Annotated in this window: 49 protein-coding genes, 5 tRNA genes and 2 pseudogenes (1 of these 56 running past the window's edge); 29 read left to right on the forward strand and 27 right to left on the reverse strand. The window is 73.5% G+C overall.

Features of this window, described 5'->3' with window-relative positions:
• Nucleotides 1–167: 167 nt before the first annotated feature.
• Nucleotides 168–1,622, reverse strand: a complete 1,455-nt coding sequence (locus ACH4PU_RS08580; protein ID WP_398267999.1) for an aminopeptidase P family protein — start codon at nt 1,620–1,622, stop codon at nt 168–170.
• A 110-nt stretch (nt 1,623–1,732) separates the two neighbouring features.
• Nucleotides 1,733–3,520 (reverse strand): PP2C family protein-serine/threonine phosphatase, encoded by a 1,788-nt coding sequence (locus ACH4PU_RS08585; protein ID WP_398268002.1) that lies wholly within the window; start codon nt 3,518–3,520, stop codon nt 1,733–1,735.
• A 749-nt stretch (nt 3,521–4,269) separates the two neighbouring features.
• Between ACH4PU_RS08585 and ACH4PU_RS08590 the strand changes: the two genes are divergently transcribed.
• The 4 genes from ACH4PU_RS08590 (at nt 4,270) to ACH4PU_RS08605 (ending at nt 8,670) form a co-directional block, all read left to right on the forward strand.
• Nucleotides 4,270–5,025 carry a bifunctional DNA primase/polymerase gene (locus ACH4PU_RS08590; RefSeq protein WP_398268005.1) on the forward strand — a complete coding sequence of 252 codons (756 nt, stop codon included), beginning with the start codon at nt 4,270–4,272 and terminating at the stop codon, nt 5,023–5,025.
• A 408-nt stretch (nt 5,026–5,433) separates the two neighbouring features.
• Entirely contained in the window at nt 5,434–6,138 is a 705-nt protein-coding gene (locus ACH4PU_RS08595) for a hypothetical protein (RefSeq protein ID WP_398268008.1), read from the forward strand.
• 758 nt (nt 6,139–6,896) lie between these two features.
• Complete coding sequence (locus ACH4PU_RS08600; protein ID WP_398268011.1) at nt 6,897–7,235, forward strand: hypothetical protein; 339 nt, start codon at nt 6,897–6,899, stop codon at nt 7,233–7,235.
• A gap of 466 nt (nt 7,236–7,701) precedes the next feature.
• Nucleotides 7,702–8,670, forward strand: coding sequence for a DUF5926 family protein (locus tag ACH4PU_RS08605; protein ID WP_398268014.1), 969 nt, complete (start codon nt 7,702–7,704; stop codon nt 8,668–8,670).
• Nucleotides 8,671–8,908: 238 nt separating this feature from the next.
• On the opposite strand, the pseudogene ACH4PU_RS08610 reads toward ACH4PU_RS08605, so the two are convergent.
• Together ACH4PU_RS08610 and ACH4PU_RS08615 are read right to left on the reverse strand one after the other, a co-directional pair.
• Nucleotides 8,909–9,560 (reverse strand): annotated as a pseudogene (locus ACH4PU_RS08610) (ATP-binding protein).
• A 55-nt stretch (nt 9,561–9,615) separates the two neighbouring features.
• A complete protein-coding gene (locus ACH4PU_RS08615; protein WP_398268017.1) occupies nt 9,616–10,464 on the reverse strand; it encodes a glycerophosphodiester phosphodiesterase in 849 nt (282 codons plus the stop codon).
• 307 nt (nt 10,465–10,771) lie between these two features.
• On the opposite strand from ACH4PU_RS08615, the gene ACH4PU_RS08620 reads away from it, so the two are divergent.
• Together ACH4PU_RS08620 and ACH4PU_RS08625 are read left to right on the forward strand one after the other, a co-directional pair.
• Nucleotides 10,772–12,283 carry a S1C family serine protease gene (locus ACH4PU_RS08620; protein WP_398268020.1) on the forward strand — a complete coding sequence of 504 codons (1,512 nt, stop codon included), beginning with the start codon at nt 10,772–10,774 and terminating at the stop codon, nt 12,281–12,283.
• A 126-nt stretch (nt 12,284–12,409) separates the two neighbouring features.
• Nucleotides 12,410–12,496: transfer RNA gene (locus tag ACH4PU_RS08625), tRNA-Ser, on the forward strand.
• Nucleotides 12,497–12,563: 67 nt separating this feature from the next.
• On the opposite strand, the gene ACH4PU_RS08630 is transcribed toward ACH4PU_RS08625, so the two are convergent.
• Complete coding sequence (locus ACH4PU_RS08630; protein ID WP_398268024.1) at nt 12,564–14,270, reverse strand: fibronectin type III domain-containing protein; 1,707 nt, start codon at nt 14,268–14,270, stop codon at nt 12,564–12,566.
• A gap of 802 nt (nt 14,271–15,072) precedes the next feature.
• On the opposite strand from ACH4PU_RS08630, the gene ACH4PU_RS08635 reads away from it, so the two are divergent.
• Complete coding sequence (locus tag ACH4PU_RS08635; protein ID WP_398268027.1) at nt 15,073–15,576, forward strand: carboxymuconolactone decarboxylase family protein; 504 nt, start codon at nt 15,073–15,075, stop codon at nt 15,574–15,576.
• A gap of 99 nt (nt 15,577–15,675) precedes the next feature.
• Here the strand turns inward: ACH4PU_RS08635 and ACH4PU_RS08640 are convergent, their stop codons facing one another.
• Entirely contained in the window at nt 15,676–16,344 is a 669-nt protein-coding gene (locus ACH4PU_RS08640) for a GGDEF domain-containing protein (RefSeq protein ID WP_398268030.1), read from the reverse strand.
• 586 nt (nt 16,345–16,930) lie between these two features.
• On the opposite strand from ACH4PU_RS08640, the gene ACH4PU_RS08645 reads away from it, so the two are divergent.
• From ACH4PU_RS08645 to ACH4PU_RS08660, 4 genes are all read left to right on the forward strand, one after another.
• Complete coding sequence (locus ACH4PU_RS08645; RefSeq protein ID WP_398268033.1) at nt 16,931–17,254, forward strand: hypothetical protein; 324 nt, start codon at nt 16,931–16,933, stop codon at nt 17,252–17,254.
• A gap of 616 nt (nt 17,255–17,870) precedes the next feature.
• Nucleotides 17,871–18,707 carry a glycoside hydrolase domain-containing protein gene (locus ACH4PU_RS08650; RefSeq protein WP_398268036.1) on the forward strand — a complete coding sequence of 279 codons (837 nt, stop codon included), beginning with the start codon at nt 17,871–17,873 and terminating at the stop codon, nt 18,705–18,707.
• A gap of 193 nt (nt 18,708–18,900) precedes the next feature.
• A complete protein-coding gene (locus ACH4PU_RS08655; RefSeq protein ID WP_185942453.1) occupies nt 18,901–19,431 on the forward strand; it encodes a SigE family RNA polymerase sigma factor in 531 nt (176 codons plus the stop codon).
• A 207-nt stretch (nt 19,432–19,638) separates the two neighbouring features.
• The gene (locus tag ACH4PU_RS08660) at nt 19,639–21,309 is read left to right on the forward strand and encodes a long-chain fatty acid--CoA ligase (protein ID WP_398268040.1); all 1,671 of its coding nucleotides are present in this window, start codon (nt 19,639–19,641) and stop codon (nt 21,307–21,309) included.
• Nucleotides 21,310–21,605: 296 nt separating this feature from the next.
• On the opposite strand, the gene ACH4PU_RS08665 is transcribed toward ACH4PU_RS08660, so the two are convergent.
• On the reverse strand, nt 21,606–22,865 hold the full coding sequence (locus ACH4PU_RS08665) for an MFS transporter (protein WP_398268043.1): 1,260 nt from the start codon (nt 22,863–22,865) through the stop codon (nt 21,606–21,608).
• A gap of 126 nt (nt 22,866–22,991) precedes the next feature.
• On the opposite strand from ACH4PU_RS08665, the gene ACH4PU_RS08670 reads away from it, so the two are divergent.
• Entirely contained in the window at nt 22,992–23,570 is a 579-nt protein-coding gene (locus tag ACH4PU_RS08670) for a TetR family transcriptional regulator (protein ID WP_398268046.1), read from the forward strand.
• Between the two features lie 12 nt (nt 23,571–23,582).
• Here the strand turns inward: ACH4PU_RS08670 and ACH4PU_RS08675 are convergent, their stop codons facing one another.
• Together ACH4PU_RS08675 and ACH4PU_RS08680 are read right to left on the reverse strand one after the other, a co-directional pair.
• On the reverse strand, nt 23,583–28,175 hold the full coding sequence (locus tag ACH4PU_RS08675; RefSeq protein WP_398268048.1) for a PAS domain-containing protein: 4,593 nt from the start codon (nt 28,173–28,175) through the stop codon (nt 23,583–23,585).
• 388 nt (nt 28,176–28,563) lie between these two features.
• Nucleotides 28,564–29,205, reverse strand: a complete 642-nt coding sequence (locus tag ACH4PU_RS08680; RefSeq protein WP_398268051.1) for an SSI family serine proteinase inhibitor — start codon at nt 29,203–29,205, stop codon at nt 28,564–28,566.
• A 207-nt stretch (nt 29,206–29,412) separates the two neighbouring features.
• On the opposite strand from ACH4PU_RS08680, the gene ACH4PU_RS08685 reads away from it, so the two are divergent.
• The 7 genes and pseudogenes from ACH4PU_RS08685 to ACH4PU_RS08715 all read left to right on the forward strand — a co-directional run bounded on the left by ACH4PU_RS08685 (nt 29,413) and on the right by ACH4PU_RS08715 (nt 34,016).
• Nucleotides 29,413–29,503: transfer RNA gene (locus tag ACH4PU_RS08685), tRNA-Ser, on the forward strand.
• Between the two features lie 204 nt (nt 29,504–29,707).
• Nucleotides 29,708–29,780, forward strand: a tRNA-Arg gene (locus ACH4PU_RS08690).
• Nucleotides 29,781–29,827: 47 nt separating this feature from the next.
• Nucleotides 29,828–29,901 (forward strand) — tRNA-Met (locus ACH4PU_RS08695).
• Nucleotides 29,902–30,106: 205 nt separating this feature from the next.
• Entirely contained in the window at nt 30,107–31,009 is a 903-nt protein-coding gene (locus ACH4PU_RS08700; protein WP_398268503.1) for an amidohydrolase family protein, read from the forward strand.
• A gap of 192 nt (nt 31,010–31,201) precedes the next feature.
• Nucleotides 31,202–31,501 (forward strand): annotated as a pseudogene (locus ACH4PU_RS08705) (winged helix-turn-helix domain-containing protein); the annotation flags it as partial.
• Nucleotides 31,502–31,612: 111 nt separating this feature from the next.
• Nucleotides 31,613–33,151 carry an MFS transporter gene (locus tag ACH4PU_RS08710; RefSeq protein ID WP_398268054.1) on the forward strand — a complete coding sequence of 513 codons (1,539 nt, stop codon included), beginning with the start codon at nt 31,613–31,615 and terminating at the stop codon, nt 33,149–33,151.
• A 64-nt stretch (nt 33,152–33,215) separates the two neighbouring features.
• Entirely contained in the window at nt 33,216–34,016 is an 801-nt protein-coding gene (locus ACH4PU_RS08715) for a TetR/AcrR family transcriptional regulator (protein WP_398268057.1), read from the forward strand.
• 354 nt (nt 34,017–34,370) lie between these two features.
• Here the strand turns inward: ACH4PU_RS08715 and ACH4PU_RS08720 are convergent, their stop codons facing one another.
• Nucleotides 34,371–36,005 (reverse strand): MDR family MFS transporter, encoded by a 1,635-nt coding sequence (locus ACH4PU_RS08720; RefSeq protein WP_398268060.1) that lies wholly within the window; start codon nt 36,003–36,005, stop codon nt 34,371–34,373.
• Nucleotides 36,006–36,035: 30 nt separating this feature from the next.
• A complete protein-coding gene (locus ACH4PU_RS08725; RefSeq protein ID WP_398268063.1) occupies nt 36,036–36,539 on the reverse strand; it encodes a MarR family winged helix-turn-helix transcriptional regulator in 504 nt (167 codons plus the stop codon).
• Between the two features lie 261 nt (nt 36,540–36,800).
• Between ACH4PU_RS08725 and ACH4PU_RS08730 the strand changes: the two genes are divergently transcribed.
• Entirely contained in the window at nt 36,801–37,022 is a 222-nt protein-coding gene (locus ACH4PU_RS08730; protein ID WP_398268066.1) for a hypothetical protein, read from the forward strand.
• A 485-nt stretch (nt 37,023–37,507) separates the two neighbouring features.
• Here ACH4PU_RS08730 and ACH4PU_RS08735 read toward each other — a convergent pair whose 3' ends face one another.
• The 4 genes from ACH4PU_RS08735 to ACH4PU_RS08750 all read right to left on the reverse strand — a co-directional run bounded on the left by ACH4PU_RS08735 (nt 37,508) and on the right by ACH4PU_RS08750 (nt 40,227).
• Nucleotides 37,508–38,341 carry an RNA polymerase sigma factor SigF gene (locus ACH4PU_RS08735; RefSeq protein ID WP_004943124.1) on the reverse strand — a complete coding sequence of 278 codons (834 nt, stop codon included), beginning with the start codon at nt 38,339–38,341 and terminating at the stop codon, nt 37,508–37,510.
• A 198-nt stretch (nt 38,342–38,539) separates the two neighbouring features.
• Nucleotides 38,540–39,499, reverse strand: a complete 960-nt coding sequence (locus ACH4PU_RS08740) for an RNA polymerase sigma factor SigF (protein ID WP_398268069.1) — start codon at nt 39,497–39,499, stop codon at nt 38,540–38,542.
• A gap of 172 nt (nt 39,500–39,671) precedes the next feature.
• Nucleotides 39,672–39,965, reverse strand: coding sequence for a Dabb family protein (locus tag ACH4PU_RS08745; protein WP_398268072.1), 294 nt, complete (start codon nt 39,963–39,965; stop codon nt 39,672–39,674).
• Nucleotides 39,966–40,062: 97 nt separating this feature from the next.
• Entirely contained in the window at nt 40,063–40,227 is a 165-nt protein-coding gene (locus ACH4PU_RS08750) for a hypothetical protein (RefSeq protein WP_004943131.1), read from the reverse strand.
• 744 nt (nt 40,228–40,971) lie between these two features.
• Between ACH4PU_RS08750 and ACH4PU_RS08755 the strand changes: the two genes are divergently transcribed.
• The 4 genes from ACH4PU_RS08755 (at nt 40,972) to ACH4PU_RS08770 (ending at nt 43,153) form a co-directional block, all read left to right on the forward strand.
• Entirely contained in the window at nt 40,972–41,472 is a 501-nt protein-coding gene (locus tag ACH4PU_RS08755) for an STAS domain-containing protein (RefSeq protein WP_398268076.1), read from the forward strand.
• 134 nt (nt 41,473–41,606) lie between these two features.
• Nucleotides 41,607–42,128, forward strand: a complete 522-nt coding sequence (locus ACH4PU_RS08760) for a toxin-antitoxin system HicB family antitoxin (RefSeq protein ID WP_398268079.1) — start codon at nt 41,607–41,609, stop codon at nt 42,126–42,128.
• Between the two features lie 108 nt (nt 42,129–42,236).
• Nucleotides 42,237–42,980: a hypothetical protein gene (locus ACH4PU_RS08765; protein ID WP_398268081.1), complete on the forward strand. Its 744-nt coding sequence runs from the start codon at nt 42,237–42,239 to the stop codon at nt 42,978–42,980.
• A complete protein-coding gene (locus tag ACH4PU_RS08770) occupies nt 42,944–43,153 on the forward strand; it encodes a hypothetical protein (RefSeq protein ID WP_398268084.1) in 210 nt (69 codons plus the stop codon). The genes ACH4PU_RS08765 and ACH4PU_RS08770 overlap by 37 nt, the downstream gene beginning before the upstream one ends.
• Before the next feature lie 56 nt (nt 43,154–43,209).
• Here the strand turns inward: ACH4PU_RS08770 and ACH4PU_RS08775 are convergent.
• From ACH4PU_RS08775 to ACH4PU_RS08790, 4 genes are all read right to left on the reverse strand, one after another.
• Nucleotides 43,210–43,296, reverse strand: a tRNA-Ser gene (locus ACH4PU_RS08775).
• 69 nt (nt 43,297–43,365) lie between these two features.
• Nucleotides 43,366–43,860, reverse strand: a complete 495-nt coding sequence (tadA, locus tag ACH4PU_RS08780) for a tRNA adenosine(34) deaminase TadA (protein WP_398268087.1) — start codon at nt 43,858–43,860, stop codon at nt 43,366–43,368.
• Between the two features lie 56 nt (nt 43,861–43,916).
• Nucleotides 43,917–44,447 carry a hypothetical protein gene (locus ACH4PU_RS08785; RefSeq protein WP_398268506.1) on the reverse strand — a complete coding sequence of 177 codons (531 nt, stop codon included), beginning with the start codon at nt 44,445–44,447 and terminating at the stop codon, nt 43,917–43,919.
• A 292-nt stretch (nt 44,448–44,739) separates the two neighbouring features.
• Nucleotides 44,740–45,027: a hypothetical protein gene (locus tag ACH4PU_RS08790; protein WP_398268090.1), complete on the reverse strand. Its 288-nt coding sequence runs from the start codon at nt 45,025–45,027 to the stop codon at nt 44,740–44,742.
• Between the two features lie 138 nt (nt 45,028–45,165).
• Here ACH4PU_RS08790 and upp point away from each other — a divergent pair, with 138 nt between their 5' ends.
• Nucleotides 45,166–45,801, forward strand: a complete 636-nt coding sequence (gene upp, locus ACH4PU_RS08795; RefSeq protein WP_004943140.1) for a uracil phosphoribosyltransferase — start codon at nt 45,166–45,168, stop codon at nt 45,799–45,801.
• A gap of 70 nt (nt 45,802–45,871) precedes the next feature.
• Here upp and ACH4PU_RS08800 read toward each other — a convergent pair whose 3' ends face one another.
• The 5 genes from ACH4PU_RS08800 to ACH4PU_RS08820 all read right to left on the reverse strand — a co-directional run bounded on the left by ACH4PU_RS08800 (nt 45,872) and on the right by ACH4PU_RS08820 (nt 49,048).
• Nucleotides 45,872–46,540, reverse strand: coding sequence for a LytR C-terminal domain-containing protein (locus ACH4PU_RS08800; RefSeq protein WP_398268093.1), 669 nt, complete (start codon nt 46,538–46,540; stop codon nt 45,872–45,874).
• Between the two features lie 195 nt (nt 46,541–46,735).
• Nucleotides 46,736–47,032: a type II toxin-antitoxin system VapB family antitoxin gene (locus ACH4PU_RS08805; protein ID WP_003986294.1), complete on the reverse strand. Its 297-nt coding sequence runs from the start codon at nt 47,030–47,032 to the stop codon at nt 46,736–46,738.
• A 93-nt stretch (nt 47,033–47,125) separates the two neighbouring features.
• Nucleotides 47,126–47,749, reverse strand: a complete 624-nt coding sequence (locus ACH4PU_RS08810; RefSeq protein WP_398268097.1) for an HhH-GPD-type base excision DNA repair protein — start codon at nt 47,747–47,749, stop codon at nt 47,126–47,128.
• 98 nt (nt 47,750–47,847) lie between these two features.
• Nucleotides 47,848–48,600, reverse strand: coding sequence for an SDR family NAD(P)-dependent oxidoreductase (locus ACH4PU_RS08815; protein ID WP_398268100.1), 753 nt, complete (start codon nt 48,598–48,600; stop codon nt 47,848–47,850).
• 160 nt (nt 48,601–48,760) lie between these two features.
• On the reverse strand, nt 48,761–49,048 hold the full coding sequence (locus ACH4PU_RS08820) for a hypothetical protein (RefSeq protein ID WP_398268103.1): 288 nt from the start codon (nt 49,046–49,048) through the stop codon (nt 48,761–48,763).
• Between ACH4PU_RS08820 and ACH4PU_RS08825 the strand changes: the two genes are divergently transcribed.
• Nucleotides 49,019–49,240, forward strand: coding sequence for a hypothetical protein (locus ACH4PU_RS08825; protein WP_398268106.1), 222 nt, complete (start codon nt 49,019–49,021; stop codon nt 49,238–49,240). The two genes, ACH4PU_RS08820 and ACH4PU_RS08825, sit on opposite strands and share 30 nt — an antisense overlap.
• A 74-nt stretch (nt 49,241–49,314) precedes the next feature.
• The gene (locus ACH4PU_RS08830) at nt 49,315–50,217 is read left to right on the forward strand and encodes an alpha/beta fold hydrolase (protein ID WP_398268109.1); all 903 of its coding nucleotides are present in this window, start codon (nt 49,315–49,317) and stop codon (nt 50,215–50,217) included.
• A 3-nt stretch (nt 50,218–50,220) separates the two neighbouring features.
• Here the strand turns inward: ACH4PU_RS08830 and ACH4PU_RS08835 are convergent, their stop codons facing one another.
• A complete protein-coding gene (locus ACH4PU_RS08835) occupies nt 50,221–51,150 on the reverse strand; it encodes a LysR family transcriptional regulator (protein ID WP_398268112.1) in 930 nt (309 codons plus the stop codon).
• A 140-nt stretch (nt 51,151–51,290) separates the two neighbouring features.
• Between ACH4PU_RS08835 and ACH4PU_RS08840 the strand changes: the two genes are divergently transcribed.
• Nucleotides 51,291–52,739 carry an MFS transporter gene (locus ACH4PU_RS08840; RefSeq protein WP_398268115.1) on the forward strand — a complete coding sequence of 483 codons (1,449 nt, stop codon included), beginning with the start codon at nt 51,291–51,293 and terminating at the stop codon, nt 52,737–52,739.
• Nucleotides 52,740–52,786: 47 nt separating this feature from the next.
• Nucleotides 52,787–53,275 (forward strand): pyridoxamine 5'-phosphate oxidase family protein, encoded by a 489-nt coding sequence (locus ACH4PU_RS08845; RefSeq protein ID WP_398268118.1) that lies wholly within the window; start codon nt 52,787–52,789, stop codon nt 53,273–53,275.
• A gap of 65 nt (nt 53,276–53,340) precedes the next feature.
• On the opposite strand, the gene ACH4PU_RS08850 is transcribed toward ACH4PU_RS08845, so the two are convergent.
• Both ACH4PU_RS08850 and ACH4PU_RS08855 read right to left on the reverse strand, forming a co-directional pair.
• A complete protein-coding gene (locus tag ACH4PU_RS08850) occupies nt 53,341–55,683 on the reverse strand; it encodes a HelD family protein (RefSeq protein ID WP_398268509.1) in 2,343 nt (780 codons plus the stop codon).
• Nucleotides 55,684–55,935: 252 nt separating this feature from the next.
• Nucleotides 55,936–55,961, reverse strand: the 3' end of a protein-coding gene (locus ACH4PU_RS08855; RefSeq protein ID WP_398268121.1) for a hypothetical protein. 982 nt of this gene lie beyond the right edge of the window; 26 of the gene's 1,008 nt are visible here — the last part of the coding sequence; its start codon lies off the right edge, out of view — the gene reads right to left on this strand; the stop codon is at nt 55,936–55,938.

Below are 55,961 nucleotides of genomic sequence, written 5' to 3' on the forward strand. Positions count from 1 at the left end.
GGGGGCGGGTCCCCACCCCCCCCCCCCCCCCGTCCGGGGGGTGGGGGGGGGCCCCCCCCCCGCCCGCGGGGGGGGGGGGGGGGGGGGGGGCGCCGGCGGGGGGGGGGGGGGGGGGGGGGGGGCCCCCCCCCCCCCCCCCCCCCCCCACCGCCGGTGGCCCCTGGGCCTCAGCCCTTCAGCCGCGCCATCCACGCCTCGACGTCGGAGGACGTCCGGGGCAGGCCGGCGGACAGGTTCCGGTTGCCGTCCTCGGTGACGAGGATGTCGTCCTCGATGCGGACGCCGATGCCGCGGTACTCCTCGGGCACCGTCAGGTCGTCGGCCTGGAAGTAGAGGCCGGGCTCGACCGTCAGGACCATGCCGGGCTCCAGGACGCCGTCCACGTACGTCTCGGTGCGGGCGACGGCGCAGTCGTGGACGTCCAGGCCGAGCATGTGGCCGGTGCCGTGGAGCGTCCAGCGGCGCTGGAGGCCGAGCTCCAGGACGCGCTCGACCGGGCCCTCGACCAGGCCCCACTCGACGAGCTTCGCGGCGAGGACGCGCTGGGCGGCGTCGTGGAAGTCGCGGTACTTCGCGCCCGGCTTCACGGCGGCGATGCCGGCCTCCTGCGCCTCGTACACGGCGTCGTAGACCTTGCGCTGGAGCTCGGTGTACGTGCCGTTGATCGGCAGCGTCCGGGTGACGTCGGCGGTGTAGAGGGTGTGGGTCTCCACGCCCGCGTCCAGGAGCAGCAGCTCGCCGGCGCGGACCGGGCCGTCGTTGCGCACCCAGTGCAGGGTGGTGGCGTGCGGGCCGGCGGCGCAGATGGAGCCGTAGCCGATGTCGTTGCCCTCGACGCGGGCGCGGAGGAAGAACGTCCCCTCGATGTAGCGCTCGGAGGTGGCCTCCGCCTTGTCGAGGACCTTCACGACGTCCTCGAAGCCCCGGACGGTGGAGTCCACGGCCTTCTGCAGCTCCGCGACCTCGAAGGCGTCCTTCACGAGCCGCTGCTCGCTGATGAAGACCCGCAGTTCCTCGTCGCGCTCGGCGGTGATCTTGTCGGTGAGCGCGGCCTCGATGCCGGCGTCGTGGCCGCGGACGGCGCGGACTGGGCCGGTGGCCTTGGCGAGGGCGGCGGCCAGCTCGCGCACGTCGGCGCAGGGCAGGCCGTAGAGCCGCTCGCCCTCGGCGAGGCTGTACCGGCGGCCGACCCAGAGCTCGCCCATGCCGTCGAGCCAGAACTCGCCGTTCTCGCGGTTCGAGCGGGGCAGCAGGTAGAGCGTGGCGTCGTGGCCGTCCGCCGTCGGCTCCAGGACCAGGACGCCGTCCTGCGTCTGGTCGCCGGTGAGGTAGACGTACTCGGTCGAGGCGCGGAAGGCGTACTCGGTGTCGTTCGAGCGGGTCTTGAGGTTGCCCGCGGGGATCACCAGGCGCTCGCCCGGGAAGCGCGCGGAGAGCTCGGCGCGGCGCCGCGCCGTCTCCTCGGCCTGGGGTATCGGCCGCAGGTCGTGCAGCTCGGTGTCGGCCCAGCCGCTCTTCATGTTCTCGGCGAGCTCGTCGGAGACGGCCGGGTAGAGGCCGTTCTTCCGCTGCTTGATCGGCTCGTCGCCTTCGGGGTTCTCGGGCGCGGGCTGCTCGGTCATGCTTTCCTCCTCGAACGGGGCCGCTCCCATCGTAGGTGGGCGGAGGAGTGCCGGGGGCGGCCGGAGGAGGGGCATACGTCCGAATTCACATGCGGACGGACCGGGACATGTCAGTCGAAATGTGCCACCAGGAGGACGACGTCCTCGCCGGAGCGGAGTTCGTCATATCCGCCGGACGCGTCCGTTCCGTCGCCTGGCCCCCGGCCGCGGGCCGCCGTGGCGTCGGTGTCGTCCGGCAGGACCGTGCGGAGGATGTGGTCGGCCACCGCCTCCGGATCCCGCCGCGCTGTCCGGGGGACGCTCGCCGCCGCCGCGTGCAGCCGGGCGAAGGCCCGGTCCATCGCGTCGCCGGTCCGGTGCAGCAGCCCGTCGCTGTAGAGCAGGAGCGTCTCGCCCGGTGCCGGTTCGATCTCGACGCTGGGCGCCTCCCAGCAGGCCAGCATGCCCAGCGGCGCGGAGAGCGAGGTCTCCACGTACTCGGTGCGGTGGTCGCCGATGATCAGCGGCGAGCAGTGGCCCGCCGCGGCGACGACGACCTTGCGGCTGGCCGGATCGCAGTAGGCGAAGAGGGCGGTTGCGGAGCGGGCGGGCTCGGTCAGCCGCAGCAGGAGTTCCAGGTCGGACAGGACGGCGACCGGATCCTCGCCCTCCATCACCGCGTACGCCCGCAGGGACGCCCGCAGCCGGCCGGTCGCCGCGACGGCGGACGGACCCGATCCGGTGATTCCGCCGACGGCGAGGCCCAGCGCGCCCTCGGGGAGGGGGAGCGCGTCGTACCAGTCGCCGCCGCCGCGCGGCCCGGTGCGGTGCCGCACCGCGAGCCGGATCCCGGCGACGCGCGGCAGCCGGCCGGGGAGCAGCTCGCCGTGGAGCGCGGCCAGGGCGGCGCGGGCGCGGCCGAGCTCCAGCAGCCGGGCCAGGTGCCCGGCCGCGTGGGCGCAGTAGCGGGCGGCGAGCCGGCGCTGGCGCTCGGTGGGTTCGGCCGGTTCGTCGTAGAGCCAGACGGCGGCGCCGATCCGGCGGTCCGGCGGGGGCTCGGTGGGGGCGTCCTGGGCGGGGGTGTTCCGTGCGGGACCGTCCTGGGCCGGGGCGTCCTGGGCGGGCTCGGGCGAGGAGGGGTGGTCCGGCGGGGCGGCGGCGTCCAGGGGCATCGCGTAGGTCGCGGCGTACCCGAGGCGGGCCGCGACCTCACGGTGCCGGGGGTCCAGGTCCTCCTCGCCGGGGATGTCGGGGCGGGCGGCGCCGGAGCGGGCGCCGACGGGCGGCAGCCCCTCCAGGAGGTGAACGTACGGGTGGGACGCGGCGGAGGGGGCAGGCGCGGGGGGCGACGGGCGCGGGGAAGGCGAGGGAGGAGAGGAAGGGGGCGGGGATGCGTGCGAGACGTGCGGGGCTTGCGAGCCGTCTGCGATCCGCGAGCTGTCCAGGACGTGTGGGGTGTGCGGGACGTGCGGAATGGTCTCCAAGTGGCCGAGGTCCGCGCGGCCGAGCCCGAGCGTGGCGGTCGCCGTACGGCCGGAGTCGTCGACCGGGTGGAGGGTGACCAGCCCGCGGCCGGCGCCCAGGAGGGTCGCGCCGGCGCGCAGGAGTTCACGCAGCGCGTCGTCCAGGTCCGTGGTGCGGGTGAGGCGCTCGGTGAGTTCCTGGAGGGTGGTGAGGTCCGAGACCCAGCCGGCGAGTCGGTCCTGGACGAGGCCGTCGGGGCGCTGGGGGCCGCGGGGAGCGCCGGTGGTCGGGGGAGTCGCGATGCCGGACGGTTCCGTGGCGTCGGACGGGTCCGTGGTGCCGGAGAGGGGGGAGGTGGCGGCGTTCGCGGGGCACGCGGCGGAAGCAGAAGCCGCGGCCGGGGCGGGGAGGGACGGATCGATTCCGGCCACTTTCGGGAGGTGGGGGGCGCTCATGGCCGTCTGCTCCGCCGGACCCGTGCGGAGACGGCCCCGGGGTCCGCCCCGGAGGGCGTCCGCAGAGCTCCGGCGTCCGGTTTCGACCAGCCCGTCGGCCTGCGTGTTCCATGGAATAGCACCGCAAACCCCCTGTCGTGGTGCGCGCTATCGGTGACTCCACATGTACACGCCCCGGTGAGGCGATGTCCAGCATTGGACCAGTGGGAATGATGGTGTCTGAGGGGTTTTGAAGTTGGCCGGAAAATAGTGCTGTGCTCGCCGAATTGCGGTCGACTGGCCGTGCTCGACAGCGCGTCACCGCCACCGCGGTGGGTACGTACTTGAGGAAGGGCAGGGGGAGTTGGGGGCGCCCCGGAACCCGGCGGAACGCCCGGGCGTCTTACCCGGCAACGGCCGTGCCCGTCCCCGAGTGGCATGGGGGAACCCATGCCGTGGGCGAGGGGCGTACCGGCCCCAGCACCAAGCGCCATGCGTGCGCCACCCTCCGCCATGTTTCACGCTCGGCCTCAGGCGTGATGCGCTGCGTTGTACGCGCAGTGACCTGTGATCCATGTGGTGCGCCGACCATGAAGCGCGGCGGCGCGTCGAGTGCCGCGCGAAGCGGCGCCCGTAGTGCCATGTAATGCGACACGCAGTGCTGCACCTGCAACGAATGCAGTGCCCTGAAGCAACGAATGCAGTGCCCTGACGGCCCTGGTCTCCGACCGGGGCCCACCTTCGGCGTTCACGGAAAGGAACGAGCGCTCATGCGCGAGATCCTCGGAAGGCGACGCAAGCTCTCGCTCCGGCGGCCCGGCCGGTCCGCGGTGGTCACCGCGGCCCTGACCTACGCCACGGAGTGGCAGTGGCCCGTACTCCCCGGTGTGGGCCTCCGGCCCGGCATCGGCCGCGTGCGCGAATGCGGCTGCGCCCACCCGGACTGCGCGGTCCCGGGCGCCCACCCGTTCGACCCCGGGCTGCTGGCGGCCAGCACGGACGCGCGGATGGTCCGCTGGTGGTGGACCAACCGCCCGGAGGCGCCGGTCGTCCTCGCCACCGGGGGGCGCGCGGCGAGTGCCGTGAGCCTTCCCGCGATCGCCGGGGCGCGCGCGCTGGCGGCCTTCGACCGCGCGGGCGTGCGCCTCGGCCCGGTGGTGGCCACGCCGACGCGCTGGACGCTCCTGGTGGCGCCCTACTCGCTGGAGGTCCTCGGCGAACTGCTGCACAACCAGGAATGGGTGCCCGGTTCGCTCCGCTTCCACGGCGACGGCGGCTACGTCGTCCTCCCCCCGTCCACCACGGGCCCCGGCCGGGCCCGCTGGGAGCGGGCGCCGCAGCCCGTCGGCGCGCCGTCCTCCGGATCCGGGCGGAACCGCGCCGGCCGGCCGTCCGGGCGGTCCGCCGGTGGGGCGGCCGCGGGGGCACGCCCCTGGCTGCCGGACGTGGCCTCGGTGGTCGACGTCCTGGTCGAGCAGAGCGCGGCCACCGGATCGACCGGCGGCGGCAGCCGGCTGGCGTACTGAACGGCCGAACGGAACGGCCGGATGGAACGGCCACGCTGAACCGCCTTACTCGACGGCCGCATTGGACGGCCGCACCGGAAGGCCCGGTGCCACGGCCCCGGAACCCCGGAACGCATCGCTCGGGCGCGGCTCGCCCGTGGAGCGCGTACGGACGGGAGACGCACGCGCTCTCACTCGTACGGGTGCAAGCCGCGCCGAGAACTGCGGGATTCGGGTGGTGAACGGCAGGGTGCCGGGGGTGGGGGCCGCTATGTTCGGGGACCGGGCCTGCGTCGGAAAGCGGTGCCGGTCGAACGCCGGTCGTCGTCGGCGGGTTCCGACCGGACGCCCCTATCGGCCGCGCCGGTCCGGCGGGGCGCGTTCCGATCGCCCCGCGTCCAGTGTCCGCGGCGAGTCGCAGGTGGTCCCATGGAGCGTGCGTCCGGTGTGCCCGGCGTGTCCCAGCAACGTGCAGCGAATCTCCGGATGGTCGCGCTCGCGGCCGCGGTGGCGCTCGCCGTCGTCCTGCCGCTCGCGGCGGCGACGGCGGGCCCCGCGGCCCCGGCCGGCCGGTCGAAGGCCGGACCGGACCGGAAACCGGCGGGTGTCCGTCCGGCCGGCGCGAAGGGGGCCGGGGCCCTGAGGGACCTCGGGGACACGGCCGGTGACGCGGTCGCGGCGGCCGGTGCCCTGACGGACGGCGCGCGGAAGGGGACGGGCGCCGGCGGCGGCCCCGGCGCGGCCCGGGGCGCACGGCCCGCCGCCGCGCCGCCCGCGGGTCCGGACGAGCCGCCCGCCGTGACCCGCTGCGGCCCCGAACTCGACTCCCCCGAGGGCCTGGAGGCCCAGACCTGCGTGCTGACCGAGGGCGCGGAGACCTGGGCGCGGACGTACTACCGGAACGGCACCGACGATCCGGTCACCGGCGTGTTGACCTTGATGGCGCCGGACGGCGGCTCGCTCCAGGTGCGCTGCCCGATGCCCGCGACGGACGCGCCGGACACCTGTGAGACCCCCCGGCGACGAACCGTGCGCGGACATGGCGCGTATGCGGCGGTCGCGGAGATCGCCTCGGCCGAAGGGAAGCTGCTCCTCCGCTCCGGCAGCAACTCGCCGGATAGCGCGGAGGATTAGCGCGGCCCGCGCGGAACGCCCGGCTCCGGCGAGGGGCCGGCGTTCCCCGCCGCCGCCGGGCCGCCTCGCGGCGGCTGTCGCCGCCGGACAGGAGAAACGTCGTGGCCTCGGCCTGCGGACTTCGAAGAGGGGGATCGGGGCGGCCCAGGGGATTCCCGCAGGGCCCGCTCCCGGAGACGCCCGGTGATCTGCGGCGGGTTCCGCCGGCATCCGGGCATGGAAGCGCCCGATCGCTGGCGACGGGGGATGCACCAGCGACCGGGCTCCTAGAACGGTAACAAGAGATCGGCGGTTCGCAAATTCGATCGTGGATTTCCGGACGCCGATTTCCGGGCTGACAGCGGGAGTTGTGACAGGAGTCACGCGAGTGGCGCCCTCGGCGGCCCGGAACGACGCCTTCCGACAGAGAGGCGGAGGGTGCCGGTCCGGGCGGATGGCCCGAGCCGGCGGACGGCGGACCGGCCGACGGCCGACCGGCGCGCTGGCCCGCCCGATGGTCACTGATCCTGGACGGCCGCTGCACGATCCCGGCCGTCCGCCGCACGCCCCCGGCCGTCCAGCCGGGCGGCCCGGCCCCCCGGCTGGACACCTCCGGCCTGCCCCCGGCAGCCCCAGCCCGTCCACCGGCGACTCCGTGCGCTCCGGCGCGCCTCTTCGGGCTCCGCCCGTCCGTCCGCGAGCCCGGGGGGCGTTTCCTCGGCTGCACCGTTCGGGTGCCCCGCCCGTGCCCCGGAGGGGCGTGGGGGCGTTGCCTGGCCATGAACCGGACTTACGCCGCAGGGGCGCTGACCCTGCTCGCCACTGGTTTCGCGGCGGTCACCGCCGTACCCGCCCACGCCACGAGCGTCGTCGGCTTCGGCAACGCCGTGATCGGCAACTCCTGCGCCGGACACGGCGGGCACCATCGCGACCGGACCGCGGCCGCCCGCTCGGGAGGGGCGCTGACCGGCCAGGCCCTGACGGCGGGGGGCAGCAGTCCCGTCAACCAATGCGCCGACCTCGGCCTTCCCACAGGACTCGATCAAATGATTCCGGTGAGCCTGACCGTGCCGGGAGCCGGGAGCGTGAAAGACGTGCTGCTGGGCTTCACCAGTTGATGACCCGAGCCCGTAGCGGCCCGAGCCCGCCGCCCCGTACGCGCCTTCGTGCGGAGGGCGGCGGCCCCCCACGGTCCCCGGTCCGGGTGCGTCCGGACCCGGATCGCGTCGGCGGGTGGCCGCGGGCGAAGCGGAGGGCGTTCCGCGACGGCCCGGGTGTCCCGGCGAGGACGGTTTCCACCGGCCGCCGGGCGCCCGCGCGAACGTCACGCCGATGACGGGAGGGTACGTACCACGGTCCGCGGGCGGGTGGGCGCTAGGCTCGCGCCCGTACGGGCCGGAGGCATCCGGCCCGCGGCCGGGGAACCGGCGGGCGGGCGTCCGGAGCGGGCGGCCGGACGCCGGGGGCCCGGCGACAGGAGATCCGGCAGCGGAGATCCGGACGTCGGGCATCCGGAAACGGAGCACCACGGCGCCCGGCCCCGAAGCCCGGAGTCGGAAGCATCGATCGGGAGACACGCACGCCATGGCCAAGAAGCGCCGCCCCCAGACCAAGGCCGCCGCACCGCGGGCCGTCGACGGGCCGATCCCCGTCGTCGGTGCCCGCGAGCCCTGCCCCTGCGGCTCGGGCCGCCGCTACAAGGCGTGCCACGGCCAGCAGGCCGCCCACGCCTCGGCCGAACTGGTCCAGCGGCCCTTCGAGGGCCTGCCGTGCGAGGCCGACTGGGTCGCGCTGCGCGAGCTGGTGCCCGCCGCCACCGTGCGGCTCACCCTCAAGGACGGGCTGCCCGAGGGTGTGCCCTCGGTGACCCTGGCGACCGTGCTGCCCATGGCCTGGCCGGCCCTGCGCCGCGACAACGGCGCCGTCTTGCTCGGCCTGCAGAACGACACCGCGACCGGCGACCTCAGCCGCGATCTCGCGGACACCCTTCAGCGCGCCCTCGCCGCCGAGCCGGGCACCCCCGTCGGCGGTTCCCGCACGGGCGGCGACGGGCCGCGGCTCCAGGACCTGCTGGACCTCTCGGCGCCCTTCGAGCCCGAGGTGCACACCGGCTTCGAGTTCTGGGTCGAGAACGCCGAGAACGCCACCGGCGAGGTCGCCGCCTCGCTGGAGCGGGCCAACGCCGCCGCGATCCCCACCGCCCGGCTCGCCGGGGTCGAGGGCGCGTACTGGTGCGAGACCCCCGAGAAGAACCACCTGCGCTGGGTGATGACCCACCCGGAGGAGAAGCTGCTGGACGCGCTCGCGCGGCTGCACGCGGCCGGTGAGTCGTCGCTCGGCGAGGGCACCCGCCTCGTCGGCTCGTTCCGCGCGCACGGGCTGACCGTGCCCGTCTGGGACCTGCCCACCGGCGTGGGCGCGGCGGACGTCGAGAAGCCGGCCGCCGCGTTCGCGGAGCGGCTGAACAAGGCCCTCGCCGACGAGTCGCCGCTGTCCGGTGAGGAGCGCCGGGCCCGTAGCGGCCTGACGAGCCGTCAGGTCACGCTGAACTGACCGTTCCCGGGCCGCCCCTCCGCCGTTCGCGGACCGGCTGCGTCCGCCGTTCGCAGCCGGTCTTCGGCCGGTGCCGCCCGTCCGCCGTCCGGCCTCCGGCGCCGGGCGGCGGCCCGTGGGCCCGGGCGGTGCCGGACGTCTCCGCCTCCACGGGCGCGCCCGGCGAGGCGTCCCGCGGCCGCGAAGCCGTCGGCACACCCCCAACCCCCGGAAGAGTCGCGTCCGATCGCGCGGCGGGCTACACCAGCCCGTCCAGATCCGAGAAGTCCAGCTCCGGCGCGAGGTCGACGCGCGTAGCGAAACCGGCGCGGGCGGAGAGCGCGGCCCATACCGTCACCTCGCCCGAGGTGTCGCGGACGCCCCACTCCTGGGACAGCGCGCTGATGATGTTGAGCCCACGGCCGCCGCGGGCCGTGACCGAGGGAGTGGCCGGAAACGGACGGGTCGGGCCGCCACCGTCGGTGACCTCCACGGTGAGCCGTCCGCGCTCGTCCACCCGCCAGGCGGCGAGGACGCCGCCGTTGCCGTCGGCCCGGGCCGGGCCGCGCTCCCTGCTCAGCGGGCGCCCGTGCCGGTACGCGTTGCTGAGCAACTCCGAAAGGATCAGTACGGCGTCGTCGATGACCGGATCCGGTACCCCGCTCGTTCGCAGGTCCTCACGCATGCGGTGTCTCGCTTCGCCCACACCGGCGGGACCATGGGGTACGGCCATGATCGACGACGTGGGCACCTCCTGTGCCACCACCAACGCCACCCCCGAGACCTCCTTTGCCCCACGTCAGGGGATGAATGCCCCAATGGCCTGGACCGGAAACCGGCCACTCCGGGTCCGGTGGGGGCACTCGGGCCGGCCGAACACGGACCGAACGCGCCGGGGCACACCCTGTCATGAGCGCGGGGGCGTGCGGACGCGCCCGACGGCGCGTGGCGCTCGGAAGCGGGCGTTCAGCGGCGCCCCACCTGTGTGAGCACCGCCTTCGGACGGTTGGTGATCACCGCGTCGACGCCCAGCCGCAGGCACAGTTCGACGTCCTCGGGCTCGTTGACCGTCCACACGTGCACCTGGTGCCCCGCACGATGCAGCCGTGCCACGTAGCCGGGGTGGGAGCGCACGATCCGGATGCTGGGGCCGGCGATGCCCACGCCGGGCGGCAGCCGGCCGTCGCGCAGCCGTGGCGAGAGGAACTGCATCAGGTAGACGGCGGGGAGCGCGGGCGCCGCGGCCCGGATCCGGTGCAGGGAGCGGGCGGAGAAGCTCATCACGCGGACGGCCGGGGGCTCCCCGGGCGGCGGCCGGTCGAGGCCGAAGCGGCCGAGCAGCGCGAGCAGCCGGGCCTCGACCAGGCCCGCCCAGCGCGTCGGGTGCTTGGTCTCGATGGCGAGCTCGACGCGGCGGTCCGCGTCGACGACGAGTTCGAGGAGCCGCTCCAGGGTGAGGACGGCGGTGTCGGCCGGGTCGCCGGGGCCCGTCGTCTCGGTGTCGGGCGCCTCCGCGTCCGTGGCATGCCCCTTCCACGACCCGAAGTCGAGCGCCGCCAGATCGGCCAGCTCCAGGGACGAGACGGCGCCGCGCCCGTTGGACGTGCGGTTGACCCGCCGGTCGTGGACGCAGACGAGGTGCCCGTCCGCCGTCAGCCGCACATCGCACTCCAGCGCGTCCGCGCCGTCCTCGATCGCCTTCCGGTACGCGGCGAGGGTGTGCTCCGGCGCGTCCTCGGACGCGCCGCGGTGGGCGATGACGGCCGGCGGGCGGCTCCCGGGGCGGGACGCGGGGGCCGGGTGCGCAGTGGTCACCGCGTTATGGTGCCACCGCCTGGCACAATCGCGCATGGGCGCTCGTGTCCGGTCGGTCCGCTCGCCGTGCCGCCCGGTCCGGCCGCCAGGCCACCCGGCCGCTCCGGCGGTCCGTCACCGCCGTCCCGCACGCCACCGGTGCCATCCGGCCAGCGGTCCGCGCGGCGCGGAGGCGCACAGGGTCCGCTTACGGCGGCCTGACGGGCGATGGGAAAGGCTGGCGGGGGTAGGTGTTCCGGCGTGGCCCCGCCCGTCCCGCAGCGGCTCCGGCCGTGAACGAACCGACGTACGTGATGAGGAGACCACCGTGAGCACCGAGAACGAGGGCGCCGCCGTTCCTTCCGCGGGTGGTTCGCAGTCGGGATCTCCGGCTCCGGCTCCGGAGACGGCGAAGGAGGCGGCACCGCCCGCGCCCGCGGCACCCCCCGCCGGCCCGGCCGCGGCGGAGGGCGGTGAGGGGCGCACCGAGCAGCTCCCGACCGTACCGCCGCACGCTCCCTCCGCTTCCGGTCCTCCCGCTCCCTCCGGTCCCCCCGCCCCCGGAACGCCTCCGCCGCCCGCGGACCAGGGCGCCTGGTTCAACGCGGCGGGCGCCCCGGCCGCGTACGGCGCGACGCCGCAGGACGGCACCGGGCACGGCGGCCCGCTCGTCCCGCCGGCCGCCCCCTGGGGCGCGCCCGAACCGCCGCGGCGCCGGCGCGGGGGCGGTCTCGCGGCGGCGGTCCTGGTGGCGGCCCTGGTCGCCGGCGCGGCCGGCGGCGGCATCGGCTACTGGGCGGCGAACCGGAGCGACACCTCGTCCACCACCGTCTCGGCCCCGGGCGACCCGAAGACCGCCAGCCGGACGCCCGGTTCCGTCGCGGACATCGCCGCCAAGGCGCTGCCGAACGTCGTGACGATCGAGGCGCAGAGCAGCGGTGGCGAGGGCGGCACCGGCACCGGCTTCGTCTACGACACCGAGGGCCACATCCTCACCAACAACCACGTCGTGGCCTCGGCCGCCGACGGCGGCCGGCTCTCCGTGACGTTCTCCAACGGCAAGCAGTACGACGCGGAGGTCATCGGCCGCGCCCAGGGCTACGACGTCGCGGTCATCAAGCTGAAGAACCCCTCCGGGGCGAAGCTCAGCCCGCTGCCGCTGGGCGACTCGGACAAGACGGCCGTGGGCGACGCGACGGTCGCGATCGGCGCGCCGTTCGGCCTCTCCGGCACGGTCACCACGGGCATCGTCAGTGCCAAGAACCGTCCCGTGGCGTCCAGCGACGGCGGCGGCAGCGGCAACGCCTCCTACATGAGCGCCCTGCAGACCGACGCCTCGATCAACCCGGGCAACTCGGGCGGTCCGCTGCTCAACGCGCAGGGCGCGGTGATCGGCATCAACTCGGCCATCCAGTCCGCGAACAACGGCGGCGGCTTCCCCGGCGCCCAGGGCCAGTCCGGCAGCATCGGCCTGGGCTTCGCCATCCCCATCAACCAGGCCAAGAACGTCGCCGAGCAGCTCATCAAGACCGGCAAGCCGGTCTACCCCGTCATCGGCGCCACCGTGAACATGAAGGACGGCGGCACCGGCGCCCGCGTCGCCGACAACGGCACCGACGGCTCCGCGGCGGTGACCCCCGGCGGCCCGGCGGACAAGGCCGGCCTCAAGCCGGGCGACGTGATCGTCAAGCTCGGCGACACCAAGATCGACAGCGGTCCCACCCTGATCAGCGAGATCTGGACCCACAAGCCCGGCACCAAGGTCCCCCTCACCTACGTGCGCAACGGCAAGCAGACGACGACGGACATCGTCCTGGGCGAACGCACCGGCGACAAGTAACCCCATCCCACCCCTTCTCCATCGCCCCACCCCTCCTCTACAGCCCCACCACCCCCGGCAGGTCTCCCCGCCCCAACCCGCACCCGGTAGGCTGTCCCCCGCGCCGCGGCGGACAGCCCGGCGCGGGGAGGCTTGCCCGAGCGGCCTAAGGGAACGGTCTTGAAAACCGTCGTGGCAGCGATGTCACCGAGGGTTCAAATCCCTCAGCCTCCGCCGAGGCCGGCGGTCATGCGCCGGCCGGAAGGGGTGCCGACCTCAGGGCGGCACCCCTCGTGCGTTCCTAGCGCTTTTCCACGCGTGCCAGGTTGCTGCGGCCGGATTCCACGCCGTCCTTGGACACGGCCACCACGTAGTAGGTCAGGCGGTCGCGGCGGGCGTTCGTGTCCAGGAATTCCAGGCGGCCGTCACCGGGGTTCCGGAAGGCGCCGACGAAGGTGAAGGCGGGGCCTTCGTGCTCCTTCTGGACGTAGATGTGGAAGGACGGGGCGTTGTCGAGGGAGCGCCAGTACAGTTTCACGCCCTGCGGGGTGTCCTGGGCTTCCAGGGCGAACGGGGGCTGGGGCGCGCCGCGGAATTCGGGGGTGAAGCGGACGGTCTGCGCGGAGCGCTTTCCTTCGCGTTCGTTGACGGCCACCGCGCTGAGGGCGTACTCGTACGTGGTGCCGTCGACCGCGGGGTCGTCGGTGTAGGAGAGCACGCTGCTGCCGCTCTTTCCGACGGCCTCCCAGTCGTGCTGGGGGTCCCGGCGCCAAATGCGGTACGCGATCACGCGGTCCTCGTAGGGGCTCTTGTCCCAGGACAGTTTGGCGCGCCGGCCGTCGATGCCCGTCACCTTGAGGCCGGTCGGAATTCCGGGCTCGCCGGGGCGGCGGATCTCGGGGGTGAAGGAGACGGGTGCGGAGCGCTCCGACCGGGTTTTCTCCGCGACCGCCACGACGGCGTACTCGTACGCGGTGCCGTCGTCCTTGGGGGTGTCGATGGCCGAGGTCTCGGCGGTGGTGGCGGTGAGCTCCCAGTCGTGGCCGGCGGCGCGGCGCCAGACCTGGTACCCGCGCACCTCCGGCTCGGTGTTCCTCGTCCAGGAGAGTTCGGCCTGCCGGCCGTTGGACGAGGTCACCTTGAGCCCGCGCGGGGCGGCCGGTGCGACGGGGGCGGGCGGGACGGGCTTGGGCGTGCTGACGCGCGCCTCGGCGGACCGGGCGGACGCGTTGCCGGCCTTGTCGACGGCGGTCACGGCGTAGGCGTAGCCGCTGCCGTCCTTCGCCGGGCGGTCGGTGAAGGAGGTGCCGGTCACCGGCTTGCCGCCGCTGACGGCCTGCCACGGCCCGGGCTTGCCGGCGGCCGGGAGGGTGCGGCGCTGGACCTGGTAACCGGCCAGGTCGAGTTCGCTGTTCCTGGACCAGGTCACGGTCGCCTTGCCGGACGCGGCGTCGTAGGCGGCCCGCGTCCCGGCCGGTGCCAGGGGCTTGACCTTGTCGTCGGCTTTGCCGGTGACCGGCGTGTACGCGAATTTCACGGCGGCCGGGCCTGTGACATTCGCGTACTCGACGCGGAGGGTGTGCTTCCCCTGGGGAACGGTGACCCGGACGGACTTCTTCCGTGTGCCCTTCGCGCTCTTCCAGAGGTCGATCGCGCGGGTTTTGTCCACGTAGACGCGGACACCGCCCTGGACTTCGGTGGCGAGGGTGAAAGGTCCCCCGGAGCCGAAGTCGCGGGTGGTCGTCCAGCGCACGCCGAAGTTGTCGCGCGGCAGGCCCGCCGGTGCGCCGTTGCCGTAATTCTCGGCTATCGCGTCGTCGCAGGCGGTCTTCTTGGGCTTGCCCGCGAACGTGGTGCCGGCGAAGAATTCGGCCTTCCAGACGCCGGACGCGCAGCCGGAAACGGGCGCCCCGAGGGCGGAACCGGCCGGCACCGTCAGTCCCAGCGCCGCGGAGGCAATCACGAGGGTGGTCGCCGATGCGCGACGTACGGCGTTTCTTCCGTGCATGCTCAATAGGTCCTTGCTGTGGAACGGATGGCGCAAGGATGTGGGGGGAACGCCGCAGCGATAGTGCCATGCGGCGGACGGCCCCGTGAGTGTGGGGCCGCCGCTCCGGGCGGAGCGGCGGCCCGGTTCGTCAGAAGAGGTCGCGGTACTGGTCGAAGCCCGTGCCGGTCCTCGTCCTGGTCTTGAACGGCGCGGCCGCCTTGCCCGAGCCCTTGTACAGCCAGAGGACGCCCTGCTTGCCGCGCGCCACCAGGCCGGGTGGGCGGCGCGGACGAGCGTGCCGGGCGAGAAGACGTTGTCGTACCGGCCCCAGCCGCCGGCCACCGGCTTCTGCTTGCCGTTCCGCCAGAGGTCGAGCGTCCCGTCGTCCATCGCGTGGTACGCGCCGTCCTGATAGCCCGTCAGATCTGGGTCAGCCGAAGCGCCGAACTTGAGGTGGAGCCAGACGTAAGCGCCGAAGTCGCCCTTCCCGTCGGGCGGATAGGCGTACATCCGGCCCGACGGCAGGTTCCCGGACAGGAAGAAGGACGGCGCGACGGGCGTCGGCTCGTGGCGCCCGGCCTTGGCGCCGCCCCTCCGGCGCGGAGGCGCCCGCAGCATTCTCCGGATCTTCGTACCGGTGTCCCCCTGAAGTGCAGGGGCGGGTATCGGATGGCGTTCGCGGCAGGCGCCGCGTGCTCCGGATCACATTCCGCCGCTGGTCACGTTCGTTTTCCGGGATCCGTCAGTGCGGTGTCAGCGAACAACGAAGACCACGGCGGCGGTTCGGCCGCTGCGGTGGCGGATCGAGGAGGAGATGACGATGGCGGAGCGTGCGATCACGGCAGAGGTGGCGGCGGCCTCGCGGATGTCCGACCCGGTGGAGCTCGTGCCGGAGATGGCGGAGGTGTCGGCGGCGCTGTTCAAGGCCGTGGGGAACCGGACGGTGCCGCGGCGCACGATCGGGCTGGTCCACCTGCGGGCCGGCCAGATCGTCGGCAACACGTACCTGACCATGCTGCACACCGACCTGCTGCGGAAGGCCGACGAGACCGAGGAGCGGATCACGGCGGTGTCCTCGTGGCAGGACGCGCCCTACTTCACCGCGGCGGAGCGGGCCGCGCTGGCCCTGGTCGAGGCGGTGTTCCAGCCGTCGGCGTGGGGTGAGCGGGTGTCCGACGAGCTGTACGCGCAGGTGGCCGAGCACTACGACGACAAGGCGCTGGCCGCCCTGACGATCGCGATCGGCCAGGTCGGGTTCTTCGTACCGCTGGCTCTCGTCGCCAAGCCGGTGCCCGGGCGGACGTTCTCCGAGCAATGGAAGTAGGGGCAGTAGGGGCACTAGGGGCAGTAGGGGCCTTGGGGCAGTAACAAGGTGGACATGCCGTTCGCCGGGCGGCGGGTGCCGCCCGGCGGACGCCGGCGTTCAGGAGGCGGCCCGGCGCCGGACCGGGGTGAGCAGCGTCAGGTGCGTCCCCGGGCGGCCGGCGCGGCGTCCGGCCACCGTGGGGTACGTGCCGACGGGGCCGGCCGGCCGCCAGTGGTCGCCGAGGCGCTTGGCCGTGTACATGGCCTCGTCGGCGCCGCGCAGCAGTTCGGGCAGGGCGGCACCCGGGTGGTGCGCGGTGTGACAGAGGCCGATGGAGGCGCGAGGGGCGAGCGTGACGGTTCCCGTGTCGAGAGGCGCGGAGAGCAGGGCGGACAGGCCGTACGTCAGCTCGTCGTCCAGGTCGGCGTCGGGGGCGAGGCGGACGACCGCGGTGAACTCGTCCCCGCCCAGCCGCGCGGCGAAACCGCCGCGTGAGGCGCACCAGGCGGCGAGCCGGCGGCCCACGGCGGCGAGGACCTGGTCGCCCACGGCGTGCCCGTGCGTGTCGTTGATCTGTTTGAACCCGTTGAGGTCGAGCAGCAGCACCGCGGCCTGCGGGTGGCGCACCGCGCGCGGGGCACGGGCCGTGAACTCCTCGCGGCGCATCAGCCCGGTGAGCGGGTCCGTGCGGGCGGTACGGAGGCGGCGGGCGAGGACGAGGGCATGGGCGGCCCAGCCGAGGGTCGGGGCGGCGATGGGCAGGACCTGGCATATGAGGTTCGTCATCGGGTGCCTTCCTGTGCGATCGCTGGTGCTTGAGGGCGTTCCGGATTGCCGTCCGGCGGTGGGCGCCGGTGTGCGTGAAGTGCCGTGACGCGGTGCGCTGTTGCGTGCAGGACCGGTCGCGCCGACGTGCCGGTGTGTCTCGTGTGCGCTTGCGGCTGCGCACCCGCACGGTGCCGTGCGGGACCTCCCGGACCCCCCTGCCCCGCCCGGGAGTTCGCCCGGGACGGGCGAACGTCGGCCCGCCGGGCGGCGGGAGCGGGCGGTGCACATTCCTTGCCCGTTCCGCGCCGGGGGAGTGGCGGCTCGGCGGTGCGGGGTACGCCGGGGCGGATCGGTGGCGAAACGGTTCGGTCCGTGGGGCTTTCGGGGGTTCGGGGCGGTGAGGGAGGGATGTGCGGCCGGATGCGTGGGCGTGTGGAGGTGGTGAAGGTTTATCCAGGGAACGTCATGCTTGCGAGGGAATGGGGAGCAGCAGGGGGTTCGGTGAGGATTCGGTGGGCAAATCTGCTGTCGCGACGTCGTTGATCCGCAGGGCGGCCGGCCAACCGCCTTGCTTCGAAGCGCAGTTCCCCTATGGAGGCATGACATGGCAAGCACCCGCACGGCAGCCCGTATCCTCGCCGCCGTAGCCGCCCTCCCGATGGCGGCGCTCCTCTTCGCCGGCTCGGCGCAGGCCGACGACGGTCCCCGTGGGCAGCTCGCCAACCGGGGTTCCAACGCGGCGATCGCCGGCGTCGTCGGCAGCGGCGTCGGTGGCAGCAACCATGGGAACTCCACGACCAGCCAGCAGGTCGCGACGGGCACGGGAGCCACGAACCAGGAGAACACCGCGAGCGTCACCGGCTCCGGCCATACCGCCATCCGGCAGGAGAACGTCCGGGTCGTCTTCGCCAATATCCACGACGACTGAGGCGTTGGTCCGCGCTGTCGCCGAGAGACGCCCAGGGTGGCCGGGGAGGCGGCCCAGGTGACCGGCCGGTCGGGGCCACCGGGGCGTGCGCGGCGGGGCGGGGTGGTGTGGGAGTGCGGTGACCGGAGGGGCTGAGGTGGTCTGAGGGTTCGGGCGTTCGGGGATTCGGGGGTTCCGGGATTTCTGGGGGCGGGGTTGCCGGAGGCCCCGGCCGTCCCGGGGCCCGGCCCCCGAGATTCTCAAGGAAGCGCCGGGGACGCCGGGGCGGCGCTCGGTCGGGCACCGAGTCGGCGCCGGCGGCCGGAGTAAGGCGGGAGTCCGCAAGAAAGGGGCGGCATCGGACAGCGACAGACAAGCCGAGGACAGGATCCGGGTCAGGGTCGAAGGCCCGAACGGCCGCGCGGGGGTGCCCCCATGCCCGTCGCGCGGCCGCTCACCCGTGGCGACGGCGAAGCGGCGGTGGAGCGACCGCGAAGCGGCGACGGAGCGTCCTGAAGAGACGGTTTCGTCACCCTGGAGCCGGAGTTCCCACGTCCGGGCTGCCTTTCGGGCCAGACGGATGAATCGAGGGCGTGTCAGCGAAGGCCCATGGGATCCTGGACCTTGACTTCGCCGTATGGACGCACGAAGAAGGATCATCGGATATCTCGTCGCCCTGATGGCGGGCGTGGCCCAGCTCCCGGCCGGCTACGCGCCCGCCACGGCGGCCGACGCGAACGCGCCGATGGCCAAGGCCCGCGCCGTCTTCCGGGGCCGGGCGTTCGACACCTGCCAGGCCCCGTCGCTGGTGACGCTGCGGGCGTGGAAGACCTCTCCGTACCGGGGCGTCGGCGTCTACTTCGCCGGTGACGGGCGGGCCTGCCCCCGTCAGCGGTGGCTCAGCCACGCATGGCTCACCGGCGCCCGCGACCTCGGCTGGCGCGTGCTTCCGCTGTACGTCGGCTCGCAGTCGCCCTGCGTCCGCTCGGAGACCAAGCGGGCCATCCCGATCGGCGACGAGCCGGAGGACCAGGGGGCCGAGGAGGCCGTCGAGGCGGTGGAGAAGGCGCGGCGGCTCGGCATCCTGCCGGGCAGCCCGATCTACCTCGACATGGAGGCGTACAACGACCAGGACGAGGACTGCGCCGCGGTCACGCTGGCGTTCATCCGGTCGTGGAGCGGCACGGTCACCCGGCACGGCTACGTCTCCGGCTTCTACAGCAGCGCGGAGTCCGGCATCCGGCACATGGAGCGCGCCCGGCGCGCGGGGGTCAGGTCGCTGCCGTCGGTGATGTGGTTCGCCCGCTGGCGCGTCGCCGCCTCGACCGCCAACGAACGCACCCTGTCCAAGAGCGCCTGGCAGCCCCACCGGCGCATCCACCAGTACGCGGGGGAGGTCTCGGAGACCCACGGGGGCCGGAAGCTGACCATCGACCGGGACCTCGTCGACGCCCCGGTGGCCGTCATCGGGTGACTCCGGGACGGGGGGCTCGGGGCCGGACCAATACCGGCACCGGCGTCGGGGCTCTCGGCCGGACCGATACCGACGTCGCGGCGTCTACCCCTCCAGGAGGTGGGGGCGGCCCCACCCGTACGACCTGAGAGGGAGCGGTCTTCGGCACCTCCGGCCGATCCGCCGGGTACAGGGGCGCTCCTAGCGTTGAGGCATGACCACGACCGTGTGCCCCAGTGCATCCACTGCCGTGTACCCGTCGTTCTCGTCGTACGTACGGGCACGCGGTCCGGTGCTGCAGCGCACCGCCCGCTCGCTGACGGCGAACCCCAGCGACGCCGAGGACCTGCTGCAGACCGCGCTCACCAAGACCTACCTGGCCTGGGAGCGGATAGAGGACCACCGGGCGCTCGACGGTTACGTCCGGCGGGCGCTGGTGAACACGCGCACCTCGCAGTGGCGGAAGCGGAAGGTCGACGAGTACCCCTGCGAGGAGCTCCCCGAGCGCGAGGCGCCGCCCGCCGCGGACCCGGCGGAGGCGCAGGCGCTGCGGGACGCGATGTGGCGCGCGGTGCACCGGCTCCCCGACCGGCAGCGGGCCATGGTCGTCCTCAGGTATTACGAGGACCTCACCGAGGCGCAGACCGCCGAGTTGCTCGGCGTCTCGATCGGCACGGTCAAGAGCGCCGTCTCGCGCGCCCTGGGCAAACTGCGGGAGGACCCGGAGCTGGCCCGGGCGGCGTGACGGGCCGGGCCCGCGCCCCCGTACCCCCGCCGCGCGCCGCTTCCGTGGCGCGTGTGGCACCGCCGCCCCGAAAGATCAAGCCCCGCCGAGGTAGTGACGTACCACCGGAAACGCCACCAGAATCACCCGGGAACGACCTGACGACCTTCGCGTGACGGCCCAACCGGCGGCCAGAGGTGCGAAACAGGCGAAATGGGGAGGCCCCTGGTGCAGAGCACGATGCAGGACGTACCGCTGACCGTCACCCGGATGCTGGTCCACGGGACCGTGATCCACGCGCGTGCGCAGATCACGACCTGGACGGGAGACGGCACACCGCGCCGGCGGAGCTTCGCGGAGGCCGGGGCGCGTGCGACGCGCCTCGCGCACGCGCTGCGGGGCCTGGACGTCGCCGAGGACGACGTCGTCGGGACGCTGATGTGGAACAACGCCGAGCACGTCGAGGCGTACTTCGCGATCCCCGCCATGGGCGCCGTGCTGCACACGCTCAACCTGCGGCTGCCCCCCGAGCAGCTGACCTGGATCATCCGCCACGCGGCGGACCGCGTGGTGATCGTCGATGGCTCACTGCTGCCCCTGCTGGCACCGCTCCTGCCGCAGCTCGACTGCGTGGAGCACGTGATCGTCTCCGGCCCCGGCGACCGCTCCGTCCTCGCGGGCTGCCGCCCCCGCGTGCACGACTACGAGGAACTCCTCGCCGCGCAGACCGCCGACGCCTACGCCTGGCCCGAGCTGGACGAACGCCGGGCCGCCGCGCTCTGCTACACCTCCGGGACGACGGGCGACCCCAAGGGCGTGGTCTACAGCCACCGGTCGCTCTACCTGCACTCCATGGAGATCAACTCGGCCGCGACGTTCGGGCTGAAGCAGGGGGAGACCTGCCTTCCGGTCGTCCCCATGTTCCATGTGAACGCGTGGGGGCTGCCGCACGCCGCCTTCATGTCGGGTACGTCGCTGCTGCTGCCCGACCGCTTCCTCCAGCCCGCGCCGCTCGCCGAGATGATCGAGCGCGAGCGGCCGACCCTGACCGCCGGGGTGCCGACCATATGGCAGGGCCTGCTGGCCGAACTCGACGCGCGCCCGCGGGACACGTCCTCCCTGGGGGCCGTGATCAGCGGTGGCGCGCCCTGTCCGCCGTCCCTGATGAAGGCGTTCGAGGAGCGGCACGGGTTGCGGGTGGTGCAGGCGTGGGGGATGACGGAGACGTCGCCCCTCGGCTCGATCGCCCACCCGCCGGCCGGGCTCACGCCCGAGGAGGAGTGGCCGTACCGCGTCACCCAGGGCCGCATCCCCGTTTCCGTCGAGGCGCGGCTCGCCGGGCCGGACGGCGGCTTCCTGCCGTGGGACGGTACGTCGGCCGGTGAGCTGGAGATCCGCGGGGCTTATATCGCCGGGGCGTACCACGGGGGCGCGGACGGCGAACCGATCCGCCCGGAGGACAAGTTCAGCCCCGACGGGTGGCTGCGCACCGGCGACGTCGGCACGATCACCCCGGACGGCTATCTGACCCTCACCGACCGGGTGAAGGACGTCATCAAGTCGGGCGGCGAGTGGATCTCCTCCGTCGAGCTGGAGAACCACCTCATGGCCCACCCGGAGGTCGCCGAGGCGGCCGTCGTGGCGGTCCCCGACGAGAAGTGGGGCGAACGGCCGCTCGCCGTGGTGGTGCTGCGCGACGGCTGTTCGGCGGGGCACGAGGTGCTCCGCGCGTTCCTCGGGGAGCGTGTGGCGCGCTGGCAGCTGCCGGAACGGTGGGTGCGGGTGTCGTCCGTCCCCAAGACGACGGTGGGGAAGTTCGACAAGAAGGCGCTGCGGCGGGAGTACGCGGAAGGGAAGCTGGAGGTCACGGTGCTGCCGCCGGTGCGGGCGGGGGAGTGAGCGGGCGGGCACCGGCGCCCGAGCGGTACGGACTGAGCGCTGTGGTCTGAGTGCCACAGAGTGAGCACTGTGGTCTGAGTGCCATGCGCTGAGCGCTACGGTCCGAGTGCCATGGACTGAGCGCTGCGGCTTGAGCGGGAAGGCGGCGGCGCCTGGGCGCCACGGCCCGGGCAGGGGCGGGGCGCTCGGAACGAACCCCGTCCGTCCCGCCGGTGCCGCCCGCCTTGACCCGTCCCGCCCGACCCGCCGTCCCGCCCGATCCGTCCGTCCTGCCGGCCCCGCCCGTCCCGTCCGGGTCAGCGCTCCCGCGCCACCAGCGCTCCGCCGACCCAGCCCGCCACCGCGCAGACCGCGGCGATCACGCACACACCGTCCCAGCCCCAGCGTCCGAACGCCGGCCCGGCGAGCGCCGACGTGATCGCACCGCTCGCGAACGAGCAGACGACGTACGCGGTGTTGGCCGCGGAGGGCGTCGAAGTGGCGCCCAGGGCACGGGTCTGGTTGGCCACCTGGCCGGCCGTGAAACCGGCGTGCAGCAGGATCGCGCCGGCGCACAGTGCCCAGAGGTGTTCGCCGCCGAGCCAGAACAGGGGCAGGGAGACGACCGCCGCCGCGTAGCCGGTGGCCATCACCCGGTGGGTGCCGAAACGGTCGATCAGGGTGCCCGCGAGGGGCGAGGCCACGGCCGAGGTGAGGCCGAAGAGGCCGAACAGACCGGCCGTCGCCGTGGACATGGCGTACGCGCCGTGCTCGTCCGTCAGCAGCAGGACGAGCGTCGTCCACAGCGCGCTCCAGGTGCCGAACACGCCGGCCTGCCGGACGCACGCCGCCCGCAGGGCCGGCGAGGAGACCATCAGGCCCGGCAGCCCGGCGATGACCTTGAGCGGGCGGGACCGGCGGATGGGCCGCGTCTCGGGCGGGAGCACGGCCGCAGTCAGGACGCCGATGCCCAGGGTGAGCACGGCCGCGCCGAAGAAGACCGGCCGCCAGCCGTACGCCTGGCCGGCCAGTCCGCCGAGCACCCGGGCCGCGACGCTGCCCGCGAACAGGCCGGTCACCACGGCTCCGACGTGCCGTCCCCGGCGCTCGGCGGGCGCCCGCTCGGCGACCAGGGGGACCAGCAGCTGCGGGACGACCGTGGCCGCGCAGGCCACGAGGACGGCCGCCGCCAGCGCGGGCGTACCGCGCATCAGCCCCGCCGCCGCGACCGCCACGGCCGCCACGGTGGAGAGCATCCACACCAGCCGCCGCCGGTCGGCGGTGTCGCCGAGCGGGGCGAACAGCAGCAGGCCGACGGCGTAACCGAGTTGGCCGACCGACGCCACCCAGCCCACCGAGGAGGAGGGGACGCCGAAGTCCTTGGCGATCAGGCCGAGGAGCGGGGTCGCCAGGTAGATGTTCGCGGCCGTGATGGCCGTGCACACGGAGATGACGGTCAGGAGGAGGCCGGTCCGGGGGCCTTTCCCGCCGATTTCGGGGAGGGCGGTGGCGGTAGGGGTGGCAGGGACTGGGGTGGTCTCGACAGTTGTGGCGGATGTGGCAGGGGTGGCGGTCATCGCGGGAGGAGCTCCCCACTTTCGGTAGGACGTCGCGTCGCGGGACTGGCAACCAACTGGTTGGTTGAAGATATTCCCGACCCGGTCCCGCCCTTGTCAACCAATTAGTTGGTTACTCTGGGTGGCATGGCAGGAGTAAGGGACCCCGAGGCCACCAAGGCCCGCATCTTCGAGGCGGCCACCGCCGAGTTCGCCGCGTACGGCATCGCCGGCGCCCGGGTGGACCGCATCGCCCGTGAGGCCAAGGCCAACAAACAGCTCATCTACGCCTATTTCGGCAACAAGGCGGAGCTGTTCTCACAGGTCCTGGAGGCCCGGCTGACCCAGCTCGCCGCCGAAGTCCCCGTGGACGCCGAGGAGGTCGACACCTGGATCGACCGCCTGATGGACTACCACGCCGCCCACCCCGAGCTCATCCGCCTCATCTACTGGGAGGGCCTGGAGTACGGCACCGACAGCTTCCCGCACGAGGACGAGCGCAAACGCCACTACGACCGCAAGGTCGCCGTCTTCGCCGAGGCCCAGCGCAAGGGCGTCATCAGCTCCGAGATCCCGCCCGCCGACCTGCTGTTCATGCTGATCGCCCTGGTCTCCTGGTCGACCGTCCAGCCGCAGATGCGCCGCGTCCTGACCGGTGACACGGACGAGGACCGCGCCCGCCTCCGCGCGTCGGTACGGGCCGCCGCGCGGCGCATCGTGAGGTGACGGCCGGGCGCCTCACCCCGGGCTGGTGCCGATCTTCGTGAGGAGGTCGACGATCCGGCTCTGCACCTCGGCGCTGGTCGAACGCTCGGCGAGGAAGAGAACGGTCTCGCCGGAGGCCAGCCGAGGGAGCTGGGCCGGATCGATCCCGGCCGAGGTGTAGACGACCAGGGGCGTCCGGTTCAGCAGCCCCTGCGCCCGCAGCCAGTCCAGGATCCCGGCCCGGCGGCGCCGTACCTGCATCAGGTCCATCACCACCAGGTTCGGACGGATCTGCCCGGCCAGCGCCACGGCCTCCGCGTCCGTGGCGGCACAGGCCACCTGCACGCCACGCCGCTCCAGCGTCGCCGTGAGCGCGTCGGCGATCGGCTCGTGCTCCTCGACGAGCAGCACGCGAGCCGGGTGCATCTCGCTGTCGCGCGGTGCCAGCGCCTTGAGGAGGACGGCCGGGTCGGCTCCGTACGCCGCCTCCCGCGTGGCCTGCCCGAGACCGGCCGTCACCAGGACGGGAACGCCGGCGGCCACCGCCGCCTGACGCAGCGCCTGGAGGGCGGTACGGGTGATCGGCCCGGTGAGCGGATCGACGAACAGCGCGGCCGGATAGGCCGCCATCTGCGCGTCGACCTCCTCGCGCGAGTGCACGATCACCGGGCGGTAGCCGCGTTCGGTCAGGGCCTGCCGGGTGGACGTGTCCGGGGCCGGCCAGACGAGCAGGCGGCGCGGGTTGTCGAGCGGCTCGGGCGGCAACTCGTCGTCCACGGGCGGCGGTACGGGCACGGCGGGGTTGATCTCCACGGCGCCGTTGGGGCCGTCCAGCGGCTCCGGGCCCTCGGCGCCCTCGTCCGGCGCCCCTATGGCGAAGGCGCGGCCTTCCTGCGCGGCGGCGGGCGGGCGGAGGCCGAGCGGACCGGGGTGGTCGGTGCCGGGGCCGGTGCCGGTGCCGGAGCCGATCGGGCCGCCCGTCGGGCCGGGGCGCGGCGCGGTGGGCGCCTGCGCCCGGGCCTGAGCTTCCCGCTCACCGGCGTTGTCGGCCGGATTGCCCAGTTTGCGCCGCCGCCCGGAACCGGCTCCCGACGCGCTCGGGGTGCCACCGGGCGGGGTCTCCCCGCCCTGCTGCGCGTAGGGCGCGCCCTGCCCGAGCGTGCGCACGCTGATGGCGCGGGCGACGTCGCCGGAGCCCGGCAGTGTCGTCGCGCCCGGTTCCTCGGCGAGCGCCCGGCGCGCACGCCGGCGCCCGGTGGGCGGCACGTCGGCCGGACCGTCGAGATCCGTACGGGCGTGGGGAACGTCCTGACCGGCCGGCGCGGCGGGACCGGCGACCCCGGGCGCGGCCGGCGAAGACGCCGGAGAACCGGGTTGACCCGCCGGACCGGCGGAACTCTCGGGACCCGTGGGGCCGACGGGGGCGTGGTGACCACCGGGGCCGACAGGGCCGACGGGGATGGCCGTCCGGCCCGCCTCGGGATGCCCGACGTCGGTACGGTCGACGCGCTCGGGGCCCCCGGCGGGGCCGGTCTGGCCGACGCGGCCCACGGGGGCGGAATGTCCGGGGTGTCCGGGGTGCCCGGCATGACCGGGGGAGCCGGTCCCGGCCCCGGCTCCGGCCCCGGCATGTCCCGCACCCGCGGGCCCCGCACCGGCCTGACCGGCCTCGGCCGGGCCGGAGTGCCCCGACGCGGCGGGCGGAGCGGCGGGCCCGACGGGCCGGGCGAGGCCCATCGGCCCGGCGGCGTCCGCAGGCCGCGCGGTGACGGGTGCACCGGGCTGTCCGGCCGGCAGCGGCACGGAGCCGTCAGGGCCGGTCGGAGCGTCGGGCCGGCCCCCGCCCCCTGCGCCGTCGACCGCGCCGCCATGACCGGGACCGCCGTGACCGGCCACCGCCGGGTCCGTCGGCCGGCCGTCCGCGGGCCCGCCGTCGAGCGGCCCGCCCTGGGCCGGCACCGGACGGCCCGGGACGGGTTCGGCACCCGGTCCGGGCGCCGGCTTGCGGTCGGCTTCGGCCGGCGGCAGCGCGAACGCGGCGCGCGGAACGTCGGGTTCGGCGTCGGCCTGGCCCGGGATCGGCCGTTCGGGCGCCTCGGTGAGAGCGCGCCGGGCGCGGCGCCCGGTGGGTGCGGCGGCGGCCTCGGCGGCCTGGCCGGGTCCGCGGTCCGCCTCGGCGGGCGGCAGCGCGAACGCCGCGCGCCGGGTGTCCGCGCCCGTCGGCTCCGCCGGTTCGGCCGCGGCGGCCTCCCGCCGGGCACGGCGTCCGGTCGGCTGCGCGGGCGCGGCCACCTGCGGCGGCACGAGCCCGGCACCCGGTACGGGGGCCTGGTCGGCGCCGCGGCCGTGCCGGTTGGCCCGGACCCGCTCGGCGTCGGCCGCCTCCTCCTCGTCGGGACGGGCCGGCCCACGCCGGCGCCCGGTCGGCTGGGCGGGCACGGGCGCGCCGGATACGGAACCGGGGTGCGGCGCCGCGCCCCCCGGCCCGTCACCGGCGGGCGGCGTGGGACCGAGAGGTACCGCGGCGTTGGGAACGCCGGGCTGTGCGGGGGCACCGGAGGCGCCGGTGACAGGGGCGCCCCCGGCAGGCGAACTCCCTTGCCGCGCCTGCGGAACCGGGTAGGCCGGATGAGCCACGGCGACCGGCTGAGACGAAGGAGAAGCGTGCGGCCGGGGAGCCGGATGGCTGGGCTGCTCCTGCTGGTTCTGATGCTGGTTCTGATGGGGGGTGGCAATCGGCCGTGCCACGGAGTTCGGCGCATGCGGAGCGGTCGGTGCGCCGGACGTCGCACCTCCGGCACCTCCGGTGACTCCGGTACCCGCGGCACCCCCGCCGTTCCCGACGGCCGCGGCGGGAACCGCCACTCCGGCGGAGCCCGACGGCCCCGCCGCACCGCCGGAGTTCCCGGAACCCCGAGCCCCCTCAGCCCCGACAACACCACCGGAAGCCGCAGGACCTCCAGAACCCGGAGAGCCTGCCGGGCCCCCAGCCCCACCGACTCCCGTGGAAGCGGCGGAAGCGGCAGAGGCGGAACTCCCGCCGGCCTCCGCCGTCCCCCGAGCCGCCACCGTCTCTCCCGACCGCTGCCCCGGCATCGGCATGATCGTCGTCCCGCTGCCGATGCTCGGCGGGGAGTCGGGCCGGTCGGAGGGGGTGACGGGCCCGGCCTCCGCCGAGACCGGCACCTCCAGGACGTACGCCTTCCCGCCCCCGCTGCCCGGCACGTCGTGGGTCTGGAGGACGCCGCCGTGCCGCTGGACGATGCCCCGCACGATGGGCCCGTGGACCGGGTCGCCGCCGGGGTGCGGGCCGCGTACCTCGATCCGGACGGCCGTGTCCCGCTTCGCGGCCGCGACGACGATCGTCGAATCGCCGGACGGCACCGCGCCGGCGGCGGCCTCGCCCGTCGCGTCCACGCCCGCGACGTCCGCGATCAGGTGGGTGAGCGCCCGGGCGAACCACTCCGCGTCGATCTCGGCCTCTATGGCCGGCGCGTGCACCGCGAACTGCGCACGGCCGGGGCCGATCAGTTCGACGGCCCCCTCGACGCCGGCGGCGACGACCTCGTCCAGGGCGGTCGCCACCCGCTCCAGCCGCCCCTCGCCCTCCTCCAGCCGCTGATAGGCGAGCACGCTCTCGACCAGCCGGGCCATCCGCCCGTAGCCGGCGGCGAGGTGGTGCAGGATCTGGTTGGCCTCGGGCCACAACTGCCCGGCCGGGTCGGCGGCCAGCGTGCCGAGCTCGCCGCGCAGCCGCTCCAGCGGCCCGTGCAGCGAGCCATCGAGCACAGCCACCAACTGGGCGTGCCGCGCGGCCAGCGCGTCGTACGGGCGGCGGTCGGTGAACGTCATCACCGCGCCGACCAGCTGGTCGCCGTCGCGCACCGGCGCCGTCGTCAGGTCGACGGGCACGGCACGCCCGTCCTTCGCCCACAGCACCTGCCCACGCACCCGGTGTTTGCGACCGGAACGCAGGGTGTCGGCGATCGGCGAGTCCTCGAACGGGAACGGCGTGCCGTCCGCGCGCGAGTGGTGGATCAGCGGGTGGAGTTCGCGCCCGCCCAGGTCGCTGGCGCGGTAGCCCAGGATCTGCGCGGCGGAGGGGTTGACGAGGACGACCTTGCCCGCCGTGTCCACGCCGACCACGCCCTCGGCCGCCGCGCGCAGGATCATCTCCGTCTGGCGCTGCTGGCGGGCGAGTTCGGCCTCGGTGTCGAGCGTGCCGGTCAGGTCGCGGACGACGAGCATCAGCAGCTCGTCGCCGGTGTACGGACCCTGTTCGGCGTACGGGGTGCGGCTGTCGGGGAGGTTGGCGCTGGTGACCTCGACGGGGAACTGCGTGCCGTCCGTACGCCGCGCGATCATGCGCGTCGGCTTGGTGCGTCCGCCGTTCGTCCGGTCCTCGGGCAGGCGCATGGAGCCGGGGATGCGGCGCGAGTCGAACGCCGGCAGCAGGTCGAGCAGACCGCGTCCGACGAGTCCGGTGCCGGGGACCTCGAACGTCTCCAGCGCGATGTGATTGGCGTTGACGACCGTGCCGTTGCAGTTGACGAGCAACAGCGCGTCGGGCAGGGCGTCGAGTATGGCTGCGAGGCGAGCAGCGCCTCGGGATGGCCTGCTGCTCACTGCGACGCTTCCTCCCTGTTACCGCACGGTGCGACCCGCGGGACGGGGGGCACCCCCAGCGACGGCTGGGGGAGTTCCGCCGCCCCTGCGGCGTGTTGCTGGGGGGAAGTCTACGGGCTGTGGAGTCCGGCGCGACGGCGGTCGAGGGGTGCGGCGCCCCTGCCGTGCGGCGCCCGGGACGGGCGGTGTGTCGGCCCGGGGGGTTGGGCGGAGCGATCGGTTCCGCAGGGGGCCGGAGTCGGGGCCGGGGCCGGAGGCGGGCGGAGCACGGAATCACGGCTGGTGAGGACGCAAGCGGCCGTCAACAGTCGTCAACAGTCGTCAACGGTCGTTGGCGGTCGGATGAGGAAAGAGTGAAAGGAGAGGAAAAAGAGGAATGGGGAAAGGCTCAGCCCTCGGACGGATGCGCGGGCTCGCCCAGGAGGTGGGAGAACCGGTTCCAGCGCGCCATCTCGCACCCGTTCACCCTGGTGAAGTCCGTGTCGACCGGCCGTCCGGCCCACGTCCCGCTCACATGCGCCCGCTCCGGACCGCCGTAGATCATCGTGCACTGCGCGTCGGCCGGCACCGGGGCGAAGAGGTCGCGGTCCCAGCGCGTCTGCCCGTCGAGCTGGTCGCACGCGCCCTGCGGGTCGGGGACGGTGCCGAAGGCCGGGTGGCAGTCGAGCTCGTACCGGCCGTCGTTCCGTCCGCTGTCGACGATCACAACGGTGAGGTGGTCCCCCGGCGTGCTCCCCGGTGTGCTTCCCGGCGCGTTCCCCAGAGTGTTCCCTGGCGCATTCCCCGGCGCATTCCCCAGCCCGGGTACCGGCCCGGCGCCCGGGCCCGGCAGCGGCGCTCCCGTGGCCGGCGCCGCCCCGGGCCCCGGCGGGACCGGCAGCGGGCGGGCGGCGGCCGGCGAGGCGCCGATCAGCGGGAGCAGCAGCGGTACGAGCACGGCCGCCGCCAGGGCGGGACGGCCGGCGGGACGGCCGGTGCGTCGGGCGGCGACGCGGCCGGAAGGGCGGGGCCGGGGACGGTGGAGCGGCATGCGGGGACTCCGAGGGTCGCGGGGTGGTGCGGCCCGGCGGACCGGCCGCATCCTCACCCCTCTAACGCCCGGACGCGCCGTGCGTTGCGCGCCCGGAATCGCTTTGCCCGGGAGCCGTCGGGCCCGGTAACGTAGAGTGCGATTGGTGGCGAGCCCCAGGGCTGTGTCATCATCTGCACGCAACATCCGCGCCCGCGCGGGTGTGCTGGAGGCGTCGCCTAGTCCGGTCTATGGCGCCGCACTGCTAATGCGGTTTGGGTCTTAAAGCCCATCGAGGGTTCAAATCCCTCCGCCTCCGCAGCCGGGAGCCCCGGCCGTCGATCCGACGGCCGGGGCTTTTCCGTGTTTCCGCTGCCGCGGGGTTTCCCTGCGGCTCCCCCGGGTTTCCGCAGTGTTTCCGCAGGTCAGAAGGGGTTGTGGCAATGGATTTCGCCTCACGGCGCAGTTCATGTAATGTTGTTCCCGCAACGCCGACCGGCAAGAAAGACCGCCGGGAAGCCAAGCGCTCGTAGCTTAACGGATAGAGCACTTGACTACGGATCAAGAGGTTGCAGGTTCGAATCCTGCCGAGCGCGCAGCCGAGAGGCCGGTACCAGAGTGTTGGACCCGGTCTCCCGACCGTCGCGGGGTGGAGCAGCTCGGTAGCTCGCTGGGCTCATAACCCAGAGGTCGCAGGTTCAAATCCTGTCCCCGCTACTCGATCCGAAGGCCCGGTACTCAGGTACCGGGCCTTCGGCGTTCCCGGACCCGGGCCCGGCCCGGCCGCGCCGAAGGGAGCTCCATGCGAGACGACGACGTACGGCATGGCGGCAGACGGCACGACGGCGCGCAGCCCGACGACATATGGCACGACGGTGTACTGCCCGACGGCATATGGCGCGGCGGCGCACGACCCGGCGACCTGCCGGACGACGGGATCACCAGTTTCTGGCGCGACCTCGGACTCCCGGGCCTGATCGACGTGCACACCCACTTCATGCCCGAGCGCGTCCTCACCAAGGTCTGGTCCTACTTCGACACGGCCGCGGAGGCGATCGGCCGCTCCTGGCCCATCACCTACCGCGACGCGGAGGACGACCGGGTGCGCACCCTGCGCGCCTTCGGGGTGCGTGCGTTCACGTCGATGGTCTATCCGCACAAGCCGGGCATGGCGGACTGGCTCAACGCCTGGGCGGCGGACTTCGCGGCCCGTACGCCGGACTGCCTGCACACCGCCACCTTCTTCCCCGAGCCGGGAGCCGTCCGGTCGGTCCGGACGGCGCTCGACGCCGGCGCCCGGATTTTCAAGGCGCACCTCCAGGTGGGCGCGTACGACCCGTGCGACCCCCTGCTGGACGGGGTGTGGGGGCTGTTGGCGGAGACGGGTGTGCCGGTGGTGACGCACTGCGGTTCCGGCCCGTTGCCGGGGCCGTTCACCGGGCCGGGGCCCATCGGCCGGGTGCTGGCCCGGCACCCGGGGCTGCGGCTGGTCGTGGCCCACATGGGCGTCCCCGAGTACGGCGCCTTCCTCGACCTGGCCGAGCGGTATCCGGGCGTGCACCTCGACACGACCATGGCGTTCACCGACTTCATCGAGGACGTCGCGCCGTTCCCCGCCGGGGAGCGCCCGCGACTGGCGGCGCTGGGGGACCGGATCCTGTTCGGCAGCGACTTCCCCAACATCCCCTACGGGTACGGGCACGCCCTGGCCGCCCTCACCCGGCTGGGGCAGGACGACGACTGGCTGCGCGGGGTGTGCCATGACAACGCGGCGCGGCTCCTCGGCGTCCCGGGCCCGGACGACGGCGGTGCGCCGGCCGCCTGATGGCCGCGGCCGACACCCTTCCCTCCCGTGGCCCCCGTGGCTCACCCCGTACACCCCTCTGGATTCTCAGACGTTTCCCAGACGGCGGAAAGGCCGTTCTCAGGGGCCCGGCGCACGCTCATGAGCATGACCATCGCATCGACGGAAGCGCGCCCCCGCCCCGCCCTCGGAGCCCCAAGTGCCCGGCCTCGCCTGGTCGTAGGCGATCTGGTCCTGGACGAGGCGAACCGTGAGGCGGTCCGCGCCGGTACGGCGATCCCGCTGACGGCGACGGAGTGCGCGCTGCTGCGTCAGCTCATGCGGGAGCCCGGCCGGGTGCTCAGCAAGACGCTGCTGCTGGACCGGGTCTGGGCGCACTCCTTCGGCCGGGGCGACCGGGGCAACGTCGTCGAGCTCTATATCTCCTATCTGCGCAAGAAGATCGACGCCGGCCGGCCGCCGATGATCCACACCCGGCGCGGCATGGGGTACGTCCTGAAGCCGGCGGTCTGAGCGCGCCCGGAAGACTCTTCTACGGTGTACGGCAAATTCCCTGTACACCGTAGAACCACTCCCTGTACGGTGTAGATCGATCACATCGGCCTGCCCTGCAAGGAGCCCGCCATGGCGGCGTCCACCCCTGTCGCGTCACCCTCTTCACAAGCACCTCACCCCGTCCGTCACCCCACCCGCTGGGTGATCCTGGGCGTCATATGCCTCGCGCAGCTCACCGTGCTGCTCGACAACACCGTTCTCAATGTGGCGATCCCGTCCCTCACCACGGAGATGGGCGCCGCGACCGCCGACATCCAGTGGATGCTCAACGCGTACTCGCTGGTGCAGTCGGGTCTGCTGCTCACCGCCGGCAACCTCGCCGACCGCTACGGCCGGAAGAAGATGCTGGCCACCGGGCTCGCGCTGTTCGGCCTGGGCTCGCTCGGCGCCGGACTGTCGGAGACGACGGGCCAGTTGATCGCCGCGCGGGCCGGCATGGGCGTCGGCGGCGCGCTGCTGATGACCACCACGCTCGCCGTCGTCGTCCAGGTCTTCGACGACGAGGAGCGCACCAAGGCGATCGGCATCTGGGGCGCGGTGGGCTCGCTCGGCTTCGCCTGCGGACCGCTGATCGGCGGCACCCTCCTCGACCACTTCTGGTGGGGCTCGATCTTCCTGGTCAACATCCCGGTGGCGGTCATCGGCCTGGTCGCCGTGCTCAAGCTGGTGCCCGAGTCCAAGAACCCGGCCGGCGACCGCCCCGACTACCTCGGAGCCCTGCTCTCCACTCTCGGCATGACCGGCATCGTCTTCGCGATCATCTCCGGCCCCGAGCACGGCTGGACGTCCGGCCGGGTGCTGCTCTCGGGCGGCGTCGGCGTCCTGATCATGGCCGCGTTCGTCCTCTGGGAGCTGCGCATCCCGTACCCCATGCTCGACATGCACTTCTTCCGCAACCGCCGCTTCGTCGCGGCCGTCATGGGCGGGATCCTGGTGGCGCTGGGCATGGGCGGATCGTTCTTCCTGCTCACCTCGCACCTCCAACTGGTGCTGCACTACGGCCCGCTGGAGACCGGGCTGCGGATGACGCCGCTGGCCCTGATGATCGTCGTCCTCAACCTCACGGGCGTCGGCGCCCGGCTGATGACGAAGCTCGGCGGCCCGCTCACCATCGCCGGCGGCATGACGCTGCTGGCCGCCGGCCTGGCCGTGATCGCCTGGACGGGCGCGCACGGGTACGGCGGGATGCTCGCCGGCCTGATCCTGATGGGCACCGGCATCGCCCTGGCCACGCCGGCCATGGCCACCGCGATCATGTCGGCCATCCCGCCGGAGAAGGCCGGGGTCGGCGCGGGTGTCAACGGCACGCTCCAGGAGTTCGGCAACGGGCTCGGCGTCGCCGTCCTCGGCGCGGTGCTCAACTCCCGCTTCGCCGCGCTGCTCCCGGCCGTCGCCGCCGGGGCCGGCTCGCTGCCGGAGGCCCTGGGCGAGGCCCGGACGGCCGCGCAGCGCTCCGCGGTGCAGGACGCGTTCGCGTCCGGTGTGCAGGCGGGCCAGCTGGTCGGCGCGGCGGCCGTGCTGGCCGGCGGCGTCGTGGCGGCCTTCCTGCTGCGCAGGGCCGAGCGGGCCGACGCCGCGCCGGCCGCCCCGGCGGGGCCGGGTGTTTGAGAGCGGCGCAGCCGGCAGGGCCTAGCATCGAGGACGGAGCAGCGAAGTGGTGGAGAGGGAACGCATGGCCGACGGCAATCGCGCGGGGAACCCGAGGACCAGCATCTGGCTGGCCGAGGAGAAACCCTCCCCGCGGCGCAGGGCGTCCGCCGACCGGTCCCGGGAACAGCCGGGCTCGCTGGACCGCGAGCGGATCATCGCGGCCGCCATCCGCCTGCTCGACGCCGAGGGGCTGGCCAAGTTCTCGATGCGCCGCCTGGCCGCCGAGCTCGGGGTGACCGCCATGTCGGTCTACTGGTACGTCGACAACAAGGACGACCTCCTCGAACTGGCCCTGGACGAGGCGAGCGGCGAGATCGCGCTCCCCGACCCGGACGCCGCGGACGCCGACTGGCGCGATCAGCTCCGGCACCTCGCGGGTGAGTACCGCGGGCTGCTCACCCGGCACCCGTGGGTGGCCCGGCTCGTCGGCCAGTACCTCAACATCGGCCCCAAGGCGATGCGGTTCTCCGACGTCACCCTCCGGGTGCTCCGGCGCAGCGGGGTCGAGCCGAGCCGGATCGCGGGTTCGCTCGGCGCGCTGTTCCAGTTCGTCTACGGCTTCGCCACCGTCCAGACGCTCTACGAGGAGCGCTGCCGGGCGGCGGGCGTCGAGCAGGACCAGTACTTCAAGGAGGTCACGAACACGCTGACCGAGCGGGCGGACTTCGCGACCCGGTATCAGGAGAGCGTGGAGATGGCGCACAGGGTGCGCGACGGGTCGATCGACGACATGTGGGAGCGCGATTTCGCCGTCGGGCTGGACACGGTGATCGCGGGCATCGAGGTGATGCGGGGCCGGGCGCTGGACGAGGCGTCGTCGTAACCTCCCCCTGCCCCGAGGCGGTGAAGCCCCGGCCGTGCGGCCTGGAGATCGCATTTCTCGGAGGCTCCGTGCGTCCCGGAGACTCCGTGCGTCCCGGACGCTCCGTGCGGCCCGGAAACGACGAAGGCCCCCGTCCGCGAAGGAGATTCCTTCGCGGACGGGGGCCTTCACCGCCTTCGCCATCGGTGAGCGAAAGCACTCGGCCCCGGAAGCCGCGCGCAGGCCGTCCCCTGCCTTGTGTGCGCACCGCTTCCGGGGCCGTTCGCCCGGGGTCATTTCATGCCGTTCGGCCCCGGGCCGCCGGCCGGCGTCCCCGCTCGTGGACGTCCGGCCGGAGTCTGTGAGGCGTGGGCCTCAGGCGGCGTTCGCCGGCTCGGTGTCCTTCGCCGGAGCGGAGGAGTCCGCCGGCGCGCCGGGCCGGCCCTTGAGGGCCACTTCCTTGATGAACAGGGTCAGCAGGAAGGCGACCAGCGCGGTCGGCGCGGCGTAGGTGAAGACGTCGCCGACGCCGTGCCCGTAGGCGCTCTCCATGATCGAACGCAGCGGCTCGGGCAGGTGCTTGACGTCCGGGATGCCCCCGCCGCCACCGGCCTGCTTGGCGATGGCCGCGCCCTTCGGGCCGAGGGCGGTCAGACCGTCCTTGACGTAGTCCGTGACCCGGTTGGCCATGACCGCGCCCAGCGCCGAGACGCCGACCGCACCACCGAGGGAGCGGAAGAACGTGACGACGGAGCTGGCGGCGCCGAGGTCCTTGGGGGCGACCTGGTTCTGCGCGGCGAGCACCAGGTTCTGCATCATCATGCCCATGCCGAGGCCCATGAGCGCCATGTAGCAGGCGAGCTGCCAGTACGGGGTGTCGTACCGGATGCTGCCCAGCAGGCCCAGACCGGCGGTGAGCAGGACGCCACCGGAGACCAGCCATGCCTTCCAGCGGCCGGTCTTGGTGATGATCTGACCGGACACGGTCGAGGAGATGAACAGACCGGCGATCAGCGGGATGGTCATGACGCCGGACATGGTCGGCGTCTTGCCGCGGGCGAGCTGGAAGTACTGCGAGAGGAAGACGGTGGCGCTGAACATCGCGACACCGACGAAGAGGCTCGACGCCGAGGCGAGGGCGATCGTCTTGTTGCGGAACAGCCGCAGCGGGATGATCGGTTCGGCGGCCTTGGACTCGACCAGGATGAAGATGGCGCCCAGCAGGACGGAGCCGCTGACCATGACGGCGGTCTGCCAGGACAGCCAGTCGTAGTTCTTGCCGGCCAGGGTCACCCAGACCAGCAGCAGCGTGGCGGCGGCGGATATGAAGAACGCGCCGAGCCAGTCCACCTTCACCTGCCGCTTGACGACCGGGAGGTGCAGGGTGCGCTGGAGCACGATCAGGGCGAGGACCGCGAACGGCACACCGACGTAGAAGCACCAGCGCCAGCCGAGCCAGCTGGTGTCGGTGATCACGCCACCGAGCAGCGGACCACCGACGGTGGCGACGGCGAACGTGGCGCCCAGGTAACCGCTGTACCGGCCGCGCTCGCGCGGCGAGATCATCGCGGCCATGACGATCTGGGCGAGGGCCGACAGACCGCCGACGCCGATGCCCTGCACGACACGGCAGGCGATGAGCATGCTCGTGTTCTGCGACAGACCGGCCACCACGGAACCGGCGACGTAGACCACCAGCGCGGCCTGGACCAGCAGCTTCTTGCTGAAGAGGTCGGAGAGCTTGCCCCACAGCGGCGTCGACGCGGTCATCGCGAGCAGCGCGGCGGTGACGGTCCAGGTGTAGGCGGACTGGCTGCCGTGCAGATCGTGCATGATCTCGGGCAGCGCGTTGGAGACGATCGTCGACGACAGGATCGCCACGAACATGCCGAGCAGCAGGCCGGACAGCGCACGCATGATCTGGCTGTGCGTCATGTCGATGCCGGGCGCGTCGGACGGGGCGTGATCGGTGTGGCTGCCCCGCACACCTGACGGTGTGGTCTTGGCCATGAACTTCCTTTTCGTGATGCTGTCGGGCGGTCAGTGGGGTGTACGGGCCGACGGGCAGGCCGCGAGGTCGTGCGCCGGGGAGGCCCCGCCGGGGGCGACGGGCCGGTGGCACTCGCCGAAGCTCTCCCGGAGCCGGCCGAGCAGGCCGACGATCTGGGCGATCTCCGCGTCGCTCCAGTCACCCAGGCAGTGCGCCAGGGCCTCGGTGTAGCGGGCGCTGACGTCGTCCAGCAGCGCCTCGCCGCTGGGGGTGAGGCGCAGCAGCCGGGAGCGCTTGTCCAGCCGGTCCGGCTGCCGGTCGAGCCAGCCCCGTTCCGCGGCGTACGCCACGTGGCGGCTGGTCACCGACATGTCGACGACCAGCAGCTCCGCGAGCTTGCTCATCCGCATCTCGCCGTACCGCTTGAGCAGGGTGAGCACGATGACCGAGGTGGGCGGGCAGTCGGGGGGAAGGACCCGGGCGAGGCCGCGCTTGATGACGCCGATGGCGCTGAGCTGCTGGGCGAGCTCTTGGTACTGCTCGTGCGCGGCCAACGGATCCTCCCGTTTTAAGTTGCTTAGGGCAACCATAGAGGTTGTTGGTTGCTGAAGGCAAACGAAAAGCGGTAAAGGCGAGGTCAAGTTCAACGATAAAACGATGAGTGACAGAGGTGTGACGGAGCGCGGTGCCGTGGTGGGCTGGGGTGGCGGGGGTGCGTGCCGGGGGGCGTGGAGGAGGTACGCGCGCCGGCCGCGGACGCGGGGAGTGCCGCCCCGCGCGCGGGGGCTGGGCCGTCTTCGCTAGGGTCCTGGTCCATGGCCAACCCCCATCAGCAGCGTCCCGAGGGCAACTACGACCCCGCGGGCAGCACTCAGATGTTCCGCGCCTTCGTCGACGAGGGCGCTCCCGGGCCCCGCGCGGCCGCTCCGGCGAGCCATGGGCGCTCGTCCTCGTCCGGTCCCCGGGTGGGAGTGATCCTCGGCGTCGTGGCGGCGCTGGCGGTCGTGGCGGCGGTCGCCTGGCTCGCACTCGGCTGACGCGGGGGGGCGTGACTGGCGCGAGGGCGCGGCTGCGGCTCGTGCTCGGCTGATGCGAGGGCTCGGCTGAGGCTCGTACTCGGCTGACGTGAGGGCGCGGCTGCGGCTCGAGTTCCGCTGATACGAAGGCTCGGCTGACACGCAGGCTCGGCTGACGCGATGGCGCGGCTCTTTCGGCTCGCGCCCCGAAGCCCTTGAAGCTTTTGAGTCCTTTCGGCCCGCTTTGGGCCCGCCCGCTTCTGATGTGCGCGCACGCGACGGGTGCCTCCCCGGGGCGGGGTGTCCGCCGGGCGGGATGAGGCATCGGACCCGCGGCCGTCCCTGGAGGGGGCGGCGGGCCGGGCGTGCCGGCGCCGGAGGCGCCGCGTACCTGCCGGACGGCCCGGCGGCCCCCGCCGCGACCTGCGTGTCGCGGTCCGCCGCTGCCGTACCGGGGTCGGTCGACCGGTGGTCCGTCCTGCCTGCGAGTGGGTGGGCGGTGCGGCTCAGTCGGAGATGAGGCCCTCGCGGAGCTGGGAGAGCGTCCGGGTGAGCAGCCGGGAGACGTGCATCTGCGAGATGCCGACCTCCTCGCCGATCTGCGACTGCGTCATGTTGGCGAAGAAGCGGAGCATGATGATCTGGCGCTCGCGCGGGGGCAGCTTGGCCAGCAGCGGCTTCAGCGACTCCCGGTACTCGACGCCCTCCAGTGCCGTGTCCTCGTAGCCCAGTCGGTCGGCGAGCGAGCCCTCGCCGCCGTCGTCCTCCGGCGAGGGGGAGTCCAGCGAGCTGGCCGTGTAGGCGTTGCCCACCGCCAGCCCGTCGACCACGTCCTCCTCGGAGACGCCCAGGCACAGCGCCAGTTCGGGCACGGTCGGGGAGCGGTCCAGCTTCTGCGCGAGCTCGTCGCTGGCCTTGGTCAGGGCGAGCCGCAGCTCCTGCAGGCGCCGTGGCACCCGCACCGACCAGCTGGTGTCCCGGAAGAAGCGTTTGATCTCGCCGACGACCGTGGGCATCGCGAACGTCGGGAACTCCACCCCGCGTTCGCAGTCGAACCGGTCGATGGCCTTGATCAGTCCGATGGTGCCGACCTGGACGATGTCCTCCATCGGCTCGTTGCGGCTCCGGAACCGTGCCGCCGCGTAGCGCACGAGGGGGAGGTTGAGCTCGATGAGGGTGTCACGGACGTACGTACGCTCGGCGCTGTCCCGGTCCAGGGCCGCCAGCCGCAGGAACAGGGAGCGGGAGAGGGTGCGGGTGTCGATGGCTTCGCAGTCGTCGAGCACGGCGTGCGGTGCGTCGTTGGTGAGCACCTTCGCGCTGCCCAGGTCTACGGACATGCCACCCCCTTGAGGTCGCGGACGGATCACAGCACACCCCCGGCCGCGGATTCGGCCGAGGGTGCAGCCCCCACCTGAATACCGGAGGCTGCGCTGTGGCAAACGCAGTTCCAGCAGAATGTCACATGTCGGCAACGCGCTGTAGCGTCAAGTCGACATATCTGCCGGGGAGTCCGGAGAGGATGTCACCCACAAGGGTTAGGCGTCGATACGGTTTGCGGATCTCAGTCGGGCGAAGCTCCGGGAGAGCAGCCGCGACACGTGCATCTGCGACACCCCCAGCTCCGCGCTGATCTGCGACTGCGTCAGATTGCTGTAATAGCGCAGCAGCAGGATGCGCTGCTCGCGCTCCGGCAGCTGGACGAGCAGGTGGCGCACCAGATCGCGGTGTTCGACCCCGGCCAGCGCGGGGTCCTCGTACCCGATCCGGTCCAGCAGACCGGGCAGCCCGTCGCCCTCCTGGGCGGCCTCCAGCGAGGTGGCGTGGTACGAGCGCCCGGCCTCGATGCAGGCGAGCACCTCGTCCTCGCCGATCTTGAGGCGTTCGGCGATCTCGGCGGTGGTCGGCGACCGGCCGTGCAGCACGGTCAGGTCCTCGGTGGCCCCGTTGACCTGCACCCACAGCTCGTGCAGCCGGCGCGGTACGTGCACGGTCCGCACGTTGTCGCGGAAGTAGCGCTTGATCTCGCCGACGACGGTGGGCATCGCGAACGTCGGGAACTGCACCCCGCGGTCGGGGTCGAAGCGGTCGATGGCGTTGATGAGGCCGATGGTGCCGACCTGGACGACGTCCTCCATGGGCTCGTTGCGGCTGCGAAAACGCGCCGCGGCGTACCGCACGAGGGGGAGGTTGGCTTCGATCAGGGCGGCGCGCACGCGGGCGTGCTCCGGCGTGCCGGGTTCCAGGGTGGCGAACTTCTTGAAGAGCACCTGCGTCAGCGCCCGGGCGTCCGCGCCCCGGCTCTCCCGCGTCTGCGGTTCCCGCGGGGCCTCCTGCTGGACTTCAGGCGGGGCGTCCTGCCGGGCGTCTGGCCGGGCTTCCCGGCGGGTCTCTCGCGGGATCTCTCGCGGAATCTCCCGCTGGGCCTCCCGCGGTGGCGGGGGGTTCTCTTCTGACGCCGACGTCTCCTCTGACGCTGTACGGGCCGGCACGGTCACACCACCCCTTCGCGGTCAGCTCCAGGTCAACTCATCCGTCAAAAGCGGTCATAGCATCACAAGACATGTCCACTGTGTGCAAGCACCGCATAACGCCGTGTTGACCGCGGGAAAAAGGCCCCTCGCCGTGGTGGCGAGGGGCCTTTGCCGGGGCTCCGGCGGGGAATGGGGCTCAGAACGGATAGTCGGCGATCACCCACGTGGCGAACTCCCGCCACAGGCCGACACCCGCCTGGTGGGCCGGGTGGTCGAGGTAGCGCTGGAGGGCCTCGGTGTCCTCGACGGCGGAGTTGATCGCGAAGTCGTACGCGATCGGGCGGTCGGAGACGTTCCAGCCGCACTCCCAGAAGCGGAGCTCGGGGATCTCCCCGCCCAGCTTCTCGAACGCCTGGACGCCGGCGAGGACGCGGGGGTCGTCGCGCTCGACGCCCTCGTTGAGCTTGAACAGGACGAGGTGACGGATCATCGGATGGCCGCCTTCCGGACGACGGGGTGCACGAAGGGGGATGCGGGGCCTGTGGCGCGTCGGCCCGCGGCGCACGGAGGCTCCGGACGGCGGGAGCTCACTTGATCAGCTCGGTCATGAACTCGCCGATGCTCTTGGCGGCGTCCGAGATCCCCTCGAAGCCGATCTGGACGAGCTCCGCCGCCCTGGCCGGGGAATGGATGATCGTGTAGCCGATGAAAACGGCGAGCACCCAGAACGTGATCTTCTTGGCCTGCGCCATGCCGCTGCCGCCTCCCCGTCCGCCTTCTTCCGTCGAAGTCCCCCGTAGCGCTTGCGAGAGTCTATCCGCACAGATGGACGAAGCCGGGAGGGAGTCGGTCGTCGGTCCGGTGCGGATCGCCGGGGGATTTCCCGGTCGGCCGCCCCCTGACAGCGGCCACTCACGCCATCTTTAAGGACTTAAGCCCCGGCGAAGGGGGTCCTTCGCCCACCCGTCCGCCGTTTTCCGGAGCGGAGGATGGGGGAGTGCCCGCCGGATCTGGCAGGAATCCGACGGGCCTGGGACATGGAACCCCTCTGCGGGGTCCGGGCCGCGAGCTTCCCCCTGACTGCGGCCCGTACTCGGGGTCCGGTCCTCATGGGGGGAAGCGGCTTGTCCCCCCGATGCCGCTTCCCCCCGCCTTCTCCCCCTCTTCTCCGAGGCGCGGACTCTTCTCCGGCGCGCGGAACTTCTCCGGTGCGCGGAACCCGCCGCCTTCTCTTCCCCCGCATTCGGTCATGCTCGTGCAATTCCGGTGATTCCGCCGCCCGAATCCGTACAACCCTCCCGGCGATACCGCGAAAGTTTCCAACACGGATGAACTCTGGGTCAGTTGAGGTGAGAAGAGCCCGGCGCCGGGGCACCAGAAAGGCACACGGCCCGAGGCGCTCACCGGCTCGCCGGAGCGGCCGTCCCGGTGCTGTCACGTGGGAACGGGATCCGGTGTGCTGCGGTACCTGAGTGAGGGAGAACGGTGAGGTTCGCATGGGCGGGTACGAGCTCGCCTTCACCATGCGGGAGCGTGTGGCGGGGGGAGCGGTCACCATTGAACTGTCCGGAGAGATCGACATCCTGGCCGAGCAGGAGCTCGGCCCCCGGCTGGAGGCCCTGGCCGGCCGCCGCCACGCCGACCTCGTCATCGACCTGCGCGGTGTGACCTTCCTGGACGCGAGCGGCCTCCGCCTGCTGCTCCGCGCCCGCAACCGGGTGGCCCGCGGCGGCGGCCGGCTGCGGGTGGTGCGGGGCGGCCCGCGCGTGTCCAAGGTGATCCGCGTCGTCCGCCTCGAGCCGGCCTTCCACTGGCTCGACGCGCCCCCGGGCCTGCCGGCCGCACTCGGGGCGCCGGGCGCGGCCGGCGCCCCCGCGTCGGAGGCTTCCGGCGCTCCTGGTGTACCCGGAGCGCCGGGCACGGCGACCGGAACCCCCGCCGCCCCCGGCGAGGACGAGGTGACGTGCGGACCGCGGGACGGAAACGTCCCGGCGTAGCGGACGAACGGTGGTGCGGCGGTGGCCGGAAAGGCGCCTCCGCCCACCTGCGCCGTGCGCCGCGGGTCCCCCGCGATGCCTTTGGTGGCGTCAACTGCCTTGCGGGGGCGCCATGGTGGCGCCATAGTGGTGCCATGGACCTCACCCCCTACGTCGACACCCTCCGCCAGGAGCTCGCGGTCGCCGCGAGCGCGGGCGGGGACGACGCGCGCGCCTTGGCCGAACGGCTGTCCGCGCCGCTGGAGTCGGCCGCCCGGCTCACCCTGCTCAACGCGCTCTCCACCGCCATGGAGGAGGTCACCCGCGACCTGGCGCCGGGCTCGGTCGACGTACGGCTCCGCGGCCTGGACCCGGAGTTCGTGGTGACGCCGCCGCCGGCTCAGGGACCCTACGCGGAGGCCGCGGCACCCGAGGCCGCCCTGCCGCCGGCCCCCGCCCAGGGCGACGGCGACGAGGGCGGCACCGCCCGCGTCAACCTGCGGCTTCCCGCCCACCTCAAGGCGCGGGCCGAGGAGGCCGCCGCGCGGGAGGGGCTGTCGGTGAACGCCTGGCTGGTCCGGGCCGTCGCCGCCGCGCTGGAGGCGGGCGAGCGTGCCGGCCGCCCGGCCGGCTCCACGCGGCACCGGGGGCAGAGCTTCACGGGCTGGGTCCGCTGATCCGGCGCGGGTCCGCACACATCTGACGTCACCTTGGCGCCATGATGGCGCCCTTGCCGCATCCTTTCGTTCGCCCGCCTCCCACCCAGTCATGAGGACGGCACAGCCATGCCCATTTTCGATACGCCCGAACCGGTCGGTGCCACCGTCGAGTTCGACATCGGACTGCTCCGCGTCACCGCCGGCGATCGCGAGGACACCGTCGTCGAGGTCCTGCCGACCGACCCCGGAGAGGAAGCGGACGTCCGGGCGGCCGCGCAGACCCGTATCGCCTGCTCGGACGGCGCCCTGCTGGTCAAGGGGCCCCGGCAGCGGTCGCTGTTCGGCCCGACCGGCTCGGTCGAGGTACGGATCGAGCTGCCGGCCGGTTCCGACGTCCGGGCCACCGCGCTCATCGGCGACCTCCTCTGCGAGGGCCGCCTCGGCGACTGCCGGCTGAAGACCTCGACCGGGCACGTCCGCGCCGGCGAGACGGCGGCGGCGTGGCTGCGGACGAGCCACGGCGGCATCCGGCTCGACCGTGCGCGGGGCGACGCCGAACTCGTCGGCGCGGGCCCGATCGACGCGGGTGTGATCCGCGGCACCGCCACGGTCAAGAACCTCAACGGCGAGACGGTGCTCGGCGAGGTCGGCGGCGGCCTCCGGGTCGGCTCGTCGAACGGACCCATCACCGTCGGCACCGCGCGCGGGGACGTCGACGCCCGGTCCGCCAACGGCGGCATCCGGCTGGACGAGGTGGTCCGCGGCCGGGTCACCCTCCAGCGGCGGGCGTACGCGACGGCCGTCTTCACGATGCCCGGCACACGGCCTCCACGGTGCTCCTCATCCTGGGAGTCCCCGAGCGCACTGTGATGTCCGTCATGGGCTGGTCGTCCACCGCCATGGCCGCCCGTTACCAGCACGTGATCGACCCCATCCGGCAGGACGTCGCCCGGCGGGTCGGCGGGCTCATCTGGAAGCCGGCGGACGAGGCGCCGGAGAAGCCGCCCGCGGACCCCGAGGAAGCCAAACGAGACGGAAACTGAGACGGAGCACGACGAAGGGCCCGACCTGAATCAGGTCGGGCCCTTCGTCTGAAGAGCGGTAGCGGTGGGATTTGAACCCACGGAGGAGTTGCCCCCTCACACGCTTTCGAGGCGTGCTCCTTAGGCCGCTCGGACACGCTACCGAGAGAGAGCTTAGCGGACGAGTGGCCGTGGTCCGAAATCGGTTCTTCGGAGACCGGGGTGGAGGGGGCTCAGCGGGTGCGGAAGAAGTCGGTGAGGAGGGCGGCGCACTCGTCGGCGAGGACGCCGGCGATGACCTCGGGGCGGTGGTTGAGGCGGCGGTCGCGGACCACGTCCCAGAGGGAGCCCGCCGCGCCGGCCTTCGCGTCGGCGGCGCCGTAGACGACGCGGTCGAGCCGGGAGAGGACGATGGCGCCGGCGCACATCGTGCACGGTTCCAGGGTGACGACCAGGGTGCAGCCGGACAGCCGCCACTCGCCGACGGCGCGGGCGGCCTCGCGGACGGCGAGCACCTCCGCGTGGCCGGTGGGGTCGCCGGTGGCCTCGCGTTCGTTCCGGCCGCGGCCGATGACCGTGCCGTCCGGGGCCAGGACGACGGCCCCGACCGGGACGTCGCCCGTCCCGGGGGCCCGCGCGGCCTCCTCCAGGGCGGCCCGCATCGCGGGGAGCCAGGGATCGCGGACGGGGTCGGGGCCGGGCGGGCGGCCGGGGGCGGCGTCGTTCATGGACACCAGTGTGGGCGAGCCCCGCCGGGCCGCGCTCCCCGCGCTCCCCACGGCCGTCAGCGGACGGCCTCCAGGACGTCGGTGCAGCCGAGGGCGTCCGCGATCTCGCTGAGGGCGTCCCCGTTGAGGGCGAGGAGCCGGCGCTCGCCGATGCCGACGTCCTCCAGCAGCCGGGGGTCGCCCAGCGGGCCGCTCGGCACCGTCGTCGCGGCGGCGTCCGCGGTGTCGGTCTCGTCCTCGGCGGGCTCCGGCTCGCCGTCCTCGGTGCCGTCGAGGTCGAGGGTGTCGAGGTCGTCGGCGTCGCTGTCGTCGCGGCCGACGATCTCGTCGACGAGCATGGAGCCGTAGGAACTCCGCTTGGCGAGCAGGCTGTCGGAGAGGAAGATCCGCGGGTCGTCCTCTCCGTCCACCCGGACGATGCCGAACCAGGCGTCCTCCTGCTCGATCAGCACCAGGACCGTGTCGTCGGCGATCGAGCTCTCATGGGCCAGGTCGACGAGGTCGGACAGGGTTTCCACGTTGTCGAGGTCTGTGTCGCTCGCTTCCCACCCGTCGTCGGAGCGCGCGAGCAATGCGGCGAAGTACACCGTGACTCTCCCACTGGTCATAGGCGGTGCCGGGCCGGACGGGGAGAGCACCCCGCCCACTCGGAATCGTGGCAGAAACCCGGCCGTTGCGAGAGGTCTTCCGCGCTGCGTCGTGCAGTAGTCCGAGAGATTCCCGGGACTTTTCCGGGGACGTTCCGGGGGCGCGGACCCGTGGGGGCGCCCCCGGGCGGCCATCCGGGGTGTGTTCGGGGGCCGCCCCGGAGCGCCTTACGGGAAACGGCGGCGGCGTGACGGCCGTCACCGGGACGGCGGCGGCCGCCGTCCGCTCAGCTCACCATCTGAACGTCCGCATGCGCATCTGCTGGCGCATTCTCGCCGCCCGCGCGCGGCGCGGCTGCACCCGGTCGCGGAGCTCCCGGGCCTCGTTCAGCTCACGGAGGAACTGGGCGCGCCGGCGCCGCCGCTCCCCGTCGTCGTCCAGGGGGTTGTCCGGGTCCTGCGGGCGTTCGCGGGAGCGTTCCCGGGGACGCTCCCTGGGCCGTTTCCCCGAAACCGCCGGTTCCGCCGGGCTTTGGGGGCCCTTACGGGCTCCCGGTCCGCGTTCGTCGCGCTCGGCCATGCGCAGCACCACCTCGTGCCGAGGGTCTCGCCCGGCGGAGCAGGCCGGGCGTACGTGCCCACTTTCCCCCTGAGCGGTGGTGTGATGCCACCGTGGGGCCGGGAGCCGGTGTCCGAAAGCTCGGATAATGTCGATGTCATGCGGATCCACGTCGTCGACCACCCGCTGGTGGCGCACAAACTCACCACGCTGCGCGACAAGCGCACCGACTCCCCCACGTTCCGGCGGCTCGCCGACGAGCTGGTCACCCTGCTCGCCTACGAGGCCACGCGGGACGTGCGGACCGAACAGGTCGACATCGAGTCGCCGGTCACCGCGACCACCGGTGTCAAGCTGTCCCACCCCCGCCCGCTGGTGGTGCCGATCCTCCGGGCCGGTCTGGGCATGCTCGACGGCATGGTCCGGCTGCTGCCCACGGCCGAGGTCGGCTTCCTGGGCATGATCCGCAACGAGGAGACCCTCAAGGCGGAGACGTACGCGACGCGGATGCCGGACGACCTCTCGGGCCGCCAGGTGTACGTGCTCGACCCGATGCTGGCCACCGGCGGCACGCTGGTCGCGGCGATCCGCGAGCTGATCGCGCGCGGCGCCGACGACGTCACCGCCATCTGCCTGCTGGCCGCCCCCGAGGGCGTCGAGGTCATGGAGCGCGAGCTCGCCGGCACCCCGGTGACCGTCGTCACCGCCTCCGTGGACGAGCGCCTCAACGAGGACGGCTACATCGTGCCGGGTCTCGGGGACGCGGGCGACCGGATGTACGGGACGGCCGGCTGAGCGCCTGAGCGCCTGTGTGGTTCACCGGCTGACCGGTTGACCGGACGGCCGGCGCCTCAGTCCGCCGCGCTCAGCACTTCGCCGCGCTCTTCGAGGGCGCCGGGGACGACGGGGCCGGTCGCGGCGCGGCCGGTGCCCGGCTCGCGTCCGGCGCGGGCCTGAGCTCCTTGAAACCGGTGCCGATGATCAGGTCGATGTCCGTGCCCTTGCGGACGTCGCTCTTCACCGTCGCCTCGCCGACCTGCTCCGCCAGGACGCGCATGGCCCCCTCGGCGTCCTCGGGCGGGCCCAGCAGCAGCGCCGTGCCCTCGACGTTCTTGTCGTAGGGCGCGGGGGCGTTGCCCACCTTGCCGATGCGGAAGCCGCGCGCCTTCAGCTCGTCCGCGGTCGTCTTGGCCAGGCCGCTGCGCGGGGTGGCGTTGTAGACGTTGACGGTGATGTCGCCGGGCCGGGGCAGTTCGCGGGGCGCCGGCCGGCCGGCGGCCCTGGCGTCCGTCTTGTCGCCGTGCCCGTCCCGGCCGCAGTCGGCGCTTTTCCGGGCCGCCTGCGGGGAGCCGCTCCCGCCCGAGAAGACGTCGACGAGCTGGACCGTCCCCCAGCCGCCCAGCCCCAGGACGGCGACCGCGGCGACCGCGGCGAGCACGACCCTCCGCGGATTCCTCGGCCGGCGCATATGCGAGAACCGACGGCCCGTGATGCGGTACTTGCCGCCCATGCCAGGAGGGGTGAGCATGCTCATGGGCGCAGCGTAGTGCGGGCGGGGGCCGGTGCCTACTAGATGATCAACGGTTGCGCCGACCCCAACCCAAAAGGGCCAATAACGGCCGGAAACGGCCGTGAACGAAGGGGTTGGAGGGGCGGACGGCCCCTGCCGGAGCGATGACCGGACCGGTACGCGGCTGATCCTGGCCGGTACGCGACCGGTCGCGGGGGCTCAGCCGAGTTCGAGCACGCGGGCGTGCAGCACCTGGCGCTGCTGGAGCGCGGCGCGCACGGCGCGGTGCAGGCCGTCCTCCAGGTAGAGGTCGCCCTGCCACTTCACGACGTGGGCGAAGAGGTCGCCGTAGAAGGTCGAGTCCTCCGCGAGCAGCGTTTCCAGGTCGAGCTGCTGCTTGGTGGTCACCAGCTGGTCAAGGCGTACCGGGCGCGGGGCGACGTCCGCCCACTGGCGGGTGCTTTCCCGGCCGTGGTCGGGGTACGGCCGACCGTTTCCGATGCGCTTGAAGATCACACGGAAAGCCTACCGGGCCGGTGGTGCCGAGCGCAGCCATGGCACGGGAGTCGGAAGGCGACAATCGGCCGCATACCGGGAGCCGCGGCCCGTTCAGCGCTCCGGCGCCGCCGCCTCTCCCCGTTTCTTCTCCCGTTCCCGCTCCTGTTTCGCCTTCTGCTTGGCCGCCTGTTTGAAGGCGCGGACCTCGCGCAGGGAGTCGGGGCCGGTGATGTCCGCCACCGAACGGTGGCTGCCCTCCTCGCCGTACGGGCCCGCGGCCTCCCGCCAGCCGTCGGGGCGCACCCCGAGCCGCTTGCCCAGCAGGGCGAGGAAGATCTGCGCCTTCTGCCGGCCGAAACCCGGCAGGTCGGTGAGGCGGCGCAGCAGTTCGGGGCCGGTGGGCACGTCCCGCCAGACGGCGGCGGCGTCACCGTCGTACCGCTCGGTGAGGTGGCGGCAGAGCCGCTGGATCCGCTCGGCCATGGCGGCCGGATAGCGGTGGACGGCCGGCTTGGCGGCGCAGAGCTCCGCGAACGCCTCCGGGTCGTACGCGGCGATCTCGTGCGCGTCGAGGTCGTCGCGGCCGAGCCGCCGGGCGAGGGTGTACGGGCCGGTGAACGCCCATTCCATCGGGATCTGCTGGTCGAGCAGCATCCCGACCAGGGCCGCGAGCGGGCTGCGGGAGAGCAGCGCGTCGGCGTCCTCCTGCTGGGCGAGCCGGAGGGTGTGCTCCATGGGACCGATGGTCTCCCGGGGGCGCGTGCTCCGCATGTGCGGGCGGGGGCGGTTCATCACTCCATCGGCGTCACTCCATCGGCGTCACTTCACCGGCGTCACTCCATGGACAGGAGCAGCCGCTCGATGCCCTTGGGGTCGGTCCGGAGGCCGTCCCGGACCTGCCGGGCGAACGGGTCGGGGAAGATCTCCTCGTCGCCGGCCTCGATGCCGTCGGCGATGGCGCGGGCCGCGTCGGCGGCCGACGCGGCGGGGACGGCGCCGAGGTTCTTGAGGTGCCCGGCGGCGTAACGCAGCATGTCCGTCTCGACGGGGCCGGGGAAGACGGCGTGCACGGTGATCCCGCGCGGGGCGAGGTCCACCCGGACGGCCTGGGTGAGCAGGGCGAGCGCGGCCTTGGACGCGGGGTAGGCGCCCATCGCCGGGGTGCCGGCGAAGGCGCCGACGCTGATGACGTTGGCGACGGCGCCGCCGCCGTTGCGTTCGACGACGGGTGCGAAGGCGCGCAGGACGAGGAGGGTGCCCAGCCAGTTCGTCCGCATGACCGCCTCGACGTCGGTCAGGTCCATGTCGAGCAGGTGGCCCATGCCGTGCCGTCCCGCGTTGTTGACCAGGAGCGTCACGTCGGGCGCGGCCCCGACGGCGGCCGTGACGGCGGCCGGGTCGGTGATGTCCAGGGTGAGCGGGACGATCCGGTCAGGGTCCTCGGCGACCAGCGGTTCCAGGGTCCGGGGGTCGCGCGCGGCGGCGTGTACGCGGGCGGCGCCGCGGGACAGGAACTCGCTGACCAGGGCGCGCCCGATACCGCGGTTGGCGCCGGTCACCAGGGCGACGGCCTCGTCGATCCGCACGGTGGCTCCTTCGCGTCGGCTGACGACCCAGTCGGTACCCATGCCGGAGCGGGATCCACACCTGTGGGCCCGCACCTGCGGAATCCGCATCGCGGGGCGGGCGCGCGGGCGTGAGGAAGGGCGTGCGGAGGGGCGCGGCGGCGCGGCGAGGGCCCCAGGGTCAGGACAGCAGGGCCTCCGCGCACCGCGCGGCCAGGTCCTCGGCGTGGTCGGGCAGCGGCTCTCCGGCCCGCAGGTGGCGCCGGACGAGGGAGAGGGGCAGGTCGACCAGGGCCAGGCGGACGCGCTCGGCGTCGCACGGGCTGTCGGCGCCCAGCGCGGCGGCGACCGCGGCCACGGCGGCGCGGACGCGGTCCGTCCCGCGGTCCGCGCGGCGGACGTGGTCGTCCGCCCACGCGCCGCGCCCGAACTCCTCCCGGTGGGCGGGCGGCGGACGGTCCTGCGGCACACCCTCGCCATCCGCGCCCGCGGCTCCGCCCGGCTCACCGTTCCGCTCTTCTGGCGGCCGCTCCACGACGCCTGCCTGGAGGCCGCCCTCGATCGTGCCGAGCGGGAGTGCGCCGACGGGCCGGCGCGGCCGGCGCGGCTGAGCCCGTACGTCCGGCTGCTGCGGTGGGCGGGGAGCCGGCGGAAGGGGTGAGAAGCCGCTAGAGCGATCGTTCCAGTGATGCTACTGTGACTCCTGTCTGGATAGAACGTTCGTTACAGACGGGCGTGCCCAAGCGATTTCAGTGGGGGAAGTACGTGGAAACCAAGCGCATCACCGTGAACGGCGTCGAGCTCGCCTACGTCGAGCAGGGCGAGGGCCCGCTCGCCCTGCTCCTGCACGGCTTCCCGGAGACGCCGGGGATGTTCCGGCACCTGATGCCGGTGCTGGTGGAGGCCGGGTACCGGGTCGTGGCCCCGTACATGAGGGGCTTCGCGCCGAGCCAGGTGCCGCCGGACGGCAGCATGCTGATGAAGGACCTGGTCGCGGATGCCAACGCGCTGCACGAGGCGCTCGGCGGCGACGGGGACGCGATCATCATCGGGCACGACTGGGGCGGCTTCACCACCTGGGGCGCCGCGGCCCTGGCGCCCGAGCGCTGGTCGAAGGTGGTCGTGGCCGACGTCCCGCCGCTGCGGTTCTACGAGCGCCGGGCGGCGGTCCCCGAGCAGATCCACAAGAACAGCCACTTCTACTTCTTCCAGATGGACGTCGCCGACCACCTCGTGCCGGTGAACGACTTCGGCTACATCGACTGGCTGTGGCAGCACTGGAGCGGCAACGTCCCCGGCTTCGATCCCGCCGAGGACGCGCAGGCCGGCAAGGACGCCCTGCGCGACCCCGCCAACCTCCGGATGGGCCTCGGCCTCTACCGGCAGAACTTCCCGTCGGACAAGTTCGGCACCGACGAGTGGGAGATGGGCCACCTGCTGGCCGAGCTCCCCACGCAGCCGACCCTCTACCTGCACGGCAGCGAGGACCCGGTCGTCGACGAGGAGATCCTGGCCGACATCGTGGCCGCGCTCCCCGAGGGGTCGGACGGCGCGCTGCTGCAGGGCGTCGGTCACTTCCCGATGGTGGAGGCCCCGGAGGAGGTCAACAAGCGGATCATGGCGTTCCTCACCAAGTAAGCCCTACGCGGCGGGTGCCTCCTGCCCGGCTCCCGCCGTCGCCCGCACCGCCCGCGCCACCTCGCGGGCGGTGCGGGCGAAGGCGTGCACCGCGCCGGTGGTGTCCCCGGCGCGCCACACCAGCCCGTAGTCCACGGGCGCCGCGTCCTCGAACGGCAGGTACACGACGCCCGGCCGGGCGTAGTACGTGGCCGTGTGCGCCGCCGTCAGCAGGGCCCCCTTGCCGCCCGCGACGAGCATCAGCGCCTCCTGCAGGTTGGTGACCGCGGGGCCCCGGCCGATCGCGCGGCCGCCGGGGGTCCGCGCCGGGACGTGGTGCTCCAACAGGTAGTCGGGCAAGGGCCCGGCGATCGTCAGGAGTTCGACGTCCGCGAGGTCCTCCAGGGAGACGGCCGTCCGCGCCGTCAGCGGGTGCCCGTCGGCCACCGCGAGCACCCGGGCCTCCGTGAACAGCACCGGGCTCCCGCCCAGATCGTCCTCGCGCACCGGGAACTCCTGCAGCTGGATGTCGAAATCCCCCCTGCGGAGCTGCCCGTAGGGGTCGGAGAGCGGTACCTCGCACAGCTCCACCCCCAGGCCGGGGCGGGCCGCGCGCAGCACCTCCGCCGCCTTCATGGCGATCTCGCCCGCCAGCGGCCCGGTGAACCCGACGTGCAGCACCCCGCTGACCCCGCGCGCCGACGCGCCGGCCCGGGCGACCGCCGCCTCGATCGCCCGGTGGTGCGGCGCCACGTCGTCGCGGAACCGCCGGCCCAGCGCGGTGAGTTCCACGCGCCGGCTCGTACGGACGAACAGGGGCGCGCCCAGCCGCCGTTCGAGCCGCTGGACGAGCTGGCTGATCCGCGCCCTGGACAGCCGCATGCGGTCGGCGGTGCGGCCGAAGTGGAGTTCCTCGGCCAGGATGAGGAAGCAGTCGAGTTCGTCGCGTTCCACGGATGTCCCCCCGGGTGTCCGTCGCCCTGATCGGTAAGCCTGGCTGAACGAACGTCGCGTTCTTCGCCGTTGTTCCCCCAGGGGCGCCGGACGGAGGGTGGGAGCTCTGAATCCCTCCCTCCCACCACCGAGGAATGCACATGTCTGCGCGTCAATGGGGCGTCCTCCTCGTCCTGTGCGGTGCCGTCTTCCTGGAAGGCATCGACGTGGCCATGCTCAACGTGGCCCTTCCCGTCATCCGGGCCGACCTCGGCCTGTCCACCGGCGAGCTGCAGTGGGTGATGAGCGCCTACGTGCTCGGCTACGGCGGCCTGATGCTGCTGGGCGGCCGGGCGGCCGACCTCTTCGGGCGCCGGCGGATGTTCGTCTCCTGGCTGGCCGTGTTCCTGCTCTTCTCCGGGCTGGGCGGCTTCGCCACCGAGGGCTGGATGCTGATCACCGCGCGCTTCGTCACCGGCGTCGCCGCCGCGTTCATCACCCCGGCCGGGCTGTCCGTCATCACCACCGGCTTCGCCGAGGGCGCCGAGCGCGACCGCGCGCTGCTGATCTACTCCGGTACCGGCGCCGGCGGCTTCTCGCTGGGCCTGGTCGCCGGCGGACTGCTGGGCGCGGCCGACTGGCGGTGGGTCTTCTTCGCCCCGGTCGCCGTCTCCGCCGTCCTGCTGGCCGCCGCCCTGGTCCTCATCCCCCGGTCGCCCCGCCCCGAGCGGGCGCCGGGGGAGGGCATGGACCTGGCCGGGGCCGTCACCGCCACCGCCGCCATCGTGCTGCTCGTCCTGACCGTCGAACGCGCCGCGCACGGCAGCGCGGTCACGACCGCGGCGACGGCGGTCGCCGGGCTCGGGTTCCTCGCGGCCTTCATCGCGGTGGAGCGGCGCGCGACGTCCCCCCTCGTCCGGCTCGGCATCCTCCGCGGCCCGCTGGTCCGCTCCAACCTCGTCGCCCTGCTCTTCGCGGCGGGCTTCTTCGGCTTCCAGTTCCTCGTGGTGCTCTACCTCCAGGAACTGCGCGGCTGGTCCACGCTCCGGACGAGCTTCGCCATGATCGTCATCGGGATCGACGCCATCCTGTCGCCCACCCTGACTCCGCGCCTCGTCCGGCGGTTCGGCAACCCCCGGCTCATCCTCGGCGGCATGCTCCTCGCGGCGCTCGCCTACGCCCTGTTCCTGCCGGTGGGCGCCGACTGGACGTACGCGCTGATGCTTCCGAGCCTGGTCACCCTCGGCCTGGCGTTCTCGCTGGCGTACGGGCCGCTCACCATCGTCGCCACGGAGGGCGTCGACGAGGAGGAGCAGGGGCTCGCGGGCGGACTGCTCTACACCTTCTTCCAGTTCGGCGCGGCGCTCGGCCTCGCCGGGGCCACGGCCGTGAACATCGCCGCCACGCCGTCGTCCGGGTCCCCGGCCGACCTGCTCGACGGGTACCGGGCGGCGCTCCTCGTGCCGTTCGGCGCGGCCGTCCTCGCCGCGGTGGTGGCGGCGTTCGGGCTGCGGCGCCGGACGGAGGAGACCGCGGCCGCCGGCGTGGACGCGGGTACGGGCACGGGCTCGGGTGCGGAGGGGGCGGTACGGGCACCGGTCGCCCCCTGAGCCGCCCTGCCGCGCCCCCTCCACCGCCCCGACCGAGGAGTCATCCGATGACCGCCCGCGCCGCTTCCTTCGCCGACATCCGGGACACCTTCCTCGCGTACGTCCGCGAGATCCGCTACGCCACGATGGTGACCGTGGACCGGCGGAACCGTCCCCGGGCCCGCGTCCTCCTCCCCGTATGGGAGATCGTCGACGGGCGTCCGGTCGGCTGGCTCGCCGCCTACCGGACGCCCGTCAAGACGGCACACCTCGCCGGCAATCCGCACACCACCTACGCCTATTGGAGCCCCCGGCAGAACGCCGCCTTCGTCGACGGCGTCTCCACCTGGGCCGACGACGACGGGTCCCGACGGCACGCCTGGGACCTCTACGTCCGGGGCGGCCCGCCGGGCGTCGGGTACGACCCGGTGCACTACTGGCGGGGCGGTCCGGACGACCCTCAGTACCACGTCATCCGCATCGACCCGTGGCGGATCCAGGTGGTACGGGGGACTGATCTGCGGAGCACGATCTGGCGGGCGGAGGACGGGGGTTGAGGGGAACGACGCCCGTGGCTTCGGCGCCGGCCCCCCAGGCCCGCCCGGAGCCGAGGCCCTCGGGGTCAGCCGGCCGGTGCCTCCTGCGCGCTCGCCTGTCCCTCCGGCGGCCTCTCCGCCAGCCCCTTCTCCAGCCCCGGCGGCAGCGCTCCCGTGTGCACCACGCCCAGCCGCTGTGTGGCCCGCGTGAGCGCCACGTACAGGTCATTCACCCCCATCCGTCCCGGCTCCACCACGAACACCGTGTCGAACTCCAGCCCCTTGGCCTGCCGGGGATCCAGGAGGACGACCGGCCGCGTCAGGTCCGGCGCCGGGCCGGCGGAGGCGTCCGGGAGGGCGGCCGACAGGGCGTCGAGGAGGTCCCGGGGGGCGATCACCGCAAGCCGTCCCTCCGGATGCTCGGTCAGGGCCGCTGCCACGGCTTCCGCCACGGCCTCCGCGAGGGTCTCGGCGAGGGCCTCCGCGGCCGCCCCAGCCGTTCGGCCCGTCCGGTGCCCGTCGGTCCGGTGCGCATCCGTCCGGTGCGCCCAGGGGCGTACGCCGGTGGAACGGACGGAACGCGGCGGCCGGAATCCCGGATTCCCGGAGGCCCGGACCACCTCCGCCGCCACCTCCATGATCTCGGCCGGCGTACGGTAGTTGACGCCCAGCCGGACGTGCTCCCAGCGGTCGCCGACGTACGGCGCGAGGGCCGCCTCCCACGATCCGCAGCCGCCCGGCTCGGCGGTCTGGGCCGGGTCGCCGACCAGCGTCATGGAGCGGGTCGGGCAGCGGCGCATCAGCAGCCGCCAGGCCATCGGGGACAGCTCCTGCGCCTCGTCCACGATGATGTGGCCGAACGCCCAGGTGCGGTCGGCCGCGGCGCGTTCGGCGGCGCTGCGGTGGTCGGCCTCCTCCTGGCGCTCCGCGAGCCGCTCCGCGTCCACGACGTCATGGGCGGCCAGTACCTCGGAGTCCTCGTCCTCCAGGTCCTCGAACTCCTGGGTGCGGGAGCCGTACGACATGTCGAGCACGCCCTGGGCGTAGGCGATTCGTTCCTGCCGGGCGGCCTCGGCCGCCGCGCGGGCGGCCGAGTCGTCCTCGCCGAGCAGCTCGGCGGCCTCGTCCAGCAGCGGTACGTCGGCCGGCGTCCACGGCCCGGCGTCCCGCCGGACGGCGTCGGCGTCCGCCGGGGGGAGGTGGCAGGGGCCGGCGAGGAAGTCCGCCACCAGCCGGTGCGGGGTGAGCGCCGGCCACAACGCGTCGATGGCGGCGTGCACGTCCCGGGAGGCCGCCACGGCCTTGCCGAGCTGGGCGGCGTCGTCCGGGCCGAGGAGGTTCGGGCCCCCGTAGGGGTCGGTCCCGATGCGTTCGACGAGTTGGGCGGTGAGCGCGTCGATCACGGCGAACGCGAAGGTGGGGCGTGCGAGGTTGTGCGGCAGCTTCGTGGCGCGCGCCCGCTCGCGGGCCGCCCGTGCGATGGCCTCGTCCAGCACCAGGTCGCCGTCGTCGTGGCGGATTACCAGCTCCGGGTCGGGCAGGGTCTGCCGGTCCCGGACGTACGCGGCCAGCGCGTCCGCCATCGCCGCGGCGCCCTTGACCTCGGCCGCCCGCGGGGTGTCGGTGCCGGTGGCGGTGATGCCGGGGAACAGTTCGGCGGGCGTGGCGAGCAGTACCCCGGTCTCGCCCAGGGAGGGCAGCACCTCGCCGATGTAACCGAGGAACGCCGGGTTGGGGCCGACGATCAGCACGGCGCGGCGCGCCAGTTGCTCGCGGTGGGCGTAGAGCAGGTACGCGGCGCGGTGCAGCGCGACGACCGTCTTCCCGGTGCCGGGGCCGCCCTCCACCACCATGACGCCGTGGTGCGGGGCGCGGATGACGCGGTCCTGTTCCGCCTGGATGGTCTGCACGATGTCGTGCATCCGCCCGGTGCGGGCGGCGTCCAGCGCGGCCAGGAGGACGGCGTCGGCGTCGCTGCCCTCCAGGCCGGTGCGCTCGGGGTCGGCGAGGTCGAGGATCTCGTCGTGGAGGGCCGTGACGCGGCGGCCCTCGGTGCTGATGTGGCGCCTGCGGCGCAGCCCCATGGGGGTGTGGCCGGTCGCCAGGTAGAACGGCCGGGCGACGTCGGCCCGCCAGTCGATGACGAGGGGCGTCCGGTCGGCGTCGTCCCGGCGGATGCCGATCCGGCCGATGTGGTGGTCGCGGCCGTCGCGGAACGCCAGCCGGCCGAAGCAGAGCCCGTTCTCCCCCGCGTTGAACGCGGCCAGCAGCCCCGACCGTTCGGCCACCAGCACATCGCGCTCCAGCCGGGCCTGGAAGGTGCCGCCGCCCGGCGAGGCGAGGGCGGCGTTCATCCCGGCTTCGGCCTCGTCGCGGAGTTCCGCGAGGCGTGTGTGGAGGTTGTCGATGAATTCCTGTTCGTTCCGCAATTCCTGGGCCGACGCGTTTGACACTGTGACTCCCGCCCCGATATCATGGCCTTACAAAGCTTCTCTATGCCTTGCCTTCGGCGCGGCATAGAAACAATCAATATACGCGAGAAAATGCCCCGGCTGTCAATACGCCGGGGCATTTGTTGTTTTGCGCGGCCTTTCTCGATCTTTGTTTGCCGGCGCCTTTCCTGGCGGTGTCTTTCGCGGTGCGGGCGGGACCCGGGGCCTGGTGCGGGAGCGCCCGGTGGGTCAGCGGTTGCGGCGGCTGCCGGAGC

The sequence above is a fragment of the Streptomyces sp. NPDC021100 genome (assembly GCF_044333095.1).
GTDB lineage: Bacteria > Actinomycetota > Actinomycetes > Streptomycetales > Streptomycetaceae > Streptomyces.

Bases quoted from the DNA above. Each gene is read 5' to 3' on its own strand.
- ACH4PU_RS08580 (WP_398267999.1), bottom strand. From the start codon at position 1,622: ATGACCGAGCAGCCCGCGCCCGAGAACCCCGAAGGCGACGAGCCGATC.
- ACH4PU_RS08585 (WP_398268002.1), bottom strand. From the start codon at position 3,520: ATGAGCGCCCCCCACCTCCCGAAAGTGGCCGGAATCGATCCGTCCCTC.
- ACH4PU_RS08590 (WP_398268005.1), top strand. From the start codon at position 4,270: ATGCGCGAGATCCTCGGAAGGCGACGCAAGCTCTCGCTCCGGCGGCCC.
- ACH4PU_RS08595 (WP_398268008.1), top strand. From the start codon at position 5,434: ATGGAGCGTGCGTCCGGTGTGCCCGGCGTGTCCCAGCAACGTGCAGCG.
- ACH4PU_RS08600 (WP_398268011.1), top strand. From the start codon at position 6,897: ATGAACCGGACTTACGCCGCAGGGGCGCTGACCCTGCTCGCCACTGGT.
- ACH4PU_RS08605 (WP_398268014.1), top strand. From the start codon at position 7,702: ATGGCCAAGAAGCGCCGCCCCCAGACCAAGGCCGCCGCACCGCGGGCC.
- ACH4PU_RS08630 (WP_398268024.1), bottom strand. From the start codon at position 14,270: ATGCACGGAAGAAACGCCGTACGTCGCGCATCGGCGACCACCCTCGTG.
- ACH4PU_RS08635 (WP_398268027.1), top strand. From the start codon at position 15,073: ATGGCGGAGCGTGCGATCACGGCAGAGGTGGCGGCGGCCTCGCGGATG.
- ACH4PU_RS08640 (WP_398268030.1), bottom strand. From the start codon at position 16,344: ATGACGAACCTCATATGCCAGGTCCTGCCCATCGCCGCCCCGACCCTC.
- ACH4PU_RS08645 (WP_398268033.1), top strand. From the start codon at position 16,931: ATGGCAAGCACCCGCACGGCAGCCCGTATCCTCGCCGCCGTAGCCGCC.
- ACH4PU_RS08650 (WP_398268036.1), top strand. From the start codon at position 17,871: ATGGACGCACGAAGAAGGATCATCGGATATCTCGTCGCCCTGATGGCG.
- ACH4PU_RS08655 (WP_185942453.1), top strand. From the start codon at position 18,901: ATGACCACGACCGTGTGCCCCAGTGCATCCACTGCCGTGTACCCGTCG.
- ACH4PU_RS08665 (WP_398268043.1), bottom strand. From the start codon at position 22,865: ATGACCGCCACCCCTGCCACATCCGCCACAACTGTCGAGACCACCCCA.
- ACH4PU_RS08670 (WP_398268046.1), top strand. From the start codon at position 22,992: ATGGCAGGAGTAAGGGACCCCGAGGCCACCAAGGCCCGCATCTTCGAG.
- ACH4PU_RS08680 (WP_398268051.1), bottom strand. From the start codon at position 29,205: ATGCCGCTCCACCGTCCCCGGCCCCGCCCTTCCGGCCGCGTCGCCGCC.
- ACH4PU_RS08710 (WP_398268054.1), top strand. From the start codon at position 31,613: ATGGCGGCGTCCACCCCTGTCGCGTCACCCTCTTCACAAGCACCTCAC.
- ACH4PU_RS08715 (WP_398268057.1), top strand. From the start codon at position 33,216: ATGGCCGACGGCAATCGCGCGGGGAACCCGAGGACCAGCATCTGGCTG.
- ACH4PU_RS08720 (WP_398268060.1), bottom strand. From the start codon at position 36,005: ATGGCCAAGACCACACCGTCAGGTGTGCGGGGCAGCCACACCGATCAC.
- ACH4PU_RS08730 (WP_398268066.1), top strand. From the start codon at position 36,801: ATGGCCAACCCCCATCAGCAGCGTCCCGAGGGCAACTACGACCCCGCG.
- ACH4PU_RS08735 (WP_004943124.1), bottom strand. From the start codon at position 38,341: ATGTCCGTAGACCTGGGCAGCGCGAAGGTGCTCACCAACGACGCACCG.
- ACH4PU_RS08745 (WP_398268072.1), bottom strand. From the start codon at position 39,965: ATGATCCGTCACCTCGTCCTGTTCAAGCTCAACGAGGGCGTCGAGCGC.
- ACH4PU_RS08750 (WP_004943131.1), bottom strand. From the start codon at position 40,227: ATGGCGCAGGCCAAGAAGATCACGTTCTGGGTGCTCGCCGTTTTCATC.
- ACH4PU_RS08755 (WP_398268076.1), top strand. From the start codon at position 40,972: ATGGGCGGGTACGAGCTCGCCTTCACCATGCGGGAGCGTGTGGCGGGG.
- ACH4PU_RS08760 (WP_398268079.1), top strand. From the start codon at position 41,607: ATGGACCTCACCCCCTACGTCGACACCCTCCGCCAGGAGCTCGCGGTC.
- ACH4PU_RS08765 (WP_398268081.1), top strand. From the start codon at position 42,237: ATGCCCATTTTCGATACGCCCGAACCGGTCGGTGCCACCGTCGAGTTC.
- tadA (WP_398268087.1), bottom strand. From the start codon at position 43,860: ATGAACGACGCCGCCCCCGGCCGCCCGCCCGGCCCCGACCCCGTCCGC.
- ACH4PU_RS08790 (WP_398268090.1), bottom strand. From the start codon at position 45,027: ATGGCCGAGCGCGACGAACGCGGACCGGGAGCCCGTAAGGGCCCCCAA.
- upp (WP_004943140.1), top strand. From the start codon at position 45,166: ATGCGGATCCACGTCGTCGACCACCCGCTGGTGGCGCACAAACTCACC.
- ACH4PU_RS08800 (WP_398268093.1), bottom strand. From the start codon at position 46,540: ATGAGCATGCTCACCCCTCCTGGCATGGGCGGCAAGTACCGCATCACG.
- ACH4PU_RS08810 (WP_398268097.1), bottom strand. From the start codon at position 47,749: ATGGAGCACACCCTCCGGCTCGCCCAGCAGGAGGACGCCGACGCGCTG.
- ACH4PU_RS08840 (WP_398268115.1), top strand. From the start codon at position 51,291: ATGTCTGCGCGTCAATGGGGCGTCCTCCTCGTCCTGTGCGGTGCCGTC.
- ACH4PU_RS08845 (WP_398268118.1), top strand. From the start codon at position 52,787: ATGACCGCCCGCGCCGCTTCCTTCGCCGACATCCGGGACACCTTCCTC.